Origin of the sequence: Streptomyces sp. NPDC059866, assembly GCF_042731325.1 — a bacterium.
Taxonomy (GTDB): Bacteria; Actinomycetota; Actinomycetes; order Streptomycetales; family Streptomycetaceae; genus Streptomyces; species Streptomyces flavusporus.
Genome location: NZ_JBHWJT010000022.1, coordinates 1 through 57,671, shown reverse-complemented (window position 1 = coordinate 57,671; position 57,671 = coordinate 1). Strand labels below are relative to the sequence as shown.

Sequence of the window (57,671 nt, the reverse complement as noted above, 5' to 3'; positions counted from 1 at the left end):
CCGGCGGCCAGAAGGTTCTTCGCCGCGTTCACGTCCCGGTCATGGACCGTTCCGCAGTTGCACGTCCAGGACCGGACGTTCAGCGGCATCTGCCCTTGCATGGTGCCGCAGGCGGAGCACAGCTTGGAGGAGGGGAAGAAGCGGTCCACCGCGATCACTTCCCGCCCGTACCAGGCGGCCTTGTACTCCAGCATGCTCCGGAACTCCGCCCACGCCGCGTCACTGATGGCACGGGCCAGACTCCGGTTTTTGACCATGCTGCGCACGGTCAGGTCCTCGATCACGAGCGTTTGGTTATCGCGCACGAGTCGAGTGGTCAGCTTGTGCAGGCAGTCCCTGCGGCGGTCGCTGATCCGGGCGTGGATCCTGGCGACCCGGCGCCGGGCCCTGGCCCGGTTGGCCCCGTCACCCTTGGCCTTGCGGGCAAGCGCCCGCTGGGCCGTGGCCAGCCGCTCGCGGTCACGCCGCTCATGCCGAGGGTTGGTGATCTTCTCCCCCGTGGAGAGGGTCAGCAGATGATCCAGGCCGACATCAATACCCACCGCTGCACCCGCTACCGGCAAGGGGGTGACGCCGGGGTCCTCGCACAGCAGGGACACAAACCAGCGCCCCGCGCTGTCCTGGAACACGGTCACGGTGGACGGCTCCGCGCCCTCCGGGAGTGGCCGGGACCACACGATCGCCAGGGGCTCGCTCATCTTCGCCAGCGTGAGCCGGCCATCCCGGTAGCGGAACGCACTGGTGGTGTACTCCGCCGACTTCCGCGACTTCTTCCGGCTCTTGAACCGCGGATACTTGGCCCGCTTACCGAAGAAGTTCGTGAACGCCGCCTGCAAATGCCGCAGCGCCTGCTGCAACGGCACCGACGACACCTCGTTGAGATAGGCGAGTTCCTCGGTCTTCTTCCACGCCGTCAGCATCGCCGACGTGGCGTTGTAATTGACCCGCTCCTGCCGCGCCCACGCCTCGGTACGGGCGGCGAGCGCCATGTTGTAGACCTTCCGCACACACCCGAACGTGCGCGACAGCTCAGCCGCCTGCGCATCAGTCGGATAGAAGCGGTACTTGAACGCCCGCTTCACATGGCCGGTCTTCACGCCTCACAACTATCACATCAACTTACGGGATCTCTGCGGGCAGTTGGGGCTGAACGACGATCCGCCCTGACGGCGAATCGTCTTTCCCTGCCCTGCTCCGCAGGAGTCCGTTTCCTCTCCGCCCTGAAGGGCGGAGTATCCACGGAGGTAACCAGATGAGGCACACGGAGGGGAAAGCCGAAGTGTGCCGATGGCCACGCCTGCCCCGAGTCACCGTCCGTTGATCCGACCACGATGATCGAAGACGCGGTGGCGTTCAGCGCGGAATCACCCAGCCCGGCGTCCAGGTCCCGGCGGCGTCGTGGCCGGCCGGTGTGGCGGCGAGGTAGGCGCGGAGGGTGGCCAGCGCCGGGTGGGGGTTGTCGCGGTGCCAGAGGAACGAGTGCGGGTAGACGGGCATCGGGGTGGTCACCGGGATGCGGCGCAGGCCGTGGTCGACGGGCCAGACAAGGCGGGTCTGCTCGCCCATGAAGGTGGCCAGGGCCGGGGTGTCGGCGATGGTGTCGAGGAGCGCGTCGGAGCCGAAGTTGGGGCCGGTCGCCTCGAGGGTGAGGCCGAACTCGGCGACGAGGTCGTCGTAGTAGGCGGCCCACTCGGTACCGGGGACGATGCCGGGCATCCAGATCCGGTGCCCGGCGAGCTGAGCGACGGTCACCGACCGGGCGCCCGCCAGCGCGTGGGCGGGGCCGGTGAGGAGCTGGAGCGGCTCGTCGAGCACCCGGACGGACTCGATGTCCTCGGGAAGGGGCCGGCCGGGCACGGCGACGGCGCGGAAGGACGCGTCGATCGCGCCGGACCGGATGGCGGCGACGGCCGTCTCGATGTCGAACAGCATCACCACGTCGAGCTCGATCTCGGGGTGCGCGCGGTGGAATCCGCGCATCAGGCCCGATGGCGCGACGCGCGAGGCGATCACGTCGACGCGCAGCGGACGGCGACCGGGGCGCACGGACGTGACCGCGCGCTCGGCGACGCGCAGCAGCTCGCGCGCGTGGGGCAGGAACGCCTGCCCGTCGATGGTGAGCTCGGCGCCGCGCGCGGTGCGGGTGAACAGCCGCACGCCGAGGTTGCGCTCCAGCGCGGCAATGCGCTTGGAGACGGCCTGTTGGGTGACCGCCAGCTCGACGGCGGCCTCCTGGAACTGCCCCGCGTCGGCGGCAGCGACGAAGGTCCGGACGGTGTCGAGGTCCATGCCGACACCCTATGTGTACAACTGTTGGTTGTGACCGAGCGGCTCTGCGGTTGTTTGATCCCTGGGTACGGTGCTCGCTTTGATGCTTTCGATCGCGGATCGGTTGTGCGGGTGAGTGGCGAGGGGCATCAGGCATGAGGAGCGGACACCGGCTGGGACAGCTGCTCGGACATCGGCTGGGGCGGCGGTTCGGGTGGCTCTGGGCAGCGTACGGGACCAGCGCGCTCGGCACGTGGCTCGCCTTCGGCGCGTTCCCGCTGATCGCCATCCAGGTGCTGCACGCCGGACCGGCCGAGGTCGCCGTGCTCTCCTCCGTGGGGGCTGCGGTGGGCGCGGCTGTGGCGGTGCCGCTCGGCCCGTGGGTGGAGTTCCGCCGCAAGCGGCCCGTGCTGATCGCGATGGACCTGGTGCGGTTCGCGGCGCTGCTGACGATCCCCGCCGCGTTCGCGCTCGGCGTGCTCACCTTCCTTCAGCTCCTGCTGGTCTCGGTCGTCGTCGCGGCGGCCGACATCACCTTCCGCGCCGCCTCCGGCGCGTACCTGAAGACGCTGCTGTCGGCCGAGGACCTGCTCGTCGCCAACGCCCGGTTCGAGTCCACGGCCTGGACAACCACGATCATCGGACCGCCGCTGGGCGGCGCGGCGATCGGGCTCCTCGGTCCGGTGGCGACGGTGGTGGCCGACGCGGTCAGCTACCTGCTCTCGGCCCTGGGCATCCGCGCGATGAGCGGGCACGAACTGCGGCCCGAGCGCCGGGAGGCCGCGCGCATGCGGGCCAGGGACCTGCTCGACGGTTGGCGGTACATCCTCGCCGACGCGACGCTGCGTCCGCTGTTCTTCAACACCGCCTTGTTCAACGGCCTGGTGATGGCCGCCTCGCCGCTGCTGGCCGTCCTGATGCTCGGCCAACTCGGATTCGCACCGTGGCAGTACGGTCTCGCCTTTGCCGCGCCCTCGATCGGCGGGCTGCTCGGTTCGCGGCTGGCCCGACCACTCGTCACCCGGTTCGGGCAGCACCAGGTCATGGTCGTGGCCGGGGCGCTGCGCGCGATCTGGCCCATCGGCCTGGCCTTCCTCGGGCCGGGCACCGGAGGGCTGCTGCTGGTGACGGGCGTCGAACTCGGGCTCATCTTCTGCTGCGGGGTCTTCAACCCCGTCTACGCCACCTGCCGCCTCCAGCGCACCGCGACCGACCGGGTCACCCGCACGCTGACCGCCTGGGCGGTGACGACCAAGGCCTCGACCGCGCTCCTGACGGCCGTCTGGGGCGTGCTGGGCAGCCTGCTCGGCCCGCGTACAGCCATCGGCCTGGCCGGCGTGCTCCTGCTGGCGACCCCGCTGCTGCTCCCCCGCCGCGCGGCAGCGCATCTCTCCGAGCCGGAACCGGCACCGAGCCGCACCTGACGGGCCGCCACGGCCGTCACCGCGACCGGGCTGCGCCGCCCTTCTTCGGAGCGGTCCACCGTTCCTGATCAGTGAGCAGGAGTGAGTCTTGGACCCACTGCCCGGCACTGCGCGCATCCCGAACGGTTTTGGGTGCGCTGGTCGCCCGCGTTCCTTGGTGTCTTCCTGTCCGGGCGCGTGGCTCCTGGCCACGGTCCGTGACGAGGCGGCGGGTTCCCTCACGCCCAGGGGCACACCGGTCGGCCTGGGTGGTCCGATGTCCCTGTTCATCACTCCGGTGAGCAGGGGGCGGTGCCGTCCTCCCCCCGTGCCTTAAGGGCCTGGGAGGTACCCCCAGCCGGATGGGGTGCCCTTGGGCGCGCCTGCCGATCGCCACGGCAGCCGCGTCGTGACGGGTGGTTGTGCGGTTCTTCGAAGCGAGGGGCTTCTGCCAGTGCTGCACGCCCCACTTCGAGGTGTAGGCCGGGTCGACAGCGATGATGCTGATGCCGGTCTGGTCGGCTGCGGCCTCAGAACCCCCTGCACGGTCACTGTCGCCGCTTCCGGCTCGAGCCTTGCGGACAGAAACTGACCGCAAGGCTCTCTACGGTCGTGGCATGACGCAGACGCAGAAGATCCTTGTCACCGGTGCCACCGGAACCGTAGGCCGCCAGGTCATCACCGAACTGCTCGCCCGCGGCCACGCGGTCCGCGCCCTCACCCGGGATGCGGCGAGGGCCGCCCTCCCGGCCGGTGTCGAGGTCGTCCAGGGTGACCTGACCGATCCCGACAGCCTGGGGCCGGCCCTTCAGGGCGTCACCGGCCTCCATCTGATCACTTTCGGCGGGGCCTACTTCGCCCCCCTTCAGACCGGCCCGCAGATCCTTCAGCTGGCCCGCGCGGCCGGCGTGCGCCGGGTCACCGTGCTGCACGGCGGCGGGCCGTCCCTGCTGGAGGACGCCGTACGTGCCGAGGAGGGTGTGGACTGGACCGTACTCATGCCGGTCGAGTTCATGGCCAACGCCCTTGAGTGGGCGGACCGGATCGTGGCCTCGGGGGAAGTCCGCGAGCCGTTCGTCTCCCGGCTGAGCGCCATGGTCCACGAGGGCGACATCGGCGCCGTCGCCGCGGTCGCGCTCACCGAGGAGGGGCATGGGGGTCAGGAGTACGTGATCACCGGCCCCGAGCTGCTGACCGTCGGCGACAAGGTGGCGACGATCGCCGCCGCCCGCGGCCGGCAGATCGCCCTGGTCGAGCTGACTGAGGAGCAGGCCGTCGCGCAGTGGCGGGCGGCGGGCCATCCGGAAGACGTGATCGGCTTCCTGATCGAGGCGTACGGCAACACCCCGGAGGCGGGCCGTACGGTCGTCGACACCGTCGAGAAGGTCACCGGCCACCCGGCCCGCACCTTCGCCCAGTGGGCTGCGGAGCACGCGGACGCCTTCACGGCACAGCCCCCCGCGGTCACGGCCTAGCCCCCGCGCAGTACGTGGGACGGACGCGGAAGGATCCGCAGCACAGGTGACGACCGCGTCCGGCCCCGCCCGATGAGACCAGGGACGGCTCCCGCTTTCGTGAACATCGGCTCTTCGCACGAGCGTTGCGACTCCCCGTCCCGCGTCGAAACGACGTCGCTGCTCACGTCCTGTGACTGAGCGCGCCGGTTAGCCAGTGAGCGCTTCAGTTGGACGGACTGAGCATCAGCGTGGACCGCACGGCAGCGAGCGCCATGGTCAGCAGGGGGAGTTCCTGGGAAAGCGGATGCCGCGCCTCGTGGGCGGTGGCGTTCTTCTGCAGGGAAGTCGCAGAGCCTGGTGCCCTTTCGGTCAGGACTGCGAGGTGGCTGTCGGTGACGCGGGGCGTGGTGGCGGGGATGCGGGTGCTGGTGGGAGCTCCCGCATCGTGCGCACGGGGAACAGAGGAGCGGGAGGAAAGCGCCTGCCAGGCACACCACTCCCGCCCACACAGCCACGCGTTCGCCTGTGGTTTCCCCGATCAGTCCGCCCAGCGCGGAGCCGACGGCGAGCGCGCCGGCGAGCAGGAAGCGGAAGGTGGTATTCATTCGACCCGGCAACGCGTCCGGGGTCAGGCGCTGGCGCAGGCTGACGCCGAGCACGTTGTCCACCCCCGTCTTCGTCTTGGCTGCCGGTCGGCAGTGGCCCCCCACAGCCAGGGCCCGCGCCCGGCCAGGGCGACAGCCGGCCCGGCAGGGGCGAACCGCAGCCCGGCAAGCCCCAGGGCGCGGCCGTGGCCGAAGCGGGCGGCAAGGCGGCGGGCGCCGCCGGCGCCGAGCAGGATGCCCAGTCCACCGGCCGCCCAATACAGGCCCAGTACCCCGGCTGACAGGCCCAGGTCGCGGATGAACAGCACCGGCAGCACGGCATTGATCATCTGGGCGCCGAGGTGGGTGAGCGTCGCGGTGAGCGCCGGCGCACGCAGCTCCTTGCTGCCGAAGACGTGGCGCAGCCCCTCCGCGATCTCGGCCTGCAGCCGCCGTCGCCCGGTCGGCGCCGCGGCGCGTGCGCTCCGGTGGCGCACACCCGTGAGACCTGCGGCAGAGGCCGAGTAGGCGATGGCCGCTCCCAGGATGGCCGCCGGCCTCGACCCCGGCGTCCTGTTCGATCTGGTCCCGGTGCCGTCCCGGTCGCCGTGGACGGGAAGCATCCCGTCGTTCCTCTGCCCGCCGCCCACGACTCCGCTGCCCTCGCTCGCCGTGGAGCCGGCGACGCTGCGGGCTGTGCACCGGCGGGCCTCGGAGCAAGAGAGCTGCGACACCGGCGGTCAATGGGGCCCAAGCGCACTGATCAGGCGGGCGCAACGGTCGGTCATCTCGGCCGGGGACTGGTCGGGGTGGTCGTACCACCAGCGCATGACGGCAGTGACAGCGTGCTGCCAGACATGGTTGAGCAGGTCGTGGTCGAGCGGGTCGTCATGTCCGGCACGGGTAAGGAGCTGTGCGGTGCCCGCAGCGCCGATGGCGGCGAGCTGCTGTCGATAGTGGTGCGCGGCGTCGCGAAGGTCACCGGCCGGCGGCAGTGCCGGGTCGTAGAGCAGGGACCAGGCGCGCCGGCAGCGGTCGACCGCGTTGAAGATCGCGGACAGGGTGTCCAGCGCGTGGCCGGTGGAGCCGCTGCGGGCCTGCGCCGCAGCCACGGAGTCGACCAGCAGGTCGCCGACATGGCGGACGCAGGCGAGGTACAGGCCGTCCTTGGAATCGAAGTAGCTGTAGATCAACGGTTTGGAGATCCCCGCGCGCTGGGCGACCGCGGCGACGGGCACGCGTGCGTAGCCGTGCCTGCCGAACTCCTCCACTGCGACGTCGATGATTTGCCGCTCCCGATCGGCGCGGGAGACGCCCTTGGTGCCGGCCTTGCTCATGGCGCCTCACCCTAGCCCATGATGTGACTGAAGAGTAATTTACCTGTGGGTCAATTCAAGGAGGGGTGATGACACGGTCGTGGTGGGGATGGGGAAACGTCGAGGACGAGGTCCGCGGCGCGGAGTTGGAGGCGCTGCTGGCCCGGGTGAGGGCACTGGTACCGGGCGAGCTGACGCGTCACGAGCCCCCGAGTGTCGCCGCGCTCGGGCTGCCGGAGCCACGGGTGAGCGCACCGGCCTCGCTCGCCTCACTGTGCTCCGCCGACCCGGGCGACCGGGCTGCGCATGCGCACGGCAAGGCGTTCCGGGACGTGGTGAGGAACCTGCACGGAGATCTGCGCCATGTGCCGGACCTGGTCGCGCGTCCCCGCGACGAGCACGACGTGGTCGACCTGCTCGACTGGTGCACTCGCGAGGGCATCGCGGTGATTGCGTTCGGCGGCGGCAGCTCGGTGGTCGGTGGCGTCGAGCCACGGTGCGACGGCCGTGGCGTGGTCACCGTCGATCTCGAGCGTCTTGACCGGGTCCTGGAGATCGACACCACGAGCCGGGCAGCGCGTATTCAGGCCGGGGTGTTCGGCCCGCATCTGGAGGCACAGCTCAAACCTCATGACGTGACTTTGCGGCACTTCCCGCAGTCCTTCGAGTTCTCGACGCTGGGCGGTTGGCTCGCCACCCGGGCCGGCGGTCACTACGCGACGCTGTACACGCACATCGACGACCTCGTCGAGTCGATACGGGTGGTCACGCCGATCGGGATCAGCCAGTCACGGCGGCTGCCGGGCTCCGGCGCGGGACCGTCACCGGACCGGCTCTTCCTCGGCAGCGAAGGAACTCTGGGCGTCATCACCGAGGCGTGGATGCGCCTGCAGGAGCGACCACGGTGGCGCGCCAAGGCGTCTGCGCATTTCGCTGACTACGCCGCGGCGGTGGCGGCCACCCGGGCGATCGCGCAGAGTGGGCTGAATCCCGCGAACTGCCGCCTCCTTGACGCAGCCGAGTCGCTGATCCACGCGGGTGTGACCGTCGGCGGCGGCATCCTCGTTCTCGCTTTCGAATCCGCGGACCATCCGGTACGCGGCCACCTGGCAAGAGCCGCGGAGCTGTGCCGCGACCACGGCGGCGAACCGTCCGCCGAGAACGCGCAGGACGTCGTCGGCGACACCTGGCGCGCATCGTTCCTGCGGATGCCCTATCAACGCGACGCACTGGCCCGCCACTCGGTGATCGCCGAGACGTTCGAGACGGCGTGCACCTGGGACCAGTTCGACGAACTTCACCACGCAGTCACCGAGGCGGCCAGGCAGGCCATGTACCAGGTCGCCGGAACGGGCGTGGTCACCTGCCGCTTCACCCACGTCTACCCGGACGGGCCCGCACCGTACTTCAGCGTCTACGCCCCCGGCCGCTGGGGCAGCACCATCGCCCAGTGGGACCACATCAAGGCCGCGGTGTCCGAAGCGATCGCCACACACGGCGGCACGATCACCCACCACCACGCGGTCGGCCGCGACCACCGGCCCTGGTACGACCGCCAGCGCCCCGCCCCCTTCGCCGCCGCACTCGCCGCGGCCAAACACACTCTCGACCCGGCCGGCATCCTCAACCCCGGAGTGCTCCTGCCCGCGCAATGACCCTCCCACAGCGCCGCCCAACGTGACGGTGCAACAAGACCGGGCAACCGCGCCAGGAGCGCCCGACGTCCGCACGCCCACAAGGCCCGCTGATCAGGGGCCGGACCGGACCGTGCTTGAGGGCATGGCACAGCACGGCAGTTCCCGCCGGAGAACGGACCTGCGGCAGCGCAGCCACCACGCACGACACCCTCCCAGCCCGCTGATGCCGGGGTGGGAGGGTGTCGTGTCCGGAGCGCCGGGCAGGCCTTGCACCTGCATCTCCCCGCAGGAAGCGGGGCGTCTTTCCTTGGACCACCAACGCGCAGCCAGGCGCCGCGAGTTGCGGCGGCTCACTCAAGATCAAGCATAGCGCAGCCGACCAGGGCCGTTGGCGTACTGCCCGTCTTGTCACACGCCCGGCAGGAGGTGTCGCGGTCGGCGGGGCGACACAGCCACGCCAGTGGATCCATCCCCTGGCGTCGCAACTGCGCCATGGCACAAACGCGACGGCGCCGGACTCTTGAGCACGGTTGAGTGCGGCCGGACGATCAGGCGTCTTCCACTCTTCGCAAGCGTCTGAGGAGTCTCCTTGCCCATGGTTCCCATCCCCAGACCGGGGCCGATCGCGCTCGGCGTGGTCACCGCCCTGGCACTCGGGGTCATACCGGCCGCCACCGCCGTATCTGCGCCCCCGGCCGGTCCCGTGCCGCCTGCCGGCGCCGCACAACGGCCGCCCGGCAACGGCAGCACACACACCGTCACCCTGATCACCGGCGACAAGGTCACGATCGGCACCGCTGCGGACGGCACCGTAGTCCGGTCCTTCAAAGGCGCGAACGGAGCCGCCACAGGTTTCCACCGGGCTGTCGTCGACGGCTCGACGTACGTCTATCCCGACGCCGTCCTGCCGTACGTCAGCGCCGGCAAGCTGGACAAGCAGCTGTTCAATGTGACCCGGCTGATCAACGACGGCTACGACGACGCGCACGCCTCCCGGCTGCCGCTTATCGTGCGCTACACCGACGCCGCCGCCAGGTCCCGGACCCAGCCGAAGGTGGCCGGCTCGACCGTCGTCCGCCGGCTGGGCAGCATTCAGGGGGCTGCCCTCGCCCAGAACCGCGAACAGGCTCCGGCGTTCTGGTCCGCACTCACCGGTACTGCCGACGCGGCGGCCCGGTCGGCGAAGCCGGCCTTCGCGGGTGGTATCGCCAAGGTCTGGCTCGACAGCAAGGTGAGGGCCAACCTCGCCGACTCGACAGCCCAGATCGGTGCGCAGCACGTCTGGGCTGAGGGGAACACCGGCAAGGGTGTGAAGGTTGCGGTGCTCGACACCGGTGTCGACCCCGAACACCCCGACCTCGTCGGGCAGGTCGACGACAGCGCCAGCTTTATCCCCTACGAGCCGGAGATCACCGACTACCACGGTCATGGCACCCACGTCGCCTCGACGGTGGCCGGCACCGGCAGCGCCTCCGACGGAAAGGAGCGGGGCGTAGCCCCCGGCGCCCGGCTGGCCATCGGCAAAGTGCTCGACACCGAGGGCCGGGGCGAGTCGTCCTGGATCATCGCGGGCATGGAATGGGCCGCCCGGGATCAGAAGGCCAGGATCATCAGCATGAGTCTGGGCGGCAGCGGCGACGGCACCGACCCGATGAGCGAGGCGGTCAACCAACTCAGCCGCGAGACCGGAGCGTTGTTCGTCATCGCGGCGGGCAACGGCGGCCCGCGCTCCATCAACAGCCCCGGTGCCGCCGACGCCGCGCTGACCGTCGGCGCCGTCGACTCCGCTGACCGGCTCGCCGAGTTCTCCAGCCAGGGTCCGCGTGACGGCGACGCCGGGCTGAAGCCCGAAATCACCGCGCCCGGCGTCGACATCCTCGCGGCCCGCTCCCACTACCGACGGGGCGGCTCGGGTTACTACACCACGATGAGCGGTACGTCGATGGCGACACCGCACGTCGCCGGCACCGCCGCGCTGCTGGCTGCCACGCACCCCGACTGGACCGGTCCGCGGCTGAAGGAGGCACTGGTCAGCAGTGCCAAGGCCACGCCTGTGTACACCCCGTATCAGGCGGGCGGAGGGCGGCTCGACGCCGTGGCGGCGGTGCGCACCTCGGTCTTCGCGACCGCCAGCGCCTACTCCGGTTTCCACGCGTGGCCCCCGAAGCCGGGAGAGACCGACGTCCAGAAGGTGACGTACACCAATGTCGGCGACGCACCGGTCAGTCTGGACCTGGCGATCGACGCCGCTGCCCCAGCGGGCCTGTTCGCCCTCTCCGAGGACCGGGTCACTGTTCCCGCGCACGGCACCACCTCGGTCGCCCTGACCACGGAACTGGACCGGCTGCCGGCCGACCAGCCGATCAGCAGCATGATCACCGGCACGGACAGCACCGGAGCGGTCCGTGCCCGGACCCTGATCGGCGCCGCCGGGGAGGGACAGCGGCAGAACCTGACCATCAACGCGAAGGACCGCTCGGGCAGGCCGCTCTCCGGCAGGGTCCTCCTCACCGCCGACGACCTCTTCACGGTGATGGAGCTCGACGAGTCCGGCACCGGCACGGCGCGGCTGCCCGTGGGCAGCTACAGCGGATGGCTCACCGCCGATGTGCGGGGGGCCAACGGGCCGCACTCGCGTGGAATGGCGCTGCTCAGCTTCACCGACGTGCAGTTGGACCAGGACCGCACCGTCACCCTGGACTGCCGAAAGGCGCGTCAGGTCCTGGCGCACGTACCGAGGCAGACCACGGCGGTCGCGCCGCGGCTGGACGTCCACCGGTCCTTCACCGACAGCCTGGTCGAGTCCTCCATGCTGCCCGACGCGTCCTACGACAGCATCTGGGCTCTGCCGACCAACAAGAAGGTCACCGTCGGCGAGTTCGAGTTCGGCGCGCGCTTCCGCCTCGAGCAGCCGGCGCTGACCGTGGGCACGCAGTCGGGAACCTACGACGACCTGCTGGTCAAGCGTGCGGCCAAGCCGCTGCCGGCCGGCACCCGGATGCTGAGGGGTGTCTTCGCCGGCGAGGGTTCGGCCGACGCACTGGCCGGGCACGACGTGCGCGGCAAGGCCGTGGTGGTGCGGCGCAGCGACACCGTCGCGATCAAGGAGCAGGCGCAGGCCGCGGCAGCGGCGGGCGCGCGGGTGCTTCTCGTCGTCAACGACCGAATCGGCCGACTGCAGCCCTGGGACGAGACTCCGTGGAGCCCTCTGGATCCGGCCCCGCTGACGGTGGCGACACTCAACGCCGACCAGGGCGGTGACCTGATCGACGCGCTCCAGCAGGGCCGCGTCGTGCTGAAGGTGGCCTCACAGCCCACCACCGACTACGTCTACGACGTGGTGCACCACTGGTCCGGCGCCGTCCCGGCGGACCCGACCTGGCGGGTGGAGCCGCGCGACCTGGGCCGGGTGGACGTCTCCTTCCGCAACCACCGTCCCGGCAAGGCGAACGAGTTCCGTTACGACGTCTGGCGGGGCTGGACCGCCGGAAACCAGCTCACCGCTCCCGCCCAGGGAGAACGGACCGACTGGGTCACCTCCGACGCCGCCTGGCTGGAGGACGCCATCGTTCCGAGGGAGACCGGCCAGCACTCGGTCGGCGTCCTTCGTTACCCGGCCGGGAAGACCGCCGAGGTCAGCTGGTTCGGGCCTGTCCAGCGCCCCCGGATGGGTCCGATCGGCTTCCAGCCGGTGCGCTACCTCGACACGATGTACATTCCGGCGCCCGGCTGGGGTGACTCCGGAGCCGGCCACGTCGGGGAAGCCCGCGGCAACTACGACGTCAAGAACTGGATGTCGCTCTACCAGGGTGACCGGCAACTTGACTGGGGCAACTCCGAGTTCCTGCCGGTCCCCGGGCTGGCAGCGGAGCGGCTGCCCTACCGGCTGGTGGTCGACAACGACCGGGGAGCCTGGGCCAACCCGTACTCGACGCACACGCTGACCGAGTGGAACTTCACCTCCGCGGCCACCGGGAGCGCGTCGGCCGAGTCCCTGCCGCTGATCCAGCTCGACTACGGCGTGGACACCGACAGGGCCGGCCGGGCCGGCCGGCGCGCCGAGCTGACGGTGACCGCCTCGCACCTGCCCGGCACAACGAGCGCCATCGGGAAGCTCTCTGTCGAGATCTCGTACGACGACGGGGCGACCTGGCAGCGGTCGGAGCCTGCCCGTCACGGTGACCGATGGCGGACCACCCTGAAGGCGCCGAGCTCCGCCGACTTCGTCAGCCTCCGGGTCACCGCCCGGGACAGCGCCGACAACAGCGTCTCGCAGACGATCACCCGGGCCTTCGGCCTGCGCTGACGTCACCTGAATCAGCCCACACGCACGGGCGGGTCCGCAGCCGGCGGCCCCGCCCGTTGACGTTGCGGCGCGCACCCCGGATCACCACAGGCTCTGGGGGGCGGCACATTGATGAGGCTGCGGGGAGTCAGGCGCCCAGGAGCCTGGTGGTGTTGGCCCTGCCGGCCGCGGCCCGAGTGAATTCCGCGACGAACTCAGTGAGGGCGGACGGGTTGCTCAGGTCCAGTGCACTGTTGAGGGTACGGGCCGTGGCCGCGTCGATGTTCAGGTCGACGAGCAGGTCCGAGGTGCCCTGTACGCCGGCCTCGTCGCCGTTCACCAGGCGGGTGAGCCTTTCGCGGACTCCGGCGATCCTGTCGTCCAGGCTTGTTTCGCCTTCTCTGAGGCCTGGGGTGTTGAACAGGTCGCCGAGGAGGTCGTCGGCCACGACCCACCACGGGATCGACCCGGGAATCTCTTCTCCGGGATGGGTCGGGAAGTCGATGAAGCCGTCGAAGGCCGGGATTCTCTTGATCCCTCCGCCCTTGCCGTCGGGCCCGGAGTGGAGCGGCTGCTTGGGCCGGATGGGCCAGATCTTTCTTCTGGGCCGGGCCGCGCGTCGTCGCTGCGCCGTCGTCGTCGATGGCGTGGGCCGGGCGGGGCGTGGTCCTTGCCTCGTCATCTCTTTGTCTCTTTGTCTCTTCAGCGGGATCCTTGCGAGGAACCCCGGGCGTTCACGCCCGGGAGGAATCGCATCCTGAGGTGAGCGGTGCGGAGCACCGCGGTGGCTATCCGGCGCGGAGCGCGGGGAGCGGCCTGGGCGGATGGCCGGCTTTCCGTGTTCGAATGCGGGGGCCGCCGAGTGCGGGGTAGCGTCGCGGGTGTGAAGCTGGTGGTGCAGGTGAAGCTGCTGCCGACGCCCGTGCAGGCGGCGGCACTTGGGGCGACCCTGCACGCCTGCAACGAGGCGGCCACCTGGGTCAGTAGCGTGGCCTTCGAAAATGATGTGAAGAACAACTTCGCGCTGCGCAGGCTCACCTATGACGAGGTGAAGGCGCGGTGGAACCTGGGGGCGCAGGCCGCCCAGCATGTGATCAAGAAGACCTGCGATGCCTACGCGACGCTGAAAGCCAACCTGAGGGCCGGGAACCTCGGGAAACCCGGCTCGAAGCGGTACCGCAGGGCCACCGAGAAGCCGATCGCCTTCCGGCCGGACGGGGCGCAGCCCTACGACGACCGGATGCTGTCCTGGCAGATCACCGAACGCCGGATCTCCATCTGGACCGTGCAGGGCCGGGTCAGGGACGTGGCGTTCACCGCCGCCCCCGAGCAGCTGCCACCCTGGCCCTGTACCGCCGGGGCGAGTCCGACCTGCTCTATCGGGACGGCATGTGGTTGCTGCAGGCCACCTGCGAGATCCCCGAAGCCGAGCAGAACGCCGATCCGGACGGGTTCCTGGGCATCGACCTGGGCATCGTGAACATCGCCACCACCTCGGACGGTCAGACCATGGCCGGGCGCGAGCTCAACCGGGGACGGCTGCGGGAACGCACGCTGCGCACCAAGCTGCAGAAGAAGAACACCCCGTCCGCCCGGCGCCGGCTGAAGAAGCGCAGGCGCAAGGAGGCGCGGCGGGCGCGGGACATCAACCACAAGATCGCGAAGCATGTGGTGGCCGAGGCAGAACGCACCGGACGCGGAATCGCCCTGGAAGACCTCACGGGCATCCGCGAACGGGTACGGCTTCGCAAGCCCCAACGGGCCACCCACTCCAGCTGGTCGTTCGCGCAGCTGGGGGCGTTCATCGCGTACAAGGCCCGCCGGGCGGGGGTACCGGTGGTGTACGTCGATCCGGCGTACACCTCCCGCACCTGCGCCGAGTGCGGCCACATCGACCGGGCGAACCGGGTCTCGCAGGCCTGGTTCGCATGCCGGTCCTGCGGCGTCGTTGCGCACGCGGACCGGAACGGCTCCCGCAACATCCGCGCTCGCGCGGAAGAGTTGTGGCGAAGCGGGGCGCAGTCAACCGCCCCTGTCCCACCACCACGTCAGCGTGGCGGTGGGACTGGACGCAAACGCAGCGTCACCGCCAGTGACGCCCGTTGTGCAAGCCCATCGCTTTAGCGATGGGTAGTTGACCGGTGCGCCTTCTGTAGCGCGCTGGCCTGTCATGTGAGGTGTTCACGGAACCAGGAGAGGGCGGCGGCGCTCGACTGGCCGAACTGGGTGATGTACGGGTCGAAGTGGCCGCCCGGGAGCAACTGCAGCCGCTTGGGTTCGAGCGCCCGTTCGTAGGCGGCGAGTGCCAGGTCGGTGACGGTGACCGTGTCGTTGACAGCGACCACCATCAGCAGCGGTGTCGGGGAGACCCTCGTGATCCAGGTTCCCGGCTCGTACATGCAGGCGGCGCGGGTGGAACGGACCGTGACCTTGTTCTCCCACCCACCCTCGGCCTTCGGCTGCAGGTAGACCCAGCCCCAAGACCCGTACCCTTCCGGGACATCCCGCCACGGCGTCCCGGTCCGGGTCCGCCACCGTATGCCGTCGATCAGCTGCCGTCTAGACCAGCTCGGAGGTCGCCCCGGCTTCTCCCTTTGGGCAGCAGAGGCTCAAGCCGGACCCACTGTGCATCTGTCAGATCTCCACGCATCACAACGTGTGATCATCACCGGCCAAGATCCCCTTTGCAACACACCCCATGGCGCGAAACCACTTCAAACGGTCATTGTGGACACTGGGTCCGTCGACCATAATCCGCGTGTCAGGTTCGAGTCCTGCCTCCGGCATCCTGCCGGAGGCAGGACTCGAACCTGCGATACCGCTGGCCGTCCGCCTCGCTACGTTCGAGTCCCCTCCGGCATCGGGGAGTGGCTCCGGAGACCACGAAAATGCAAGCGCTCGGCCCCAACGCCTCGACCAAGGAAGAGAGCTGACCAGGGTGCTGAGCAGTGGTGGGTACTCGGCCAAGTTGAGGACTGCTTTCGCGGGGGCACTGCTCGTCGCCGGCTTCGCAGTCGCCTCGTGTGACGGCGACAGCGACAAGGGTGACGACGCGAACGGCAAGGTCACGGTCGTCTACGAGGACAACACGATCAAGCCCGTGGACCGGCAGGCCGTAGCGGTGATCCGGAAGTCCCGCGTGCTCGAGCAGGTCGCCGACTGGGTAAACAAGTCGATCGCCCTCCCGCATGACCTGGTCGTGAAAGTCACCGACAAGGTCCCACCGGGGGTTACGGATGCGGTCACCCAGCCCGACGGCAGGACGATCTTTGTGCCCCCGCCGTTCCTGACCCAGATCCAAGGGGTCCTCAGCAACGTGGTCAAGACCGTCGAGCGTCCCGCCCTGTTCCCCCGGGCCAGCTACAACGACGACGACCTGACTGCGCTGTCGACCCAGTTCATCTTCGGTCACGAGATGGGCCATGCTCTGCAGCGTCAGCTTCTGCTTCCGAACCTCGGCCTTGAGGAGGACGCCGCTGACGGGTTCGCGTCGTTCTACACCGTCAACGAGGTGGGACCGGGTCCGTCGTTGGCAGCCGCGATCCTTTTCGACGAGCTCGCCCGCGAGGAGGGCAAGCTGACGCTGGAAGGGCTCTCGAGCGATCACCCCGTCACCCAGCAACGGGTCTTCAACTTCCTTTGCTACCTCGAGGGGAACGACCCGAAGAGGTTCTACGAGCCGCTGGTCGGGGCGGGTTACCTGCCGAAAACCCGCGCCCCACTGTGTCCGCAGGCATGGGCGATGCTGGACTACGGCTGGTGGACCCAACTCCAGCCGCATTTCAGCGGGGCATTCAAGGGCCAGGGCGACAAGACGCAGGAGAACGCACGCGACCATCTGATCGCGGAGACGAAGGCCTTCGCGGAGAAGCTCGACAAGATCCGCAGCGGGCAATGAGCCTTGGGCAGCAGAGGCTCAAGCCGGACCCACTGCGCATCCGTCAGATCTCCACGCACCACAACACATGATCATCACATCACCGATCGAGATCCACTTTCGCAACACGCCCGAGGACCGAGCCCCGTGCGCGGCGTGGGTCCACCTGGGAAAACGCCGGACCCAGGACCCAGGTTCGTGCGGCATAGCTGGGTACCCACGTCGGCGGGTAGGGCCGGGGTCATTGGCCGGCCCGCGACAGGCCCTCCACGGGCTGGGTGACGACGTCCAGGATCGTCTGCCCGAACGCGGTCGGCGCGATCAGCACCCCAGCGTGATCAGAGGACCACGGTCATCTTCTTGTCGAACCGGCTCCGTACTCACGCACGTCCGGCCCGCCCGCGGAGGCCGGCGGAGTGCTCCTCAGGTCGGCCGGCGACTGCAGCTCCGGCGCCGCGCACAAGGTCAGAAGGGCTTGATCAGCGACGAAGCGAGAACCTTCGCCTCGTCGTCGTCGGGGGCCTCGCTCATGCAGATTCGCGCAGTCGCAATTCTGCCCTCACCACCAGTTCGTCGCGGCTGAGCGGTCTGCTTCCGGTCAGCAGCAGCGCGGCCTGTTCGACGGCGAGCGCACCGAGCCCACGCGTGTCCAGGGCCACGGTGGACAGCGGAGGCTCGACGAGCGCTCCGAGCCGGAGGCCGTCGAAGCCGATCACGGCAAGGTCTTGGGGAAGCTGCCGTCCGAGCCGGCGCGCGGCGCGCAACGCTCCAATGGCGATGATGTCGTTGAACGTGAACACGGCGGTCACGTCAGGGTGACTGGTGAGGAGCTCTTTCAGTGCGTTCTCGCCCCCCTCAACGCTCTGCTCTGCACGGCTCACCGATCCGGCGTCCAGTCCGCAGGCGGACATCGCGCCGGTGAACCAGTCGTGGCGGATACTCGGCTCGGACCGGCCTGCGTGATCGAGCATGCCGATGCGCCGATGCCCCGACTCGACCAGATAGCTGATCGCGGCGTGGACCCCTTCCTCGCCGTCGATCCTGATCGAGCTGAACCGCTCGGCGCGGTGCTCCCGGTCGATGAGCACCACTGGGAGCCCTCGGGTCAGTTGGGCGATCTCGTCCTCCGGCTGGCTCAGGTACCCCACTACAGCATCGACCTGAGAGGCGATCACCTCGAGCGTGCCCCGCTCCTCCTCGATGCGGTCACCGGTGTCATACACCACAACGTGCCAGCCACGCGCCCGCGCCGCGTCCAAGGCGGCAGCGGCAACCTCGGTGAAGAACGGGTTGAGCAGATCGGGGATCACGAGCCCGACGCTGATCGTGTCCTGCCGGACGAGCCCCCTGGCGAACCGGCTCGGCCGGTATCCCAGCGCGAGAGCGGCGTCGAGGACGCGCTGCTTGGTGGCGACACCGATCTCGTCCTTGTCGTTGAGCGCCCGTGACACTGTTTGTCGGGACACTCCGGCGGTCCGGGCCACATCGTCGATGGTCACCTTGCGGGGTCCGGTCCCCGACGACGCCATCACTCACCTCCGCGTAGTTGTCGACGCGTCCGCGTCGCAGGGACACCGAGTATGCCCCGGGCTGAAGTTGCGGCCGTTTGCGGGCCCTTGACGATCTCGGCCTTGCACCAGGCGACGGTCCGTGGATGCGCTGCCGCTTTCCAATGAGGTGGCGACGCATTGCCTGAGGCCGCCTCACCGCTGGACTCCCGTGTGACTCAAGAGCCTTGACACTCGACCACACCGAAGCGCACACTCCCAATCGCTTCGCAACAAGCCCGTTACCGCTCCCGTGAGCGCTCACGTTACCGCTCACGGCTCCTCATTCCAACCAGAAGGCATCCGCCTCAGGTGTCAACGTCGACCCGCCCAGCATCGTCGCTAGGCGTTCTCTGGATCGGAAAATATGAGCAGCACAGTCACGCGCACTCGCCTCGCCATCGTCGCCGCGGCAGCCGGCATCGCCATACTCGCCGGGTGCTCGTCGCCCGCTCCGGCCGGTAAGGCATCCGCAGCCTCCTGCGAGCCCGCGAAGGGGAAAGTCACCCTCCAGTACTGGAACACCGTTCCGGGCATGGAGAAGGTCGTCGACCTGTGGAACAAGAAGAATCCGAACATTCAGGTTGAGACGAAGAACATCTCCAACGACCAGTACGGCATCATCGGCAACGCCCTCAAGGCCGGGAAGGCGCCGGACCTCGCTCAGGTCGGCTACGACCAGCTCCCCAACCTGCGCACCCAGGACGCCTTCGTGGACGCCTCTGCCTGCTCGGCAGCCACCGCCACCAAGTCGAAGTTCGTTCCGTGGACCTGGTCACAGACCAGCTTCGGTGACACCGGTGTGTTCGCCCTCCCGCAGGACACCGGCCCCATGGCCCTCTATGTGCGCAGCGACATCTTCAAGAAGTACGGCGTCGCGGTCCCCAAGACCTGGGATGAGTACGCGGCGGCTGCGAAGAAGCTGCACAAGGCGGACTCCGACCTCACCATCACGTACTTCGACCCGAACAACGCCGAGTGGTTCAACGGGCTCCTCTGGCAGAACAACGCCGAGATGTACAGCTACTCCGACGACAAGTGGCACGTCACCGTCGAGTCGGACCAGAGCAAGCAGGTCACGGAGTACTGGCAGAAACTGATCTCCGACAAGCTCGTGCGCACCGACCTCGCGCACGGTTCGACGCAGATGTACGCCGCGTACCAGAAGGACCAGATCGCCAGCTACGTCGGCGCCGCCTGGGGCTACAGCATGTTCCGGGACAACCTGCCCCGGCAGGCCGGCAAGTGGACGATCGTCCCGATGCCGACGTGGGGCGCGAACGGCGCGTCCGGCAACTGGGGCGGATCGACCGTCGCGTTCATGAGGGGCAGCAAGCACCTGTACGAGTCGGTCAAGTTCAACACCTGGCTGAACACCGACCCGGAGGCACTCGCGCTGGAGAACGAGCTGGGCGGCCTCTACCCGGCGGCCAACGCCGGCCTGCAGCTTCCCGCGCTCTCCAAAGGCGTGCCGTACTACAACAACGAGAAGATCTTCGACGTCTTCGCCGCATCGTCCAAGAAGGTCGACACCAGGTTCGCCTGGGGTCCCACGCAGAAGACGGTGAACCTGGCGCTGCAGGACGCGATGGCCAAGGCGGCCGCCGGTGACGGCACGCTCACCGATGCGCTCGCGGCCGCCCAGGCGGCAGCGCTGAAGTCGATGAAGGACCAGGCGATTCCGGCCGCGGCGGGCAAGTGACCGCAGCATGACCGACATTGCAACCCGCGCGACCCGCGTGGTGGAGTCGTCCGTCGGCCGCCACCGTCGTTCCAACGGCGGCGGCCCCCGGGCGGGCACCGTCGCCGCGTTCCTGACCCCTTTCTTCCTCCCCTTCGTGCTGTTCTACCTGGTGCCGGTCGGCTACGCGCTCTGGCAGAGTTTCCGCGTCGTGCGCCGTACCGGCGGCCAGTACGGGACGTCGTACACGACCTTCGGCGGTTTCGAGCAGTACGTGGAGGTGTTCCAGAACAGCGAGTTCTGGGCCAGCATCGGGCGCATCGGGCTGTTCGGCATCGTGCAGGTGCCGGTCATGCTGTTCGTCGCGCTGGTCATGGCGCTGCTGCTGGACACTCCCCTGCTGAGGCTCAAGTCGTTCTTCCGCATCACGGCGTTCATGCCGTACGCCGTGCCCGGTGTCATCGCCGCGATCATGTGGTCGTATCTCTACTCGCCGCAGCTCAGCCCGGTTGTCGACCTTTTGCAGGGCATCGGCCTGGAGCCCGACTTCCTCGGCCCTGGTGCCGTGTTGTGGTCGGCGGCGAACGTCTCCACGTGGCTGTGGACCGGCTACAACATGCTGATCATGTACTCGGCCCTGCAGTCGATTCCGCAGGAGCTCTACGAGGCCGCCAAGATCGACGGTGCGAGCAACTGGACGATCGCATGGCGGATCAAGGTCCCGATCATCGCCCCGTCCATCGTCCTCACCACGGTGTTCTCGATCATCGGCACGCTGCAGCTCTATGCCGAGCCGGCCGTGCTGCGCCAGATCTCCTCCAACATCTCGAGCACGTTCACACCGAACATGCTCGCCTATGCGGTGGCCTCCGGGAACAACTACCAGCAGGCCGCGGCGATCTCCGTGGTCATCGCCGTCATCACCTTCGTCCTGAGCTTCGGCTTCATGCGACTGACCTCGAAGAAGGCCGGGCTATGAGCAACCAACCCGTGACCCGCGAAAGCCGCGTCAGCCGCACGGCCGTCATGGCTTTGATGTCCCTTCTGGCGATCTACTTCCTGCTGCCGGTCTACTTCCTGATCATCGCGGCGACGAAACCGCAGGGCGACCTCGCCTCCACCAACGGGTTGGCGTTCTCGCACTTCAACCTGTTCGAGAATCTGCGCGTCCTGTTCACCCGCAGCGACGGCATCTTCGGCCGGTGGGCCGTCAACACCGTCATCTACGCGGTGCTGGGCGCGGCCGTGGGAACCCTGATCTCCGCGTTGTGCGGCTACGCGCTCGCCAAGTTCCGCTTCCGGGGCCGCGAGTTCCTGTTCTCGGTCATCCTGGGCGGCGTCCTCGTTCCCACCACCGCGCTCGCGCTCCCGCTGTTCCTCCTCTTCTCGGCAACCGGGCTCGTCAACACCTACCTCGCGGTGTTCCTGCCCAGCATCGTCAGCCCGTTCGGCGTCTATCTCGCGCGCATCTTCGCCAACGCCGCCGTCCCCCAGGAGCTCATCGAATCGGCGCGCCTGGACGGCGCGGGTGAGTTCCGCACATTCTTCTCGGTGGCGTTCAAGCTGATGACGCCGGCGCTGGTGACGATCTTCCTGTTCCAATTCGTCGCCATCTGGAACAACTTCTTCCTGCCGATGGTGATGCTGCAGAAGGAGTCGCTCTTCCCCATCACGCTTGGCCTGTACCAGTGGAACGGTCAGACCGCCCGTGCCCCGCTCCTGCAGCAGTCCGTGATCACCGGCTCGCTGGTGTCGATCGTGCCCGTGATCATCGTGTTCATCCTCCTCCAGCGGTTCTGGCGCTCCGGCCTCGCCGCCGGATCCCTCAAGTGACCGCCCACCCTGCCCCCGACCAGCACAGAAGGTCCGTATCACCATGCCCGACTCCGCCGTCTTCGTGCCCCATTTCCACTGGGACCGGGAGTGGTACGAGCCTTTCCAGGTGTTCCGGCACCGGCTCGTCGCCGCCCTCGACACCGTGCTGGAGACGGCCGAGGCGAACCCGGACTTCCGGTTCACCGTCGACGGACAGATGGCCGCGATCGAGGACTACCTGGAGATGCGGCCGGAGAACCGCGACCGTGTCGTGGCCCTGGTCAACGAGGGCCGGCTCGCCATCGGGCCATGGCTGATCCTGCTCGATGAGTTTCTCTGCTCCGGTGAGACCATCGTGCGCAATCTCCAGATGGGATGGGCGGCTGCGGAGGGCCTCGGCGGTGCGATGTCCATCGGGTATCTGCCGGACATGTTCGGCCACATCGCGCAGATGCCGCAGATCTTGGCGCGCGCCGGGATCGAGCATGCGGCGCTGTGGCGCGGGGTGCCCGGCTCCGTCGGCGGTCACGCCTTCCGCTGGCGCGCCCCCGACGGCTCCGAAGTGCGTACCGAGTTCCTCTTCGACGGCTACGACAACGGCCTCGACGTCCTGCTGGTGCCCGACCAGATCGGCCGCGCGCTCGGCGAGTACGCCCGGATGACGGCCGAGCGGTGGGGTGGCGATCCGGTGCTGGCCATGGCGGGCACCGACCACAACGCGCCCGACCCGCAGCTGGCGGCCTGGCTGCGTCGCGCGTCCAGCGAGGAGCGCCCCATCACCATCGCGACGCTCGACGAGTACATCCGCAAGCACGTACATGACGACGTGGACACCGTCGTCACCGGTGAGCTGCGCAGCCATGTGCGCGGCAACATCCTCCCGGGCGTGCTGTCCGTACGGCTCGGGCTCAAGCAGCGGATGGCCGTCGCCGAGCGCACCATCGACCACGCCGAGCGGGTGAACGCCTTGTGGTCCCGGCGCGATGACTCGCCGTTCCTCTCGCTGGCATGGCACAAGATCATCGAGTCGACCGCGCATGATTCGGTGGTCGGCTCGGGCACCGACGAGACCTGCGACCAGGTCGAGGCGCGGCTCGCCGAAGCCGCGCAGGCCGCACGGGCCGTTCGGGACGCGGCCCTCGCCGAGCCCGCCGCCTCGGTGCCGAGCGACGGCTACCTGGTCGCCAACCCGCTGCCGTCGGCGCGTACAGCGCTGGTCGAGGTGGATGTGGTGGCCCCGGCGGAGGGAACCACGCTGGTCGCGACCGCCGCCGACGGATCGGTGCATCCCGTGCAGCTGATCTCCCAGGCCCCGACCGTGCTCAGCGACGAGCGCATGGACGCCTCGCAACTCGAACGGGTGCTGCGCCGTATCCACCGCCGCGAGCTGTTCGGCCTTCTGATCGACCACTACGAACTCACCGCGGGCTCACTCGTCTTCCATCTCGCCGAGGTGCCGGCCAGTGGACCGTTCGACCTGCTGATCCTGCGCCGCGAGGTCGCTGCCGCGGCCGCCGCGCATCCGGGTGAGTGGCAGGTGCGGACGCTGGCGGAGGCCCGGGCCACCGCGCTGGTGCCCGTGCACGTCCCCGCCTGCGGGCTGACGAGTTTCCGGGTCGAAGCGACCGACCGGAACGCCGCCCCGGCGATGCAGTTCGCACCCGCGACGGCGACGGCCGACGCGCTCTCGAACGGGCTGGTCGAGGTCGCGGTCGCCGCCGACGGGACCCTGGACGTGACCGGGGCCGACGGCACCGTCCTGTATGGAGTCGGCCGTCTCGTCGACGGCGGTGACCGCGGCGACAGCTACAACTACGCTCCCCCGGCTCTGGACGTGCTCGTGTCGGAGCCGATCCGGGTCACCGTTGACTTCCTCGAGAGCGGCCCGCTGCGTGCCCGGTTGCGTGTCACCCGCGTCTACGAGTGGCCCGCCGCGCTCTCCTCCGACCGTGATCTGCGCTGCGGCCGGACCGTGCCTACGCCGGTGGAGATGCTGGTGGAAGTGCACGCGGGCGAGCCGTTCGTCCGGGTCTCCACGTCGTTCCTGAACCAATGCGCCGATCACCGGCTGCGCTTCCATCTGCCGCTGCCCGAGCCGGTGGCCAAGTCCGCGTCCGCTGGGCAGTTCGCCGTGACCGAGCGTGGGCTCACCGCCGAAGGCGGCTGGGGTGAGTACCCGATCCCGACCTTTCCCGCGAGTTCGTTCGTGTCGGCCGGCGCCGCCAACGTCCTGCTCGACCACTCCAGTGAGTACGAACTCGTCGACGACGGCTCCGCACTCGCCATCACCCTGCTGCGCGCGATCGGCTCGATCAGCGTCAACATCCATCCCCTCCGCGACGAGCCCGCGGCGAGCGAGCTCCCTGCACCGGGGGCGCAGGATCTCGGCATGCGGATCGAGAACCGTTTCGCCGTGGTGCCCTCGGCGGCCGGCTGGCAGGGTGCGAACGCGATCGCTCTCGCCGAGGAGTTCCGCAACGACGTACTCGTCGCCCGCGGGACCGCGCCCACCACAGGCCACCTGCCCCCCGACGCGAGTGGTGTGCGGGTCGACGGCAATGACGTCCTCGTCTCGAGCATCCGCCGCGTCACCGACAGCGATCGCGGGGTCGGCACCGAGGTCCGGTTGGCCGCGATGAGCGACACCGCGTCGACCGTCTGCGTGACCGGCACGTTCACCGAGGCCACCACGGTCGACCTGCTCGGCCGGCCGCTCTCCCTGACGCCGGTGCGGGACCGGCTCGAACTCGTCCTCGGTCCATGGGAGATCCGAACTGTCGTGCTCCGGTAGCCACCAACAACCCCACGCACAGATCGAGCTTCCCATTTTGCTACCACGAAAGTTGTGACCTCTTGTCCTCCGAGCTCTCCGCGTATGTTTCGGACACCACACCAGGGCGTGGCGCGCTGCGCCCGGCTCGCTCGTGGCTGCACTCCGACGCCCCTTCTCGTTCGCTGAACGGGCTTTGGCGTTTTCGTCTGTCGCCCACGGCGTCGGTGGCGGAGGGCTTTGCGACCGAAGGCTTCGACGACCACGGCTGGGACAGCATCCCCGTGCCCTCCCACTGGGTGCTCCAGGGCGATGGAACCTATGGCCGACCGATCTACACCAACATTCAGTTCCCGTTCCCGATCGACCCGCCGCACGTCCCGGACGAGAACCCCACTGGCGACTACCGCCGTCACTTCGACATGCCCATCGACTGGTCCGATGCCGACCGTGTCGTTCTGCGGTTCGACGGTGTCGAGTCGCTGTTCAAGGTGTGGGTGAACGGCGTCGAGATCGGCAGCGCCAGTGGCAGCCGGCTCGCCCACGAATTCGACGTCACGTCCGTGGTGCGCCCGGGCGACAACGTCGTCGCTGTGCGGGTGCACCAGTGGTCGGCGGCAAGTTACGTCGAAGACCAGGACCAGTGGTGGCTGCCAGGCATCTTCCGCGACGTCACTCTGATGGCCCGGCCGACCGGAGGCATTGAGGACGTCTGGCTGCGCACTGGTTTCGACGACGGGCACGGGCGCATCGACCCGGAGGTCACCGCCGATGCGGCGGCGTTCCCCGTCACCCTGCGCATCGCCGAACTCGGCATCGAGCAGGTCTGGGCGACGGCGGCCGACGTGGCCCCCCTCGACGTCGCCGGCGTGGAGCCCTGGTCGGCCGAGCAGCCGCGCCTGTACGACGCCACCGTGTCAACGGCCGCAGAGAGCATCGCCCTGCGTGTGGGTTTCCGCACGGTCGAGATCCGCGGCGACCGGTTCCTGGTCAACGGCCGTCGCGTGGTGTTCTACGGGGTGAACCGCCACGAGACCCATCCCCGGCGCGGCCGCGTCTTCGACGAGAAGCACGCCCGCGAGGACCTGGCCCGTATGAAGCGGTTCAACGTGAACGCGATCCGCACCAGCCACTACCCACCGCATCCCCGACTGCTCGAACTCGCCGACGAACTCGGATTCTGGGTCGTCCTCGAATGCGATCTCGAGACGCACGGCTTCGACAAGGTCGGCTGGGCCGGCAATCCGAGCGACGACCCGGCGTGGCGCGCGGCATATCTGGACCGCATCCAGCGCACCGTCGAACGCGACAAGAACCATCCCAGCATCGTCATCTGGTCGCTCGGCAACGAAGCGGGAACCGGCAGCAACCTCGCCGCCATGTCGGCGTGGGTTCATGCCCGCGACGCCGGACGCCCCGTGCACTACGAAGGTGACTACACCGGCGAGTACACCGACATCTACTCGCGCATGTACGCGTCGGTGCCGGAGACCGAGCAGATCGGCACCGACGGCGCACGCTCGGCACTGATGAACTGCACTCCCGCACAAAGCACCCGGCAACGCACCAAGCCGTTCCTGCTCTGCGAGTACGCCCACGCGATGGGCAACGGGCCAGGAGCGCTCGACCAGTACGAGGCGCTGGTACATCAGTATCCGCGGCTGCACGGCGGCTTCGTCTGGGAGTGGCGCGATCACGGCATCCTGACCACGGCCCCGGACGGGACGCCGTACTACGCCTACGGCGGCGACTTCGGAGAGGTCGTGCACGACGGCAACTTCGTGATGGACGGCATGCTGTTGAGCAACGACGTCCCGACGCCCAGCCTCCACGAGTACAAGGCAGTTGTACAGCCGGTCCGTTTCGTCTTCGACGGTGACACAGTCGCGATCACGAACCTGCGGCACTCGGCCGATACATCCGACCTGCGCTTCCGCTGGCGCGTCGAGCACGACGGAACACCCGTGGATTCCGGGGACTTGGAGGTCCCCGTCGTCACGGCGGGCGGGTCGTGGTGGGTCCCGCTGCCCCAGATCCCGGTGTCCCCGGACGCCGAAACATGGCTCACGATCGACGCGGTGCTGGCCGCTGGAACCCGTTGGGCACCCGCAGGGCATGTGATCGCAACTGCCCAACTGGACCGTTCCATACGTCGTCCCGTTCCTGCTGTCCGGCTCCGGACCGGTTGGCACCCGGACGAGGGAACGCTGACGCTCGGGATCGCCGAGTTCGCCAACGGATCCCTCGTGCGCCTCGCCGACCGGGCTGTGACGGGTCCGCGGCTGGAATTGTTCCGTGCGCCGACCGACAACGACGAAAGCCCGTCCGACGGAGTCGAGGAGAGCGACGCCAGCATCGCCGGGGTGTCCAACGCCGACCTGTGGCGTCGCGACGGTCTCCACCGGCTGACCACGCGACGCATATCGGTGGAGCGCGCCGCGGAAGCCCTCCGCACCACCGACAAAGTCTCCGCGGCCGACTCCGCCCTGTCGGTGATGGTGGAGTCCGTGTGGTCACTCGTGGACGACGAACTGGAACTGCGCGTGGAGATCGAGCCTTCGAGCGGCTGGCGGACAGTGTGGCCCCGGATCGGGGTCCGTTTCGACCTTCCCGACGGGACGGCTCCCGTCGACGGCGCCGAGTGGTTCGGCCTGGGACCCCTCGAGTCCTACCCCGACAGCCTCCGTGCGGCACGCACGGGCCGTTTCTCCTCCCCCATCGGGGACCTCTCGGTCGACTACGCGCGCCCCCAGGAGACGGGGCACCGCTCTCAACTGCGCCGGCTGACGCTGACGAGTGGCAACATCAAGGTGCTGCACATCGTGGCCATCCCCGACACGCACGGACGCCGCCCCGGCTTCACGCTCAGCCGCCACACCCCCCAGCAGATCGCACAAGCCGGACACCCCTTTGAGCTTCCTGATGCCACGACGAGTCACCTGATCATCGATGCGGCCCAGCACGGGCTTGGCTCACGGGCCTGTGGACCGGATGTGTGGCCCGAGTTCGCGCTTCGCCCTGAATCTCGCACGATCAGGCTTCGCATGGCAGCAGGCTAGTGCCGCGGCAGGCGTACACGGTCCCGGGGATATCCGTGGAGGAGGCGGGCGCCGTCGTCGCATGCCGTTCACCGCCCGCGGGTCTCCTTGCGGATGGCGGGGGGCGACTTCGGTGGCGAGGAGTTCGATGGAGTCGTTGACCATGGCGGCGGGCACGCCGCCGAAGTCGATCTGGCCCATGAAACGGTCAGTGCCCTGGAGTTCGTGTTCCGTGAGGATCTTTTCGATGGCTTCCTGCGGGCTTCCGGCCAAGAGGGCGCCGTACGGGCTGGAGACGGCCGTACGGGTAGAGCGCCTCGCGGGCTCCCTGGGAGGTCCTGCCGACGTAGAAGTGGCTGGTGGGTTCAGCTTCCGTCCGGCGCGAACGTCGAGACGAACGTCCCCGTACCGGAACCGACTTCGTACACGGCCGTTCCGTTCTCCGTACGCAGCAGACGCGCATCGCCGTCGGCGCGGACCGTGCCGGAGCTGACCGGTACGCGTATCTCGGCGGTCGTCCCGGCCGGGACCGTGGTCTCCAGGCGGAAGGCGGAGCCCTCACGCGACCACTTCGTGCGGACCGTTCCGTAGGGTGTGGTGTACGAGCCGGCCGCCGAGGTCAGATCGCCCACCACCGCCGGGGCGATGAGCAGTTCGCGGTAGCCGACGGAGCCCGGACGCTGCTGGATCCCGGCGAGACGGCCGGTGAACCAGGCGTCGATCGCGCCGAGCATGAAGTGGTTCTGCGACTGGCCCGGGCCGCCGTCCCAGGTCTCGCCCAGTGTGGTGTTGCCGGCGAGGACCTGGTAGCCGTAGCTGGGGCTGGTCGTCTGCGTGGCGATCCGGTACACGATGTCGTCGCGGCCCGCCTCGGACAGCACGCGGATCGCCGCGGGCAGCGAGATCTCGCCGAGGATCAGATGGTGGTCCGCGGCCACGACCGACTGCGTGAAGTGGTCGAGCAGCCGGGCCCGTTCGCCTTCGGGCACGGCTCCCATGTCGAGGGCGAGCGCCTGCGCGCCGTGGCCTCCGCCGCCGAAGGTGCCGGTGGCCGGGTCGTAGTACCGGTCCGACAGCGCCTTGGCACTGGTGTCCGCCTTCTGCCGGTAGAGCGCGGCGTCGGCGTCCTCACCGAGCACCTGAGCGATCCGGCTGAGGCCGTCGACGACGCGCCAGTAGCCGTACGTGCCCGCCACCGCGCGCGGGAAGGTGCGGTCGGGGGTGATCCAGTCGCCGAGACCGTAGTCGAGGATGCCGCCGGAGACCTTCTGCTCCAGGAAGGTCACGTACTGCTTCATCCGCGGGTAATAGGTGCGCAGCGTCTCCTCGTCGCCGTAGGTGGTGTACAGCTGCCAGGGCACGAGGACGAAGGCGCCTCCCCAGTTGGCGTCGTTGCGGTACCCGCCGGCGAGTTCGACGTAGTCGGGGACGGTGCTCGGGATCAGGCCCTCGGGTGTCTGCGCGTCGGCCATGTCGCGGACGATCTTCCTCAGGTACGCCCGCATGTCGTAGTTGGCGGCGAGAGTGGGGAAGACGAGCTGGTTCTGCTCCAGCCAGCCGAGCTTCTCGCGGCTGGGGCAGTCGGTGAGGACGCTCATCATGTTGCCCTGCACGGCGCGGCGGACGAGCCCGTGGATGCCGTTGATCAGCTTGTTGGAGCTGGTGAAGCTGCCGGCGGAGGCGTTGTCGGTGTGCAGGACCTTGCCGCGTACGGAGACGGTGGCGCCGGCCGGGAGGCCCTGCAGTTCCAGGTAGCGGAAGCCGTGGTAGCTGAAGGCCGGGTGCCAGGTCTCCGCACGGCCCCCGCCCTTGGCGGTGTAGCTGTCCCACAGGGGCGCGCCGACGTTGCTGATGGACTGGAAGGCGTGGCCGTCCTTCAGGCTCTCGGCGGGCAGGATGCGCACGGTGGTGCCCGCGGGGGCGGTGACGGTGATCTCCGGCCAGCCGGCGATGTTGCGGCCGAGGTCGAAGACGCGGCTGCCCTCGGCGCCCGCCACCTCGGTGCCGTCCAGGGTCTCCATCACCCGGACCGGTTCGGTCTCGCGGGCGCTGAGGACGGCCGGTTCCTCCGCAGTGCCGGGGCGTCCGAGGGCGACGGCCGAAGGCCAGGCGGAGCGGTCGCGTCCGGGCTTGTCCCAGCCGGGAATCTCCCGGCGGGCGTCGTAGTCCTCGCCGCCGTACCAGTTGGACGAGGTCGTCGGGCCGAGGGTGGTGCGCCAGTCCGTGCCGCTGGTGATGCGGCGGACGGTGCCGTCGTCGAGGGTGATCTCCAGCTGGGCGACGAGCTTGGGATCGCTGATGTTGCCGTACAGCTTGCGGTAGCGATCGGCGGTGCTCACCACGTTGGAGATGCCGTTGCCGAGCGCGACGGCGAGGGTGTTGCCGCCGCGCCGCAGCCGCTCGGTGACGTCGTACGTGGCGTACTGCACGCGGTCGCGGAAATCGGTGTTGGCGGGCTCGAGGACGGCGTCCCCGACGGGCTTGCCGTTGATGCGTGCCTCGTGGATGCCGAGCCCCGCCGTGTAGAGGCGGGCGCTGCGGGTGCCCTTGGGGAGGGTGAAGTCCTTGGTGAAGAGGGGGAGGCCGGACGGCAGATAGGGCTTGGGCGCCTGCTGTCCGGTGATCTCCGCCGCCCTGGTCCATGGCCCCTCGGCCGCGCCGGATGTGGACACCGTGTAGTCGACGGGGAAGTGGGGCACCCGGCCGTCCCCGGTGAGAACGTCGGCGCGCGGGTAGAGCAGGACCTGGTCGAAGGACTTGGTCGCCTTGAGATCGAGGGTGAGCGTGACCGGGGACGAGGACACGTCGGGGCCGGTGTGCTTCGGGCTCGTGTAGCCGGCGGCCCGGTCGAGGGCGCTGTTGGTGAGCCCGTCGACGACGAGCGCGGGCTCCCAGATCTTGCGCACGGTCTCGGTCTCGGAGGCGGTGACGGCGGCGCCCTTCGCGTGGTTCACGTCCGGTGCGGCCGAGTCGCGGATCTCGATCTCGCCGAGCTGCAGGCGCCAGGCTCCGTCGAGCGGCAGGCCCAGCTCGGTGACGTCGAGCCGGACGTGACGGGCGGTCGTCCTCGGCAGGGTGACGACGACGGGTTCGAGCTGGTGCTCGCTCAGCCGCCACGCGTTGTGGGTGATCCACTGCGCGGACCAGTCCTGGGCGCGGGTCAGGCCCGTCTCGAAGACGGCGATGTCGCTCCACTGCGAGACGCGGGTTCCGGACCACAGCTGGACGCGCCAGTGGACCCGGTCGCGCGAGCCCAGTGCCCTGCCCGCGTAGACGGCGTGCGGCTCGGCGGAGCGGACCTTTCCGGAGTCCCACAGGTCGGGGTGTCCCTGTTCCAGCTTTTCCCTGCTGGTGGCGGCCTGGACGCGGTAGGCGCTCTGGAGGACGTTCCGGCCGCGGCCGGCCGGCTGCCAGGTCAGGTCGGGGGTGGTGTCGTCGATGCCGAGGGCGCTGCGCAGGTGCTGGGTGCGCAGTGCGGTGGCCCGGGCGCTGCCGCCCTGTGAGGCGGAGGCGGGCAGGGCCGACGGCACGACGGTGACCAGCGCGGTCAGCCCGGTGGCAAGGATCAGCGCAGGTCTGGCGAGTGGACTCATACCGGTCTCCATACGGGATTGCGGGTCAGTGCAGGTCGGCGGTGACGGGGCGGCGCGGGCGCAGGAACACCGGGCCGAGCAGTCCGGAGGGCAGGGGCTTGTTGCGTTCGTTGGAGAGGGTGTTGGAGACGCGCACGGCGATGTGGTTGGTCCCGGGGCGCAGCGCGTCGGTGACGTCGACGACGTAGGGGGTCCACAGGGCGGGCGGCAGGGCCGTGCCGTTGACCGTGACCTGGGCGACCTCGCGGACGGTGCCGAGGTCGAGGTGGAGGCGGCGGCTCTCGAGGGCTGCCGCGTCGAGGGCGATCGCCTTGGTGTAGGTGGCGCTGCCGGAGAAGAGCCGGGCGATGTCGCTCCAGCTGCCGAGCGGGCGTACGACGGGCTGGGCACCGTCCTGGTGGAGGGTGAGGGTCCAGTCGCCGTCGAGCGGGATCGGCTCCAGCGGGTCGGTGACGCGGACGGTGGCGCGGTAGGTGCGCCGGCCGTCGGTGCCGGTGAGGGTGTGGCTGCCGGGGTTCTCGGCCAGGGCCTCGACGCGCAGTGCACCCCGGCGGGCGGTGACGGAGGTGACGGGCAGGCTTCCGGCGTCGGTGAGGTGCGGGGGCTCCGGGGCCGGGTGGCGGAAGACGACGCCCACGGTCCGGTACGGCCCGAGCTTCAACGGCACGGCCACGCCGCCCCGTTGCGCGCGGTACACGGGCGCGGGCACGGCCGTTGCCTCCTCCGGGTCCCACCACTCCGGGGTGCCGCGGGCCGGCAGCGTGGCCCAGGTGTCGACGGGTGTGGCGCTCTCGTTGTTGAACAGGAAGGCGATGTCGCCGCCGCGCGTGGTGCGCAGAACGCGCACGGCGGGCGCCGCCGGCTCCAGGCGTGCCGCAGCGAACTCCCGGGTGACCGCGCCGAGTTCACCGGCGGTCGGCACGCGGAGGGCGCGACGGTGTCCGAACAGGTCGTCCAGGGCGCGCCGCAGGTCGTCGTCACGGCCGTCCGCCTCCCGCTCCGGCAGCGCGCCGACGGCCACCACGGTGCCTCCGGCGCGGGCGAAACGGACCAGGGCGCGGACGGCTTCCGCCTCCAGGACGGGGGTCTCGGGCAGCACCACCAGGTCGTAGCGGGCCCGGCCGACGGCCAGCCGGTCGTCGTGGAGGCGGGCGTGGAGCAGCAGTTCGGGATCGCCGGCGAGCGCTCCCTCGTGGAGGAGGTCGAAGTCGACCTGGGCGCTCTCCAGGGCGTAGGCCGCCGCGGCGAAGGCGTCGTCGACCTCGCCCTGCCGTTGGGTGCCGGTCAGCTGCTCGGCGGCGCGCTGCGGTTGGAGCAGGGCGCCGCGGGCGGCCGAGGTGCCACGGGCGAGCTCCATGACGCGGCCGATCCAGTCGGCGATCGGGCGCATCGCCCACCACCAGGGGGCCCGGGGGCCGAACGGCGGCGGGAAGTAGACCTTGGCCTCGTCGGTCCACAGCGCGTGCAGCACGGTGAGGTTGCAGCCGCGGGTCGCGAACGCGCCGAGCAGCGCGTGCACGAACTCGGGTGCCACCTGCCAGCCCATGTTGCCGAAGGCCTCGATCACCACCCGCTCGCGGCCGGTCTGGTGGGCCACCGACGCCGGGTTGCGCGGGTCCATGGTGGGCTCCCCCGCCACGTACTCGCCGGTGATGACGTCGCCGCCGGGGATCTGCGCCCACTGGTTGGCCTTGTGCAGATCACCGGTGGAGAGGATGCGCTTGGCGGGGCCCGTCTCGTCGTAGAGCGGATTGGTGATCAGCCGGACGCGCCGGTCGGCGTACCAGTGGGCCTGCTTCTCGAAGTACCGGGAGAAGCGGTTGGACACGGCCCGCCAGTAGCGGCCACGCAGGATCTGCCCTGCCGTGCCGAGGTCGTCGAAGCTGCTCGCGTAGGCCTTGCCGGGCTCGGCGCCGACCTCGTGCAGGGCGGCGGCGAGCGTGGGCGACCAGGGCAGCCGCTTGAAGGGGTGCGGCCCGGCGGAGGCGATGAACGGCTCGTCGTCCCAGAAGCCGGGCACGACGGTGCCGAAGTAGCGGCCGAAGCGGCGGTGGTACTCGCCGGGGACCATGTCGAGCATCAGCTCGACCGGTTCGTCGTCGAGCAGGTCGAGGTAGGCGCGCGTGTAGCCCTGGGTGTCGTCGATGAGCGTGGCGCCGCCGAAGAGGTCGATCTGCCAGCGACCCTCGGGCACCTGCCAGGCCCGCCCGGCCGCCAGGTCGCCGGTGAGCTCGACGAGTGCGGCGGCGTCGGCGAGGCCGGCGGGACGCGCGGCCGCGGCGACCGGTGCGGCGGCGGCCGCCGGGATCGTACGGGTGTGGAAGTCACCGGCCGATGCCGGGTCGTCGAAGGCCGTGGCGTAGCGGGGGCTGCCGTCGGCGGCCGTGACGGTCAGGTCCTCCCACAGGGCGCGCTGCCCGTCGACGGCCCGGACGCCGACACCGCCGCGCGGGTACGCGTCGTCGGTGACGGTGCCCTTGTCCTTGCCGTCGAGGGTGACGGAGAGCGTGGCACCGCGGGCGGTGACGGCGAGGGTGTGGAACTTGGTGCGGTTGAAACCGTCGGTGCGGCTGCTCCTGGCGAGCTGCTGCGAACTGCCGCCCGTCAGCCGGGAGATGGTGACGACACCGGTCTGGTCGAACTCCACCGCGTAACCGTCGTCGCCCGATACGGACGCCCTCACGACGAGTCCCACGGACCCGGTCTCCGTCTTGGCGTTACCGATGACGTCGTAATCCGTCCACTCCTCTCCCCCGCGCAGCACGGCGGCCCCGGCGAGCACGGCCGCGTCGGCGACGAGCCGGCCGGAGGCGACCGCGACGCCCGTGGTCTGCCGCAGGTCGACGCGTGCCGGTCCCTCGACGACGGCCGTGGACCGCCACAGGCCCTTCAGCCGCAGCTCGGGGCGCGGGGCGTAGGTGCGGGAGCCGACGGTGCCGCCCTGGGCGACGAGGTAGGCGGCCCGTCCGCTGGGGAAGTGGTTGTCGTTGAAGATCCACACCCGCATGCCGGTGCGTTCGGCCTCCGCCAGCACGTGGCCGACGACGTCGAACCACTCCTCGCTGAAGAAGACGGGCTTCATGTCGGCGTTGTCGTAAGGGAAGAGGACGACCTCGTACATCCCCTTGGCGCGCAGGTCGGCGAGTTGGGTGTCGACGAGCTCGTGGGTGACGGGGCCGTTCCAGTACCAGTAGACGGTGGGGCGGGAGTCGCGGCGGGGGTCGGCGAAGGCGGCGGAGCTGAAGCCGGCGGACCCGGCGGCGGGGGCGGCCAGGGCGGGTGCCGGGAGCGCGCCGCCGATCGCGGCGGCGGCCACTCCGGCGGCGACGACGAAGTTCCGTCTGGACAGCTCGGATTCGGGCGGGGGAAGGGACATGGGCATGGGAGGACTCGCTCCTCAGCGGCAGGAAAAGGGGGAGACGGATTCAGGGGCGGGCCAGGGCGCCGATCTCCGCCGGGGACAGGGCGCGGTTGAGGACCCGAAAGTCGCGGACCGCGCCGTGCAGGTACGGGTGCGTGGCGTTCTGCGAACGCCCCAGGTGGTTCCGGGTGGTGGCGCCGAGCAGCAGCGGGCTCATCACGAGCGCGTCGTTCCGGCCGGCCTCGGCCCCGTCGACGTACAGCGCTCCCCTGCCGCCGCCCGTACGCCCGACGCGGCCGCCGGCGAGCGTGACGGCGACGTGGGTCCAGCGGCCCTGCGGCAGGGGGCCCGGAGCGTCGATGACGTCCTCGCCGTCCATGCCGGAGATCTTCAGGGCAGCGCGGGCGCGGCCCGAGCCGGTGCGCGGGGTGAGGAAGAAGTACGTGCTCTTGTGGAAGCCGAGGTCGAAGACCCGGGCCGAGTTGGTGAGCGTGTCGATCCGCACCCACGCGCTGACGGTCAGCTCGGTCAGTCCGGTGATCAGGCCCGGCGGCAGAGCGACATGGCCGTCGACGCCGTCGAGCCGGACGCCGTCCGGCGTCCACTGCGCGCCCCCGGCGAGGGTCGCGGCCGGGAACGTCCCGGTGGCGTCGGCGCCGTCGCCGTCGAGGGTGAAACGGGCGACCTCGCGCGGTGGGCGCAGGCGCGGGGGCACGGCGAAGTAGACGTTGTAGCGCTGGTGGTGCACCCGGTGGAACGGCAGCAGCGGCACCGCGGCTCCCTCGGCCACGGCCGTGAACTCCAGCTGCTCCCCGCGGACCTTGCGGACCGATGCGGGGTCGAGGGCGGGGATCGTGGGCGACTCGACCTCTCCGTACGCCCCGGCCAGCACCACCGGCCCGTAGGTCACCGCCTGGACGCGCGGGTTGTCGGGTGCGGGGCGGCGGACCAGCTCCATCGGCAGCGTGAGCTCGACGGTGTCACCGGTGCGCCAGTGCCGTTCGAGGACCGCGTAGCGGCCCGGGCGGGCGCCGGTGTCCGTCGTGCGGCCGTTCACCCGTATCGCCGCCCGCCCGGAGAGCCAGCCGGGGATGCGCACCCTCAGCGCGAAGCGGCCGCCTCCCCGGACGACGGTGAGACGGACGGTCTCGGCGTCCGGGTAGCGAGTCTCCTGACGGAGTGTCACGCCGCGTTCGTCCCAGCGGACCTCGGACGGGATGAAGAGGTTGACGTACAAGGCGTCGCGCGTGTGCGCGTAGACGGTGTCGGCGAACTTCGTCTGGGTCTCCAGCGCCGTGCCGTGGTCGCAGGAGAAGTTGTCGTAGTCGCTGCTGTAGCTGCCGGGCGCGGCGCCGAGGCCTCCTTTGGGCTGCCGCTGCGAACCGGCCCACAACCCGGTGTAGTAGGTGACGTAGCCGTGGGCGGAGTCGGGGTCCTGCTCGCCGAGCATCTGGTTGAGCAGGGTCCACTCGTAGTGGTCCATGTAGGCGGCCGTGCCCGGGTCGTGCAGGAAGAGCTGCCGGCCCAGCTTGAGCATGTTGTAGCTGTTGCAGTTCTCGCAGGTGTCCTCGGAGAGCCTGCTGACGATCTCTCCGGGCGGGCCGAAGAACTCCTGGTCGGAGTTGCCGCCGATGACGTACGAGTGGTCGCGCACGACCGTGTGCCAGAAGTACTCGGCGAGCCGCAGGTAGCGCTCGTCGCCGGTGGCCTCGTACTCGTGGACCGCGCCGACGATCTTCGGGATCTCGGTGTTGGCGTGCCGCCCGGCGAGCTCGTCACGACCCGCCGCGAGCGGCCCGAACACCTCCTCGTGGTCGAAGCGGCGTGCGGTGCGCAGAGGGGCCGGGTCTCCCGTGACCTGGTGGAGCCGTGCGAGCACGTCGTTCATGCCGCCGAACTCGACCTTGAGCACCGACTGCATCGTGGCGTACGGCAGCGCGGCAGTGCGCCGCTCCGCCCAGGCGGCCATGGCGCGCAGCACGTTCAGCGCCTGTGCACTGCCGATGAGTTGGTGGCAGTCGAGCAGCCCGGCCATGATCTTGTGGATCGTGTAGTACGGCGCCCAGGGCTTGCCCCCGGCCTCCAGCTGGTCGAAGACCTGCTCGGGGAAGGCGGAGAGGTAGCCGGGCCCGTATCCGGCGGCGGGCGAGGCCGCCTGGCACTCGGCGAGCGAGGCGACGATCCGGCGGGCCTTGGCGGCGTAGGCCTCGTCGCCGGTATTGGCGTGGGCGATGGACAGACCGGAGAGCAGATGCCCCGTGGTGTGGCCGCGCAGCAGCACCGTCGGCGACTCCCAGCCGCCGCAGGGCTCGGCCGCGGAGGGCAGGCCGACGTTGGTGCGGAAGGTGTGCAGCAGCCGGTCGGGGTCGACGGCGAGCAGATAGGCGCGGTGCGGCGCATGTTGGCGCGAAACGGGCTGTCGAGGAGCGTGATGGCGCTCAGCGGGAACGGGGACAGCATCGGGCGGCGGAAGGTGTGTCTCGTGTCAGCGGGTGCGGCGGGGGCCGGCGCGGCGCCGACGGCGGTGGCCGTACCTGCGGATCCCAGGGCGGCAGCTGTGGTGACGGCACCTGTGCCCGCGATGAAGTGACGCCGCGTCAGCGGATTTGGGGGCATCGAGATGGAGCTCCTTCGGGCAACGTGATTGAAACGTTTCGCAGAGCTGACGGTCACTCTGGGGCCACACGGTGAGCCCGGTCAAGGGGCCTGCTTGAACGGAAAATCCGTGAGGAGGAGCCCAACCCCTTGCCGTGATGCATCCGCGCCCGTATGTTTCCGTCAGATTTCTTGAATCGTTCAAACCGGGAGTGCGCAGAACAGTGCACAGCGAGGGGGCGGGCATGAGCCTGCGGCGGAGAGCGCTGCTGAAGATGGGGGCCGCGGCCGGTGCGGCGATGGCCCTGTCCTGGGGCACGGCCGCGGACGCGGACGCGGCACCGTCCGCCGGGCACGCCCCCTCGCCGGGCGGACGGGGTGCCGTGCCGCGCGCCTTCGCCGCCCCCGGCTCCGCCGTGCGCCCGAAGTTCCGCTGGTGGTGGCCCGACGCCCTGGTGGACACCGACGAGATCGCCGGCGAGATCGACCAGATCGCTGCCGCCGGCTTCGGCGGTGTCGAAATCGCCGCCGTCACCCACAGCATGCGGGGCGGCGAGACGATCGACCCGGTCCGCTACGGCTGGGGAACCCCCGCCTGGGTCGGAGCGGTCGAGGCGGCCCTGCGGCAGGCGAAGAAGCGGGACATCACCGTCGACCTGACGCTGGGACCCGCGTGGCCGAACTCCGTCCCCTCCCTCACTCCCGACAGCCCGGCCGCCGTCAAGGAGCTCGCGCACGGCACCGTCACGCTCGCCGCGGGCCAGAGCTGGACCGGCGCGCCCCCGGCACCCGGCACCCCGCCCGCCGAAGGCGTCACGAAGCAGGAGCTGAAGCTGGTCCAGGCAATCCGGATCACCGACGCCGCCGCCCGGCCCGTACTGCTGGACCAGACCACGGTCACCGACATCACCGGCGCCGTCGCCGACGGCGAGCTCCGCTGGACGGCTCCCGACGACGGCGGCGCCTGGCTCGTCATCGCCTACTGGGAACGCGGATCCGGCCAGCGCCCCGAGGGGCCGCACCACACCGACCCGCTCTCCTACGTCATCGACCACTTCAGTGCCGAAGGCACCCGCGCCGCCATCGACTTCTGGGAGCGGCACCTCCTCCCGCCGAGCACCCGCAAACTGCTGCGCGAGACGGGCGGCGCCCTCTTCGAGGACTCCATCGAGCTCGAGACGGACGAGACGATGTGGACACCCGCCCTGCCGGCCGAGTTCGAGAAGCGCATGGGCTACTCCCTGCTGCCGTACCTCGCGACCGTCGTCGAGCGCGACGAGGACCCGGTGCACGCCTTCGGCCCGGAGATCGACAAGGCGGTCCGCCGCGATGTCATCGAGGTCCTCACCGAGCTGTACGTCGAGTACCACCTGAAGCCCTTCCAGGAGTGGGCCCACCGGCTCGGCCTCCGGCTGCGCGTCCAGCCGTACGGCCCGGGCACCGACTCCGTCTGGTCGGCCGCCGTGCTCGACGTCTCCGAGGGCGAGTCGCTCGGCTTCAAGAACCCCGACGACTTCCGCTGCCTGGCCGGCGGCCGGGACATGGGCGGCAAGCGCGTCCTCTCCAACGAGGCGGGCGCAACCGCGGGCGGCGCCTACGCCACGACCTGGGACGCCACGCTGCGCAAGCTCGTCACGCAGTACGCGGCCGGGGTCAACCAGGCCGTCTTCCACGGCTTCGCCTACGCCGAGGCGCCCGGTGCGGCCTGGCCGGGATTCGCCGCGTTCTCGCCGTACAACGGCGGCGGCGGGTACGGCGAGGCGTGGGGACCGCGGCAGCCGACCTGGGGCCATGTACCCGACATCGCCGGGTACTTGAGCCGTACCCAGCTGATCCTCCAGACCGGCGTCAACAAGGCCGACATCGGCATCCTGCGGCAGAAGGGCCCTGCCGGAACCGGCCTCGGGGCACCGTGGTTCACCGCGGAAGGCGTGCCCGTGGGCTGGACGCACCTCTTCCTCAGCCCGCGGCTGCTCGACCTGCCGTCCGCGAAGGTGCTCGACGGGCGGCTCGCCCCGCAGGGCCCGGCGTTCAAGGCACTCGTCATCGAGGGCGACGTGTTGAGCGGCAAGGACCGCACGATGCAGATCGACGTCGCCGAGAAGCTCATCGGCTACGCGAAGGCCGGCCTGCCGCTCATCGTCATCGGCGACTGGTCGGACGCCCGCGTCCCGGGCCTCGCCGGTCCCGGCGACAACGAACGGCTGCGCGTGCTGCTCGCCGAGCTGCTGACCCTGCCGAAGGTCCGCGTCGTGCCGGACCGGCCGTACGTGCCGGAGGCCATCACGGCGCTGGGCCTGCGGCGCGACGTGGAGTACGCCCAGCGCTCATGGCTGGTCCACGCCCATCGCGCCGACGAGGACGCCGACTACTTCTTCTTCGCCGCCGACTCGGTGACCAAGGGCGCGGCCAACGCCCGGGTCGACCACGACGTCACCCTCACGACGCGCCGGCGGGACGCGGTGCCCTACCGCCTCGACGCCTGGACCGGCGCCGTGGAACCACTCCCCTTGTACTCCCGTACGGAGGACGGGCGGATCCGGCTGCGCGTCACCCTGGAGCCGGGCGCGACCGCGATCGTCGCCCTGGTCCGGCCGGGCGCATGGGCCGACCACCCGTACGTGTCCGCCGCCGACAGCGAGGCGGCGCAGGTGCTCCGGGGCGCGGGCGGCCGTCTGGAGGTCCGCGACGTCCGACCGGGCACGTACCGTACGACCCTCCACGACGGCCGGACCGTCGAGACCGTCCTGGACGGGCTGCCCGAGCCGATGCCGCTGACGCGGTGGTCCCTGACGGTCGAGGACTGGCAACCGGGCGCTCGCCCCTCCCAGACCCTGAAGCCGCGCCGCGAGTTCGTCCTCGACGCCCTGGCCCCGTGGCCCTCGGTCCCGGGCCTGGAGGACGTCTCGGGCATCGGCCGCTACCGCACCACCGTGCACCTGCGCGCACCGTGGACGGGCGGATACGGGGCGTACCTCGACCTGGGAGAGGTCTTCGACACCTTCCGCGTCACCGTCAACGGCCACCGGCTGCCTCCGGCGGACCAGTTGACGCCGCGGGTCGATGTGGGCCCGTACCTGCGGCGGGGCGCCAACACCGTGGAGGTGGAGGTGGCGACCACGCTCCTGAACCGCCTGCGGGTGGCGAACGCGTCGGTCTTCGGCGTGGCGAAACGCCAGAACTACGGGCTGGTGGGCCCGGTACGTCTGGCACCGTACGGCCGCGCACCGCTGATCTGACCTGGGCGTTCGGGCCCCGTAAGCGCGACGCGTGCCTCGGGGTGCGCTTTCCCGTCCTCTCAGGTTCGCTCTGCCTGCGGATTGTTGTCTAGGCTCATGGTGTGCAGTGGCAGCAAGTGCTCGGATTCGTGCTCGCGGTCACGCCTCTCACGTTGATCCCAGGGACCAGCTTCACCCTCGTCACTCAAAGGGTGATCGCTGGTTCGCGGTGTGATGGCGTGCTCGTCGCGTTCGGCTCGGTGTGCGGGTTGCTGGTGCACGCGGCGTTCGCCGCGGTTGGCCTGTCGGCCTTGGTCATGGCGTCGGCCCGGGCATTGACGGTGGTGAAGATTCTCGGTGCTGTCTATCTCATCTGGTTGGGCATCACCACATGGCGCTCGGCGCAGCACAGCCCCGAGCCGACGGGCCGGGTGCGATGGCGCTTGCCGTGGGCCCGGCTCGGGGGATTCGGGCAGGGTCTGTGGTCCAACGTCCTCAATCCGAAAGCCTCGTCGGTCTATCTCACGCTCGTCCCGCAGTTCCTCGCCCCCGGCCGCCCGCTCGCACCGCAGATCGCGGCGCTTGCGGTCGCGCATATGGCTGTCGTCCTCGTCTGGCTGCTGTTCTGGACGTCGGTGGTCGCTGCGGCGCGCAGGGCGGTCGACACCCCTCAGTTCCGGCGTGGGATGAGTCGGCTGGCAGGAGCTGCGTTGATCGTCCTGGGTGTTCGAACCGCAACGGCCAGGTAGACTCCGCCGGTTGGCGCTGTGCTCAGCACGATCGCGAGCCCTGCTCGAATCCCTGAGCCGGGCCCCCGGCCCACCAGCACCACACACCAATGAAGACGCCGACGCCAATGGCATCCCCGGCAAAGTCTCGCTCAGCCGACTGGGCGAGCGGACCGACCTGTTCATGGCCGTCGCCTGACGACCACCGCCCCGCCACGCCCGCTCACCCGCCCGCCCCCGTTCGGCCCCGCACCGTCTCCGAGGCCCTCGCAACCGTCGTATGGCGAGGTCCGCGGAGCGGTGCAAATATTGGACTCGTGTCTGTTGGACGGCACATCTCGGCGGGCGGACCGGGACAAGGTACTCACGCGGCGTCGTTCACCACGCGCGGGCTCTGCGGATGCTCCTCCCTCACGGAAACCTGACTGACAGCCGGCGGCAGGGTGTTCCGGACTCGCGGAGAGGGACGAGACCGGCCCTTCATTCTCGCGAGGAGGGATGGTCATGGCCAAGCGTCTGGTCGTCTGCTGCGACGGAACGTGGAACTTCGCCGACCAGCCGAGCAAGACCAACGTCACCAAGGTCGCTCTGTCCGTACGCCCGGGGTCCGCTGCCGGGAAGGACCAGCGTGTCTACTACCACAGGGGCGTCGGTACCCACCGGTGGGAGCGCCTGCGCGGCGGCGCGTTCGGCGTGGGCCTGTCCCGGAACGTCATCGACGCCTACCGCTTCCTCGTCGAGACGTACGAGCCCGACGACGAGCTGTTCCTCTTCGGTTTCAGCCGGGGCGCGTTCACGGCCCGCAGCCTGGCTGGCCTGGTACGCAACTGCGGCATCCTGCGCCGGAACCACGCCGACCGGGTCAAGGAGGCGTGGGCCCTCTACCGCGACCGGATCGAGAAGCCGAGCGGCGCGGCCTCCACGTTGTTCCGCCGCTCGTACGCGCACGAGACAGAGATCCACTTCATCGGCGTGTGGGACACGGTGGGTGCCCTGGGCATCCCGGTTCCGGGTCCCGGGTGGCTCGAGCCGGTCGTGAACCGGTTCAACCGCCGCTGGGCGTTCCACGACACCCAGCTGAGCAGCTGGGTCATGGGGGCCTTCCACGCGCTGGCCATCGACGAGCAACGCTCGGCGTTCCGGCCAACGCTGTGGCACCAGCAGCCCGGCGCCGCCGCGCAGGGCCAGGAGCTGAAGCAGGTGTGGTTCGCCGGGTCGCACTGCGATGTCGGTGGTGGCTACAAGGAGACGGGGCTGTCCGACATCACCCTGCTGTGGATGGTGGACCAGGCCCGCAGATACGGGCTGGAGTTCGACGCCGAGGCGCTCAGCGCGGCCGGGCCGAGTGAGATGAAGCCGGACGAGAGCATCGACTTCCGTGTGCGGCCGGACGCCCTGGGCAAGCTGCACCCCTCGCGGACGGCGCTGTACCGACTGGCCAAGCCGCTGCACCGGCCCCTCGGACGGGCGGCGGACGACGAGGGCCGGCTCGACGGGAGCGAGTTCCTGGCCGTGCCGGCCAAAGAACGCTACGACGGGGACGCGGGCTACCGGCCGCCGGAGCTCGAGCGGTATCTCGCCGATCAGGGACGGGTCCGAATGGAGCCGGTACTGCTGCCGGGCCTCGACGCGGGCCTGCCCGTGGCGTCCGGCTCGTCGGGCCGCGCCGGCCCGGGGACGACGGTCGGTGCGCCGGACAGCCTCGACCGAGCCACGTGACACTGCGATCCCGAAGAGCCTGGCCAAACCTGACTGTACGTGGGCGTGGGTACCCGACAATTTTCGAGGGCGCCATGCCATACGTGAGCCATCCGAGATGGCAACTCCCCCTCCCTGGAATGAGTAGTCACCGCCCCAGGCCACAGCACTCAGTCTCCAGCCGACCCCGCTTCGGAGCTGTCCGCTTGGCCACGAGACCGCGCCAAAGGCCTCGGCGACCCATGCGCGCCGATCGCGGTTTTCCGCCAGGTCCAACCGGCCCGAAGCCGACCAGGCCCCGAAGTCGCGGCCTCAGGGCCACCTCGGCTGCGTGTGCCGGCGGTACCCGGCACACGCAGCCGATCGGTCAGAAGGTCAGGTTCCAGCTGTCGATGTAGCCCGTGTCCTGCGAGGCGACGTCCTGCACGCGCAACCGCCAGGCGCCGTTCGCCGTCTCGGTGGACGCGTCGACGGTGTATGCGGTGATGACGTTGTCCGCGGAGTCCGAGCTGCTGGAGTTCTTCAGCCGGTAGGCCGTGCCGTCCGGCGCCAGCAGGTCGACGACCAGGTCACCGCGCCAGGTGTGCTTGATGTCCACCCCGACCCGGAGCGCCGTCGGCGCGTTTCCCGTGCGGCCGGAGACGGTGAGGGCCGAGGTCACCGCAGCCGCGTTGTCCGGGATGGCGACGTCGGTGGTGTTCTCGTACGACTCGCCGGGCGGCAGCGGCTCCGTCGTCCCCAGCGTCCAGATCGCGTGGGCGAGAGCGTCGCTGTTGCGGTCGAGCGCGGTGTCGCTGATGTTCGTGCTCGTGTCGCAGGAGGAGTGGTAGCACCGGTCGAACGCCTGGCCGGAGGTACCGCCCCATTTGGCGGCCTGCGCCGCCGTCTTCGTACGGCTGGCGCCGGTGAACAGGCCGCCGACCGGTATGCCGACGTTCTTGAAGGACGCGTGGTCGGAGCGGCCGTCACCTTCCGTCTCTATCTCGGTCGGTACGCCGATGCCCGCGTACCAGTCCTTGAAGACCTTCTCGATCGCCGGATCGTCGTCGTAGACGAAGTAACCCGGGTTCGGGGAGCCGACCATGTCGAGGTTGATGTACCCCGAAACTCTGGCGCGGTCGTCGGCCGTCAGGTTGTTCACGTAGTACCTGCTGCCGACCAGTCCCAGTTCCTCGGCGCCCCACCAGGCGAACCGCAGGTGCTTCGTGGGCTGGAGCTGGGCGCGGGAGACGGCGAGGGCCGTCTCGAGTACGGCCGCGGAGCCGGATGCGTTGTCGTTGATCCCGGCGCCGGAGGAGACCGAGTCGAGGTGCGCGCCGGCCATGAGGACCTGGTTCGGGTCCCCGCCGGGCCAGTCGGCGATCAGGTTGTACCCGGTGCTGCCGGAGTAGGTGAACTGCTGGACGCTGGTGGTGAATCCGGCCGCGTCGAGTTTGGCCTTCACGTAGTCGATCGAGGCCTTGTAGCCGGTACGGCCGTGAGCCCGGTTGCCGCCGTTGGCGGTGGCGATCGACTGGAACTGCGTGAGGTGCGCTTTGACGTTGCTGATCGGGATGTCGGGTGGCGCCAGGGTCCCGGCGCCGGCGGCGGCCGCCCGGGTCCGGTCGGGCGTGGCCGAGGAGGCGGGCGAGGCGGCGAGCAGACCCGCCGCGGCCACGAGGGCCACGGCGGCCGTACGTCTGGAGGTGGTCCTGGGCAGGCTGGATCTCGGATGCGTCATGTGGGGAGCCGCACTTTCTCGTCGATGTGGGGAGTCGAGCGATGCCTGGATCGGTGGTGCCAGAGCTGTGCGGGTGCTGTGTGCGCCTGATGTTCAGTCAGGTGTTGACATCCCGTCAAGGGTGATATCCGGTCACGGCCGTCCGTTCAGCGGACACCTGGACCGGAAACCGGTCCCCCGGCGATGGCGCGAGGCAACGGGCGCGGGCAGACCGACCGCGCCGACACCCGGGCCGGAAGGCGGTCCTGGTCGTCGGCGGTCGGAGTGGGGCCTGCCGTCGGTCTCCCGGATGGTTCGGCGACGCCGCGCAGCGGGCACGGCCCCTTCCTCCTCCCCTGAGCGGCGATTCCCCAGCGCATCGCCCTGTGACAGGCCACGTCGGGCCGACCCTGCCGAGCGCGGACAAGTGCTGCACCGGGCGCACGAGACCTTCACCGAGGCCGGCACGGTGCCGCGGCCGGTCCCGCACGGCCGCGCTGTGGATCGGTGGCGTCCATCAGTTGGCAGGCCAGGATGCGCAGATCCTCATCGTGTGCGGACGGCTCCACCAGGCGGCGCGTCTTCTCCCAGCTGCAGTTGCCGGCGAACTTCAGCGTGCGGGTCAGCGAGCGAGCCACCTGGTCGGGGCGGCGCAGCAGCCGCCCGGCGCGGACTACGAGATCGAGCAGGGCGGCGCGGACCCTTGGCGCCGCCCAGGGTGTGCCGGGGGAAGCACAGCGGACCGTCGCGGACGCGGGCAGGGCGCGGGGGACGACGGGACGCGGGTCGATACCGCGGGTTCTGCCCCTCGTTCGTGGCTGTTGTATTGACATGCCGAGAAGGGTTCCCCTTCGTCCTGTGGGCGCTGAACAGCGAGCCGGCCCCGTGCGTGTGCATCGGGGCCGGCTCGTGGCATCAGTACGGCGTCACCATGCCTGCTGGTCGGTCACTTCGCCTGGGCGAGCCAGACCGCGTCGGGGCCGGCCGGGAACCGCAGCTGGCCGGTCGTGTCGTGCACGGCTCGCCACACCGTCTCGGCGACGTCGCTCTCCTTGGTGAACACGTCCTGTGCCATGAAGCCGTCCATGGTCTTCTTCGCGAAGGCCGCGTAGGGCGTCGGGACCAGCTCGTCCGGCGAGGCGCCGTTCGTCGCCTTGGCCCCGAAGTTCGTCGTCAGGCAGGCGCCCGGCTCGACCGTCTTCGCCTGCACACCGAAGGGTGCGAGCTCGAGCGCAAGGGATGCGGTGAACCCCTCGACGGCCATCTTGCTCGCCTTGTAGATGGCCGAGAGCGGCATGTGGCCCAGCACCACGCTGGAGGTCACGTTGACCACCACGCCGGAGCCGCGCTCGCGGAACTGGGGCAGCACCGCCTGGGTCGTCGCCATCACGCCGAACGTGTTGGTCTCGAAAACCTCCCGCACGTGCGCCATGGGGGTGCCCTCGAACACGCTGATCGACGGGACGCCCGCGTTGTTGACCAGGACGTCGATGGGCCCGGCCGCCTCGAACGCGGCGGCGATGCTCTCGGGCTCGGTCACGTCGAGCTCGACGACGCGGAGCCGGTCCGACTCGGGAAGGACGCCCGGACGCGGGGTGCGCATCGTGGCGATGACGTTCCACCCCTGCGAGTGGAAGTGGAGGGCGGTCTCCCGCCCGTATCCGGAGGAGCTGCCAGTGATCAGAACTGTCTTCATGCTGTGACCTTTGCGATGTGGTGGGATCCGCGGATGGACAGGCATTTTCCTGCTCCACGGGAGAACCGGTGATCCCATTGAATCGCTCTGACCTGCGGAAACAGTAGAACTATCCTCGCTTCCCCTTGCACGATCCTCCTGCTTGGCCAGTCCGCTCAGGGCAGAACGCCCACGGGGGTGCGTACGGTTTTCCGCAGGCGGGCCGCGTCCAGGCTCGGGGGCGCGCCGAACTGGCGGCGGTACTCCCTGCTGAACTGTGACGGGTTGTCGTAGCCGACGCGCCGGCCGACCCCGGTGACGTCGCCCGGGTGGGTGGCGAGCAGCAGGCGGGCCTCCTGCAGCCGGATCTGCTTCTGGAACTGGATGGGGCTCATCGCGGTCACCGCCTGGAAGTTGCGGTAGAACGCGGAGACACTCATGCCGGACATCCGCGCCACGTCCTCCACCCGGAAGGGCTCCGCATAGTTCTCGCGGATCCAGCGCACGGCCCGGGACACATGGCTCAGGCCGCTGTCGGCCAGGCCGAGTTGGCGAACCGTCGCCCCCTGCTCGCCGGTGATCAGGCGCCACAGGATCTCGCGTTTGACCAGCGGTGCCAGTACGGCCCGGTCGCGGGGTTCGTCGAGTAGGCGCAGCAGCCGGACCACCGCATCGAGCAGCGCGGATGAAGCGTCGCTGACGGCGATCCCCGACGGAACGCCTCCGCCGCCACGGGGGATGTCTCCGGGCCCGGCCTGCAACAGCAACTCGGCGACGGCGGAGGGTTCCAGCGTGAGACCGAAGCCGAGGGCCGGATGATCAGGTTCGACCTGGGTGAACTGCCCCGTGACGGGCAGGTCGACGGACGCGACCAGGTACTGCCCGGGGCCGTACTCGTAGACCCGGTCGCCCAGCGCGAGGCGTTTGGCGCCCTGGGCGATGACCGCGAGCACCGTCCCGGACATGGAGGGCGCCGGCGGATCAGCCCGGTCGACCTTCGAGATGAGTACGCCGTCGATGGCGGTGGTCCAGTCGGGACGGGCATGCCGGGCCAGCAGCGTGCGGAGCTCTTCGAGGTACATGCGTCCATTGCAGCACCGTTCCGCGCCATCGCTCCCACCCCCGCGAGGATCGTGCAAGGGCGAGCGAGCATCGTTCTAACGTTTCCGCAGGTCAGCTCGGTTGAATGGAGTCACCTCACTCCCTCACCGAGAAGAAGGAAGCCATGATCGCCAACTACGGCTTCAACGCCGCCCTGACCGCCAAGCCGCATATGGGCGACCGGCTGGTCGACCTGCTGCTGACCGGCCTGAACGAGGGCAGCCCCGGCGCGAGCGAACACTGCGTCGTCTACCTCGTCTCCCGTTCCGCGTCCGACCCCGACGTCGTCCATGTCACCGAGGGCTGGACCAGCGAGGAGGACCACCACCGCATCTTCGCGGGCGAGGCAGCCCAGGCCATCGTGGCCCGGATCGACGAGCTGCTGGCCAAGGAGCCCGAGTACACCGACTACGTCCCGGTACGCGGCAAGGCCGACTTCTGAGCCCCGGCCGGCCGCTACAGAAGCGGCCTGCATTTCTCTCCTGACCGTCCGGCACCATCCCACGAAAGGCAACGCCATGACCACGGCACGACCCGCCATCGACCCCGAACTGCATGAACTCCTGGCCGACATGCCCCTCATGTCCCGGCTCAACCCGGAAGTCCTCGCGCAACTGCGCCAATTCCCCTCGACCCCCATCGAGTCCCTCCTCGCACACCGGCAGATCGACCAGCGCGAGATCACCGTGCCCGCCAAGGACGGTGCCCAGATCCCCCTGTCGGTCTTCAGCCCCGCGCACACCGATCGCACCACCCCCGCCGCACCCTGCATCTACTGGATCCACGGCGGCGGGATGGTCATGGGCGACCGCTTCTCGCAGCTCGACATCCCGCTGGAGTGGCTCGACCAGTTCGGCGCGGTCGTGGTCACCGTGGACTACCGACTCGCCCCCGAGGCCACCGGCACCACCCTGGTCGACGACTGCTACCAGGGACTGCTCTGGGTCGCCGAACACGCCACCGAACTGGGTGTCGACCCCAGCCGGATCGTCGTCGCGGGCGCCAGTGCGGGCGGCGGCCTCGCCGCCGGTGTCACCCTGCTGGCCCGCGATCTCGGCACCCCGGCGATCGCCGCGCAGGTGCTGGTCTGCCCCATGCTCGACCACCGCAACACCACCACCTCCAGCCGCCAGTACTCCGGCGTGCCCGGCGTCTGGACCGGCGAGATGAACGAGTTCGGATGGCGCGCCGTCCTCGGCGACCTCACCGAAGAGGAGATACCCGCGTACGTCTCACCTGCGCTGGCCGACGACCTCTCGGGCCTGCCGACCACCTACATCGACACCGGCTCCGCCGAGGTCTTCCGCGACGAGGACACCGACTACGCCATCCGCATCTGGGCAGCCGGCGGCCAAGCCGAACTCCACGTCTGGGCAGGCGGCTTCCACGGCTTCGACGCCCTGTTCCCGCAGGCACACATCTCGGCCACAGCCCGACGCACCCGCACCGACTGGCTCGCCCGCCTCCTGTCCCCGAACTCCACCGCACAACGCCACCACGCCTCCACGACCTGATGATGAAGTGGGCCTGCCGACAGCAGGCTCCAGGACCAGGACGCGCAACGTCCATCCGGTCCGACAGCACAAACCACCCGTGGTCGGCCGACTTTTGCATCGTCCGGCGCCCCCGTCCCTGCCCCGCAGGAGCGGCGGGTGCCGACGACGGGGGCTGGAACCGCTGGTCGCCGTGGGCGCACTGCTGAACGCGGTGGCTGTCCCACCACGCGCTGAACTGCGGCACCTTGACGCAGAACTCGCCGATCAGCTCGTTCAACTGCCGGTCGTCGGGGTGGCGTCCGGCGGCCAGGCGCAGGTTGGCGACGAAGACCTGGGCGACGTCCTCCCAGTCGCGGTACAGCTCTCGGGCGGCCGGGTCGAGCAGGATGAAGCGGGCCAGGTTGCGCTCGCGGTACGGCAGCGCGTCGAAGTCTGTGATCAGGACCCGGGCGAGGTGGTTCGTGGCCAGGACGTCGCGACGGTGGTTGACGACCAGGACCGGGGAGACGTCGCCGAGCACATCGAGCATCTGATGGACGGCGGGTCGCACGCGCAGCAGCATGGGCGCGGCTTTGACGGGAGCCGCCGGTGGTGCGGGCGAGGTCGCGCAGGTTGGCCGCGCTCGACGTCGTCGAGGCGCAGGGCACTGGCGACGGCGTCGAGCACGGCCTCGGAGACGTGCGGGTGGCGGCCCTGTTCGAGGCGGGTGCAGTAGTCGGTGCGTGCTGACGCCGGCGAGCTGCGCGACCTCCTCGCGGCGCAGCCCGGGTACGCGGCGTGTGCCGGCGCCCGGGGTCAGCCCCGCCTCCTCAGGCTGGAGCCGGGAGCGGCGGGAGCGGAGGAAGTTTCCCAGTTCGGCGTTGTGGTCCATGCCTCCAGCGTGATGCACCAGGAGCGGGTGCGCGGGCCCGAAGGCGGCCCAGTCAGTCCTGGGTTCGACTGGGCCCGACGTAAGCGAGGCACGGACGGTGCAGCGGCAGGCTGTATCGGTGCGTGGACCGACCGTGCATTTCGGGGGGGCCTCAGCTGAGCTGCACCTTGTAGCCGATCTGCTCGGCGAGGCTCAGCTCCTGGCACACGAACCACAGGTCGGTGATCTTGCCCGCGTCGTCGAAGTGCAGCACGCCGATCTCGTCCCACTTCACGCGCTTGCCCGTGGCCGGGGCACCGGCGAACGTGCCGGAGTGCAGCGCTGTCATGTGGAACTGGAGCACGACCGTGTCGCCGTGGCCCACGATGTCGCGGGCTTCTGAAGTCTGGTCGGTCAGCGCCCCGGACAGCACCTTCCAGCCCGCCTCGAGCCACTCGACGAAGTTTCCCCCCTGTGGGATCGCATCCCCGGTGACCGCGTACAGGTCCGCGAAACCGGCCCGGCGGATCGGAGCGTCGGGGGTGACCAGCGAACGGATGAGGTCGAAGTTGCCGTTCGGCATCGCGTCTTCGAGCAGCAGCTTGGCGGTGTCGATGTTGCGCTGGACCGTGGTGTCGTTCATGTCGTTCCTCACCGACTTCGGGGGACTGCAGCAGAAACCCAGGGCCGACAGGGACGCCAGGGCGTCCAGCAGGCATTTCCCGGGGAAGTGCACCGACCACGGCCCGAGGGGCTTCCAGGCGGCACGTCTCCAGTCTTGACTTGAGCAACGGCACTTCGCCCCTCAAACCTGGCCCAGCCGGTCTCAGGCTCAGCCGGTCCAGGCTGCCCGGCTGGAGGCACAGTCTTCCCTTGGGGCATGATCGCAACGCGGACACCACCGGGCCGGCGGCCGCACCAGCACGCCAAATTGCCGCATACGGCACGAGCGCGAGCAGCGGCCTCGGTGCTCCGGTACTCCGGGCCCCTCAGCGGTGCTGTCCGTTCTCGCGAACAGAGCCACCCGCCGGTATCAAGGGATGCCGAGCCGACGGGAACCTGCCAGACCAGCGGCAGGCGCATGGAGACCATGCCCGACGCCTCGGCGATGTCGATCGCCGCCACGTGTTCCACCAAGTCCTCGGCTTCGCCGATCTCTTCGGGTTCCGACTCCGGTCCCACCTCACTCCCACAAACGTGCTGATAGGCGGCGGCTGCCCGTGGAGCGGGAGGGGGACGACGAGATTCTGCACGGCGTGCTCACGGCAACAGTGCACAGCCCCTCGGGCCGGCTCGGGCGTCAGACTGATTCGCGGGATCAGCCCCCAAGGCACTTCCGACGTCGACGGACAGCCGCCAACCCGATTTCCATGCCCGCAAGGCGTCCCGGCAGGGATACGTGGGGTGTTTCCGAACTTGAAATGTCAGGAGAGGCAGCAGCCGTGGACTGATGGGAAGGGCGAGGGCTCCGTCGTGCCGGATCGCGTGCTCTGCCGAAACCCTGGCGGCCTGGCTCAGTATGCAGCGGAGATCCGGGTGCGCAGATGTGCGCTGCTCTCGAGTTCGTCCAAGAAAGCGGCCGCGTAGTCCTCGGCGCTGATGCGGCTGTGGCCCTCGGCGTCGCTCAGCAGCTGGTCGCCACCGATGCGGAAGTTGCCGGTCCGTTCGCCCGGGGCGATCTCGGCCGGCGGGGACACGTAGGTCCAGTCGAGATCGCCGACCGTGCGGTAGAAGGCGAGGACGTCGCGGTGCGCGAGGGCTTCGCCGCGGAGGTCGGCGGGGAAGTCGGGCTGGTCCACCAGCGCCTCGCCGGGCGCCACCTCCAGACTGCCCGCACCGCCGACCACGACGAGCCGCGAGACATTGGCAGTGCGCACGGCGTCGACCACTGCTCGGTTCAGGGCGAGGAAGGGCTCCCTCGGGTCGCTGCCGTCGCGCGGCGGTACCAGGGCGGAGGCGACCGCGTCGTGTCCGGCGGCAAGGGCGGCGACCCGGGGTGTGTCCGCCGCGTCCGCGGCGGTCGAGGCCACGCCCGGGACAGGAGCCTCACCGGAGCGGCTGACGCACGTCACCTGGTGGCCTCGGGCGACGGCCTCGGCGGCGATACGGCTGCCGACCATGCCGGTGGCGCCCAGCAACACGATCTTCATGTCCAGCTCCTGTTGTACGCGCCGAAGTCCCGGCGGAAGCCCGGCTTCTCTTAGCAGGCCTTGGTCCGGCCCGTGTCGGAGACGGGCAGCACGACGACTTCGAGCTTCAGGTCCAAGGGGTTGCGTCCTTGCATTGAACTGTGGAGCTGTCCGTACCGTGTCCGTCCACCACTCAAACCGACGCGGGGCATTCGGCGGATGGGCCCAGCGGCCCTGGTCCATTCGGACACCCTTCGCCACGGCGTCGAGCCAGTCGCCGGGCCCGGACCATCACCGACACCACGACAGCTGCCCGCCAAGGCGATGACTGTCCGGGGCGCGGCGGGCGTTCCCTCGATGTCCGTCTAGTCCAAGATGTACCCGGAGGCGGAACGAGAGAAGGGCGGAATCACTATGCGAATCGCCGTTGCCGGCGCGACCGGGAACATCGGGGCCCTCACCGTCGCCGCCCTGGAGCGGGCAGCACACGACGTCGTTCGCATCAGCCGCTCGCTCGGCGTGGACCTGACCACCGGCGACGGCCTCGACGCCGCCCTGACGGGCGTCGAGGCCGTCGTCGATGCCACCAGCTACACGGGGGCGGACCGGGACGCCGCAGTGGCGTACTTCGGCACCGCCACCCAGAACCTGCTCGCTGCCGAGAAGCGGGCAGGGGTCCGTCATCATGTGCTGCTCTCGATCGTTGGGGTCGATCGTGTTGCAGGCAACGCGCACTACGCCGGCAAGCGGGAGCAGGAGCGCCTCGTGACCGAGGGCCCGGTGCCGTGGACGATCGTTCCGGCCACCCAGTTCCACGACTTCGCCGCGACGGTGACGGGCTGGACCGAGCAGGACGGCGTCGCCACGATCCCACCGCTGCTCGTACAGCCGATCGCGCCCGAGGACGTGGCCGATGTTCTCGCCGAGATCGCCACGGGCCCACCGCAGGGGCGTTACCGCGACGTCGCCGGCCCGGATCTGCAGGACCTGGTGGACATGGCCCGGCGTACCAACGACGCGCGCGGCCACGCGGTCAAGCTCGTGCCGACGTGGTCGTCGGTGCTCGGCCCGGAGACGGCCGGTGACGTATTGCTGCCCGGCGAGGGCGCCCGCATCGCGCCGACCACCTTCGAGGAGTGGCTCTCGAGGCAGCGACAGGGCCGCCGGGGAGGTCCCGCTACCGCCCCGGGTGGGCCGGACTGAGTCGCTGCAGCCGATCGGGACAACAGTGTCCGGCCGCAGCCTTGGGTTGACGTGCAGCACGCTGCTGATCCGCAACTCGCAGCGCGCGCCGGCCACAGCACCGGGGAACATCGACACACCCGTCGCTCGGCCGTTCACTGCCGAGAAGGTGACGTCGTCAAGCGCTTGGGACGGGCTCGCGCCGTCTCAGCGGCATGGCGTGCCTGCCGTGCAGCGCGGCCTGCCCGGCGGCTCGGTTGCGTGCGTCGTCCCAGGCCACCGCCCGGACGCTCGCCGACCAACTCACCGCTCCTCCAGGCCAGCACCCAGCTAGTCGTGGTCGTGGGGTCCGTCGGCGTGGGCGAGGGCGCTGGGGGTTCGGCAGCCGACGATCGCCGGGGCCTGTTGGACGAGCGTGTCGTCGGTGAGCGCTTCCACCATGAACAGCGCGAAGTCCACCCGGCGCGTCAGGTTGCTGGCCAGTACCGGGTCGCCCACGTGCCGGCTCCAGACGGGCAGGCCCTGGCTCTCGCCCTCCTCCAGGCTGCTGCCGCGCACCACGGTCCACCGGCTGTCGCTGGCGAACACCCGTCGGCACGCCTCCACCTGGTCGTCGATCTCGACGGCGCGGACGAGCTTGCCCAGCACGGCGGCGATCCGCACGCCCATGGTGAACATCCGCGAGTACTTGTCCTTTCCGTCGCGCGTGATGTGCCAGCCGCAGGAGAAGACCAGGCGCGCGCCCGGCCGTGCGTGGTCGAGCACTGCCTGCGCCGTGCCCGACGCGTACTGCTGCACGCCCCAGGGCACCAGCACCGTCAACACCCCGTCGCACCCGGCGACCGCCCGCCGGATCACCTCCGGGTCGTTCGTGGGTCCGGGGACGACGGTCATGCGGCCTTCGAACGCGGCCAGCTTCGGCACGCTGCGCTCCCGGCACACGCCGACCACCTCGTAGCCGCGTTCCAGTGCGTGCCCGACCATGTACTGCCCGAGCTTCCCCGAAGCCCCGACGATGCAGACCTTCTTCACACGATCCGTGCCCATGGCGCAGCCCCTTCGCCGGCATACTGACCTTATACTGTAAGGCAAGCTAGCCTTATGCTGTAAGGCAGTCAATAGGAGCGAAAAGGAGGGGCGGATGCACAAGGGAGGCAAGGGCCGGCGCGGGACGTCGGCGCGCACCCCGCTCAGTCGCGAGCGCGTGATTCGTACGGCGGTGGCGGTGGCCGACGAGAAAGGGTCGGCCGCGCTCACCATGCGGGCCATCGCCGAACCGCTCGGAGTCGAGGCGATGTCGCTCTACCACCACGTCGCGGGCAGGGAGGACATCCTCGACGGCATGGTGGACGCGGTGTTCGGCGAGATCGACCTTCCGCCGCGCGACACCGACTGGAAAAGTGCCATGCGGCACCGCGCCCTCTCCGCCCGCGCCGCCCTCCGGCGCCATCCCTGGGCCATCGGCCTGATGGACTCCCGCTCCCAGCCCGGCCCCGCGACCCTGCGCCACCACGACGCCGTCATCGGAGCGTTGCGTGCCGGAGGATTCTCCGTCCCGATGACCGCGCACGCCGTCTCACTGATCGACAGCTACCTGTACGGCTTCGTACTCCAGGAGCTCAGCCTGCCGTTCAAAGGCGCGACGGAACTGGACGAGGTCGCCGGCGCCATCCTGCGCGAGATGCCCGCCGACGCCTACCCCCACCTCACCGAACTGGCCACCGAGCACGTCATCAAGCCCGGCTACGACTACGCCGACGAGTTCACCTTCGGCCTCACCCTCATCCTCGACGCCCTCCACCCGGACGAGACCGCGAGCGCCTGATGCCGTGACCGCACAGGTTCGCCGGGTCGGTGGTCGTGGCGGTCGGATGTGAGATGACGTCCGATCCGACCGCTGGAGGCGCGGTGGCCGAGCCTGTCCGTGCGCGCAGACCGACCAACCAGCGGCTGCAGCACATGTGCGCCGGAGCAGCACAAGTTCATTGCGATACCGCCGTCAACCAGGCTGTCCGAAAGCGGGATCGTCATGTCTTCCTGGACCCCGGCCCACAAGGCCTTCACTGAGAGCGGCGGGCGGCCCTACTTCATCCAGCCGCGGGACAGCGGTGCCCGAGTGACTACTCGTTGGAGCTCGTGGTACGAGCCCACCCTACGGTGACCTCTCACACGACCCGAGTCGTCGAACCCCGGTCAAGACCACGGGGCATGCTGCACTACGGCTTGACATCCTCCCCCTCTTAAAAGAGGGGGATTCCAACCCAGGTGGGTTGAGGTTCACGGACGCTCGACCGCTGTGTGGGCGGTGTCGTCCCTCCGGCACCGGCTGATCGCCGGGGGCGGGGGATCCCGCCCTGTCCTGCCGCGACGTTGGTTGCTGCGTTCTCGTCCGCGTTGCAGGTGAAGCCGCAGGATACGCAGACGAACTCGGCTTGGCTCTTGCGCGAATTCTTCTCGATCCATCCGCAGGCGCTGCATCGCAGGGAGGTGTACGGGGCGGGGACGTCTTCGACCCGGCCGGGAGCTTTCTCCTCCGTCCTGCGGCGGAGAAGGCCCCAGCCCTGGGCGAGGATGGCCCGGTTCAGCCCGGCCTTGGCGCGGACGTTGTTGCCCGGCTGCCCGACCGTCCCCTTGGCCGAGCGGGTCATGTTCTTGATGTTCAGCTTTTCGAACCGAATCAGGCCGTACGACTGGGCGAGCATAGTTGAGGTCTTCTCGCACCAGTCCTTGCGCCGGTCCGATTCCCGGGCCTTGAGCTTGGCGACCTTTGCGTACTCGGCGGCCTTACGGCAGCTGCCCTTCCTGGCCCGTGCCGCCCGCCGCTCGTGCTTGCGGATCTTCGCACGTTCCTTGACTGTGAGCGGCGGGCAGTTCAACTTCCACCCGTCCGACAGAGCGGCAGTGATCGTCACGCCTCGGTCGATGCCGATGACCTCACCCGCGCCGGGGGCCTCGACCGGCTCGGGGATGACCGCGAACGCGACATGCCACTGGTTGTTACGGAACGTGACGCGGAAGGTCTTGGCCTTCGGCAGCCCGGCGCAGGTGAGGCGGAAGCGCACCCAGCCGCAGCCGGGCACCTTGACCTGCGCCCAGCGCCGGTTGAGTTTCTGCACGGCCACCGACCGGCCCATGACCTGCTTGCCGGTCCTGACGTTGAGCTTCGGCGACCCGTCCGGCTCGCACTCGGGAACACGGTCGGCCCCGATGACACGAAAGCCCTCGTGCTTGTACTTCTTGCGCCAGGTCGGCTCACCGAACCCGGAGGTGAAGCGGGCCGCCTTGGCCTTGGCGAAGTCCTTCAATGCCTGCTGCTGGACATCGGCATTCCCTGCGCCGAGCCATTCGTTCTCGCGCCGGGCTTCGGTGAGCTGCCGGCACTGCTCGGCGAAGCCGGGGGCGGGCAGTTTTCCCCTGCGCCAGTGTGAGTGCTGCTCGACGGCCAGGTTCCACACGTACCGCGCGTGCGCGCAGTGCAGCAGCATCTGCTGTTCCTGCTGCGGCGTCGGGTACATCCGGAACCTGGACATGAGGTCAATGTAAGGTCACTATGAGGTCATCAACTACAGGTTCCGCATCCCCGATGAGCTGTACGAGAAGGCGAAAGCCACCGCCGCCGCGCAGGATCGCTCCCTGAACTCCTACTTGGTGCACGTCGTGCGCCTCGCGGTCGAGTCGAGTGAGACGCCGGATCGCCCCGGCGGCGATCCGGCTGCCCCTGCCCCCCTACGCGGCAGCGGGCATTCACCCCGGCCCTGAAGGACCAGGCACCCTGCCCGAAAGCAAGGTGGAAACCACGCGGGGCAGCCGTCGTCTGATCACGGTCTCACCACTGGTCGGCCGCGTAGGGCTGGAGCCAGAGGGCGGTCTGCAGCGTCACCGACTTGAACCATGCCTGGTGCATGCGTTCCACTGCCTCGTCGGCGTGCCCCTTATTCGCCAGGAACTGGCGCATCGTGGCGGTGATCGGGTAGATGAACGCCACCATGTAGCGCAGGGGGACATAGGGTACGGAGTCCACCGCGTCGGTTTGGTTCTTCTTGTCCTTCGTGTGGCGCAGGCCGATCTCGTGGGCGTAGGAGAGCCAGTTCTCGTCGTGGGGGCGGCGGCAGGTGTCCATGATCCACTGGCCGAACCGTCCGCGGACCCGCGTCAGGTAGTCGTCCAGGACCGTGCCGTCCGGGGTGGCGAAGTAGGCGACGAGGTGGGGGTGCGAGGCGACGAATCCGTACCAGACGTCCAGGACGTCCTCGACCTGGTCCTCCAGCACGTCGCCCGCCATGCGCAGCGCCTGCTCGTCCTCGGCGGTGAACAGGACACTCGCCTCCAGCTTGGCCAGGTCGTCCCTGGTGACAGGGCTGGGCGGGGTCGAGCCGTAGGTGTAGCCGGCCGGGGTCTGCGTGTTCATGCACCCTCTCCTCATCCATGGTCATCACCATTGAAGGCGACATAACGACCGAAAGCAGACAACGGACGCCGTAGCGTGTCGAGTCGTGAGCGCATTCCCGCCAGGCCGCGAAACGGTCGCGGTGGTCTTTGCGCACTCGTCAGCCGGCGTCACCGACCACAGCCAGGGGTTGTGAACTGCTGTCGTGTAGCTGCGCACGAGTGTGTTCTGGCGTGGATGAGTGGGTGCCCGGGCCTTCGCGGAGGTCGGCCGATGGTGTG

37 protein-coding genes and 3 pseudogenes (1 of these 40 running past the window's edge) are annotated in these 57,671 nt (G+C 69.7%); 19 read left to right on the top strand and 21 right to left on the bottom strand.

Translation table 11 applies throughout. The annotated features are described in order from the left end of the window. Both ACFV7R_RS30750 and ACFV7R_RS30745 read right to left on the bottom strand, forming a co-directional pair. Positions 1-1,097, bottom strand: the 5' portion of a protein-coding gene (locus ACFV7R_RS30750) for an RNA-guided endonuclease InsQ/TnpB family protein (RefSeq protein WP_385269260.1). Its footprint begins 100 nt before the window's first position; 1,097 of the gene's 1,197 nt are visible here — the first part of the coding sequence; its start codon is at positions 1,095-1,097; the stop codon falls past the left edge of the window. 256 nt (positions 1,098-1,353) lie between these two features. Further along, positions 1,354-2,289: a LysR family transcriptional regulator gene (locus tag ACFV7R_RS30745; protein ID WP_385269258.1), complete on the bottom strand. Its 936-nt coding sequence runs from the start codon at positions 2,287-2,289 to the stop codon at positions 1,354-1,356. Between the two features lie 134 nt (positions 2,290-2,423). Between ACFV7R_RS30745 and ACFV7R_RS30740 the strand changes: the two genes are divergently transcribed. Further along, positions 2,424-3,692 (top strand): MFS transporter, encoded by a 1,269-nt coding sequence (locus ACFV7R_RS30740; protein WP_385269256.1) that lies wholly within the window; start codon positions 2,424-2,426, stop codon positions 3,690-3,692. A 16-nt stretch (positions 3,693-3,708) separates the two neighbouring features. On the opposite strand, the pseudogene ACFV7R_RS30735 reads toward ACFV7R_RS30740, so the two are convergent. After that, positions 3,709-4,194: pseudogene (locus ACFV7R_RS30735) on the bottom strand (hypothetical protein); the annotation flags it as partial. A 94-nt stretch (positions 4,195-4,288) separates the two neighbouring features. Here ACFV7R_RS30735 and ACFV7R_RS30730 point away from each other — a divergent pair. After that, entirely contained in the window at positions 4,289-5,146 is an 858-nt protein-coding gene (locus tag ACFV7R_RS30730) for an NAD(P)H-binding protein (RefSeq protein WP_385269254.1), read from the top strand. Positions 5,147-5,756: 610 nt separating this feature from the next. Here ACFV7R_RS30730 and ACFV7R_RS30725 read toward each other — a convergent pair. Continuing rightward, positions 5,757-6,446, bottom strand: coding sequence for a hypothetical protein (locus ACFV7R_RS30725; protein WP_385269252.1), 690 nt, complete (start codon positions 6,444-6,446; stop codon positions 5,757-5,759). 6 nt (positions 6,447-6,452) lie between these two features. Continuing rightward, positions 6,453-7,049: a TetR/AcrR family transcriptional regulator gene (locus ACFV7R_RS30720; RefSeq protein WP_385269250.1), complete on the bottom strand. Its 597-nt coding sequence runs from the start codon at positions 7,047-7,049 to the stop codon at positions 6,453-6,455. A gap of 68 nt (positions 7,050-7,117) precedes the next feature. Here ACFV7R_RS30720 and ACFV7R_RS30715 point away from each other — a divergent pair, with 68 nt between their 5' ends. Beyond that, complete coding sequence (locus ACFV7R_RS30715; RefSeq protein ID WP_385269248.1) at positions 7,118-8,683, top strand: FAD-binding oxidoreductase; 1,566 nt, start codon at positions 7,118-7,120, stop codon at positions 8,681-8,683. 577 nt (positions 8,684-9,260) lie between these two features. Then, positions 9,261-12,971: a S8 family serine peptidase gene (locus ACFV7R_RS30710; RefSeq protein ID WP_385269246.1), complete on the top strand. Its 3,711-nt coding sequence runs from the start codon at positions 9,261-9,263 to the stop codon at positions 12,969-12,971. Positions 12,972-13,098: 127 nt separating this feature from the next. Here the strand turns inward: ACFV7R_RS30710 and ACFV7R_RS30705 are convergent, their stop codons facing one another. Continuing rightward, entirely contained in the window at positions 13,099-13,632 is a 534-nt protein-coding gene (locus tag ACFV7R_RS30705; protein ID WP_385269244.1) for a hypothetical protein, read from the bottom strand. A gap of 201 nt (positions 13,633-13,833) precedes the next feature. Between ACFV7R_RS30705 and ACFV7R_RS30700 the strand changes: the two are divergent. Continuing rightward, positions 13,834-15,074: pseudogene (locus ACFV7R_RS30700) on the top strand (RNA-guided endonuclease InsQ/TnpB family protein). 44 nt (positions 15,075-15,118) lie between these two features. On the opposite strand, the gene ACFV7R_RS30695 reads toward ACFV7R_RS30700, so the two are convergent. Further along, the gene (locus tag ACFV7R_RS30695; protein WP_385269242.1) at positions 15,119-15,349 is read right to left on the bottom strand and encodes a hypothetical protein; all 231 of its coding nucleotides are present in this window, start codon (positions 15,347-15,349) and stop codon (positions 15,119-15,121) included. A 701-nt stretch (positions 15,350-16,050) separates the two neighbouring features. Here ACFV7R_RS30695 and ACFV7R_RS30690 point away from each other — a divergent pair. Continuing rightward, positions 16,051-16,848, top strand: a complete 798-nt coding sequence (locus tag ACFV7R_RS30690) for a DUF4344 domain-containing metallopeptidase (RefSeq protein ID WP_385269240.1) — start codon at positions 16,051-16,053, stop codon at positions 16,846-16,848. 506 nt (positions 16,849-17,354) lie between these two features. On the opposite strand, the gene ACFV7R_RS30685 is transcribed toward ACFV7R_RS30690, so the two are convergent. Further along, on the bottom strand, positions 17,355-18,356 hold the full coding sequence (locus tag ACFV7R_RS30685; protein ID WP_385269238.1) for a LacI family DNA-binding transcriptional regulator: 1,002 nt from the start codon (positions 18,354-18,356) through the stop codon (positions 17,355-17,357). Positions 18,357-18,741: 385 nt separating this feature from the next. Here ACFV7R_RS30685 and ACFV7R_RS30680 point away from each other — a divergent pair, with 385 nt between their 5' ends. From ACFV7R_RS30680 to ACFV7R_RS30660, 5 genes are all read left to right on the top strand, one after another. Beyond that, positions 18,742-20,076 (top strand): ABC transporter substrate-binding protein, encoded by a 1,335-nt coding sequence (locus ACFV7R_RS30680; protein WP_385269236.1) that lies wholly within the window; start codon positions 18,742-18,744, stop codon positions 20,074-20,076. Between the two features lie 7 nt (positions 20,077-20,083). Next, entirely contained in the window at positions 20,084-21,034 is a 951-nt protein-coding gene (locus tag ACFV7R_RS30675; protein WP_385269234.1) for a carbohydrate ABC transporter permease, read from the top strand. Then, positions 21,031-21,888, top strand: coding sequence for a carbohydrate ABC transporter permease (locus ACFV7R_RS30670; RefSeq protein ID WP_385269232.1), 858 nt, complete (start codon positions 21,031-21,033; stop codon positions 21,886-21,888). Before ACFV7R_RS30675 ends, ACFV7R_RS30670 begins: the two co-directional genes overlap by 4 nt. A 43-nt stretch (positions 21,889-21,931) precedes the next feature. Continuing rightward, positions 21,932-24,661, top strand: a complete 2,730-nt coding sequence (locus ACFV7R_RS30665) for an alpha-mannosidase (RefSeq protein WP_385269230.1) — start codon at positions 21,932-21,934, stop codon at positions 24,659-24,661. 62 nt (positions 24,662-24,723) lie between these two features. After that, complete coding sequence (locus tag ACFV7R_RS30660; protein ID WP_385269228.1) at positions 24,724-27,699, top strand: glycoside hydrolase family 2 TIM barrel-domain containing protein; 2,976 nt, start codon at positions 24,724-24,726, stop codon at positions 27,697-27,699. A gap of 344 nt (positions 27,700-28,043) precedes the next feature. On the opposite strand, the gene ACFV7R_RS30655 is transcribed toward ACFV7R_RS30660, so the two are convergent. From ACFV7R_RS30655 to ACFV7R_RS30645, 3 genes are read right to left on the bottom strand one after another with little or no spacing between them, the layout of a single operon-like run. Continuing rightward, positions 28,044-31,271 carry a family 78 glycoside hydrolase catalytic domain gene (locus ACFV7R_RS30655; protein ID WP_385269226.1) on the bottom strand — a complete coding sequence of 1,076 codons (3,228 nt, stop codon included), beginning with the start codon at positions 31,269-31,271 and terminating at the stop codon, positions 28,044-28,046. 25 nt (positions 31,272-31,296) lie between these two features. Beyond that, positions 31,297-34,653 carry a glycosylhydrolase-like jelly roll fold domain-containing protein gene (locus ACFV7R_RS30650; protein WP_385269224.1) on the bottom strand — a complete coding sequence of 1,119 codons (3,357 nt, stop codon included), beginning with the start codon at positions 34,651-34,653 and terminating at the stop codon, positions 31,297-31,299. 43 nt (positions 34,654-34,696) lie between these two features. Further along, complete coding sequence (locus ACFV7R_RS30645; protein WP_385269439.1) at positions 34,697-36,985, bottom strand: beta-L-arabinofuranosidase domain-containing protein; 2,289 nt, start codon at positions 36,983-36,985, stop codon at positions 34,697-34,699. A 487-nt stretch (positions 36,986-37,472) separates the two neighbouring features. Between ACFV7R_RS30645 and ACFV7R_RS30640 the strand changes: the two genes are divergently transcribed. From ACFV7R_RS30640 to ACFV7R_RS30630, 3 genes are all read left to right on the top strand, one after another. Continuing rightward, positions 37,473-40,466, top strand: a complete 2,994-nt coding sequence (locus ACFV7R_RS30640; protein ID WP_385269222.1) for a glycosyl hydrolase — start codon at positions 37,473-37,475, stop codon at positions 40,464-40,466. 101 nt (positions 40,467-40,567) lie between these two features. Further along, positions 40,568-41,194, top strand: a complete 627-nt coding sequence (locus ACFV7R_RS30635) for a LysE family translocator (RefSeq protein ID WP_385269220.1) — start codon at positions 40,568-40,570, stop codon at positions 41,192-41,194. A 483-nt stretch (positions 41,195-41,677) separates the two neighbouring features. Beyond that, entirely contained in the window at positions 41,678-42,892 is a 1,215-nt protein-coding gene (locus tag ACFV7R_RS30630) for a DUF2235 domain-containing protein (protein WP_385269218.1), read from the top strand. Between the two features lie 346 nt (positions 42,893-43,238). Here ACFV7R_RS30630 and ACFV7R_RS30625 read toward each other — a convergent pair whose 3' ends face one another. From ACFV7R_RS30625 to ACFV7R_RS30610, 4 genes are all read right to left on the bottom strand, one after another. After that, positions 43,239-44,591: a M28 family peptidase gene (locus ACFV7R_RS30625; RefSeq protein ID WP_385269216.1), complete on the bottom strand. Its 1,353-nt coding sequence runs from the start codon at positions 44,589-44,591 to the stop codon at positions 43,239-43,241. Between the two features lie 431 nt (positions 44,592-45,022). Beyond that, positions 45,023-45,403, bottom strand: coding sequence for a hypothetical protein (locus ACFV7R_RS30620; RefSeq protein ID WP_385269214.1), 381 nt, complete (start codon positions 45,401-45,403; stop codon positions 45,023-45,025). 113 nt (positions 45,404-45,516) lie between these two features. Next, positions 45,517-46,266, bottom strand: coding sequence for an SDR family oxidoreductase (locus ACFV7R_RS30615; protein ID WP_385269212.1), 750 nt, complete (start codon positions 46,264-46,266; stop codon positions 45,517-45,519). 155 nt (positions 46,267-46,421) lie between these two features. Beyond that, positions 46,422-47,327, bottom strand: a complete 906-nt coding sequence (locus ACFV7R_RS30610; protein WP_385269210.1) for an AraC family transcriptional regulator N-terminal domain-containing protein — start codon at positions 47,325-47,327, stop codon at positions 46,422-46,424. 143 nt (positions 47,328-47,470) lie between these two features. Here ACFV7R_RS30610 and ACFV7R_RS30605 point away from each other — a divergent pair, with 143 nt between their 5' ends. Continuing rightward, positions 47,471-47,788, top strand: coding sequence for a putative quinol monooxygenase (locus ACFV7R_RS30605; protein WP_385269438.1), 318 nt, complete (start codon positions 47,471-47,473; stop codon positions 47,786-47,788). A gap of 76 nt (positions 47,789-47,864) precedes the next feature. Then, the gene (locus tag ACFV7R_RS30600; RefSeq protein WP_385269208.1) at positions 47,865-48,860 is read left to right on the top strand and encodes an alpha/beta hydrolase; all 996 of its coding nucleotides are present in this window, start codon (positions 47,865-47,867) and stop codon (positions 48,858-48,860) included. A 208-nt stretch (positions 48,861-49,068) separates the two neighbouring features. Here the strand turns inward: ACFV7R_RS30600 and ACFV7R_RS30595 are convergent. From ACFV7R_RS30595 to ACFV7R_RS30585, 3 genes and pseudogenes are all read right to left on the bottom strand, one after another. Then, positions 49,069-49,371, bottom strand: a pseudogene (locus ACFV7R_RS30595) (transcriptional regulator); the annotation flags it as partial. Positions 49,372-49,864: 493 nt separating this feature from the next. Next, complete coding sequence (locus ACFV7R_RS30590; RefSeq protein WP_385269206.1) at positions 49,865-50,335, bottom strand: ester cyclase; 471 nt, start codon at positions 50,333-50,335, stop codon at positions 49,865-49,867. Positions 50,336-51,206: 871 nt separating this feature from the next. Then, complete coding sequence (locus tag ACFV7R_RS30585) at positions 51,207-51,842, bottom strand: NAD(P)-dependent oxidoreductase (protein WP_385269204.1); 636 nt, start codon at positions 51,840-51,842, stop codon at positions 51,207-51,209. 393 nt (positions 51,843-52,235) lie between these two features. On the opposite strand from ACFV7R_RS30585, the gene ACFV7R_RS30580 reads away from it, so the two are divergent. Beyond that, a complete protein-coding gene (locus ACFV7R_RS30580; RefSeq protein WP_385269202.1) occupies positions 52,236-53,024 on the top strand; it encodes an SDR family oxidoreductase in 789 nt (262 codons plus the stop codon). A 309-nt stretch (positions 53,025-53,333) separates the two neighbouring features. Here ACFV7R_RS30580 and ACFV7R_RS30575 read toward each other — a convergent pair whose 3' ends face one another. Beyond that, positions 53,334-54,050 carry an NAD(P)-dependent oxidoreductase gene (locus ACFV7R_RS30575; protein WP_385269200.1) on the bottom strand — a complete coding sequence of 239 codons (717 nt, stop codon included), beginning with the start codon at positions 54,048-54,050 and terminating at the stop codon, positions 53,334-53,336. Positions 54,051-54,144: 94 nt separating this feature from the next. On the opposite strand from ACFV7R_RS30575, the gene ACFV7R_RS30570 reads away from it, so the two are divergent. Continuing rightward, positions 54,145-54,828: a TetR/AcrR family transcriptional regulator gene (locus tag ACFV7R_RS30570; protein ID WP_385269198.1), complete on the top strand. Its 684-nt coding sequence runs from the start codon at positions 54,145-54,147 to the stop codon at positions 54,826-54,828. Positions 54,829-55,243: 415 nt separating this feature from the next. On the opposite strand, the gene ACFV7R_RS30565 is transcribed toward ACFV7R_RS30570, so the two are convergent. Continuing rightward, complete coding sequence (locus tag ACFV7R_RS30565) at positions 55,244-56,533, bottom strand: RNA-guided endonuclease InsQ/TnpB family protein (RefSeq protein WP_385269196.1); 1,290 nt, start codon at positions 56,531-56,533, stop codon at positions 55,244-55,246. A 28-nt stretch (positions 56,534-56,561) separates the two neighbouring features. On the opposite strand from ACFV7R_RS30565, the gene ACFV7R_RS30560 reads away from it, so the two are divergent. Next, on the top strand, positions 56,562-56,762 hold the full coding sequence (locus tag ACFV7R_RS30560) for an Arc family DNA-binding protein (protein WP_385269436.1): 201 nt from the start codon (positions 56,562-56,564) through the stop codon (positions 56,760-56,762). A gap of 67 nt (positions 56,763-56,829) precedes the next feature. Here ACFV7R_RS30560 and ACFV7R_RS30555 read toward each other — a convergent pair whose 3' ends face one another. Beyond that, the gene (locus ACFV7R_RS30555) at positions 56,830-57,411 is read right to left on the bottom strand and encodes a protoglobin domain-containing protein (protein ID WP_385269194.1); all 582 of its coding nucleotides are present in this window, start codon (positions 57,409-57,411) and stop codon (positions 56,830-56,832) included. Positions 57,412-57,671: the final 260 nt, after the last annotated feature.

Coding starts and splice junctions, on each gene's coding strand:
- ACFV7R_RS30575 (WP_385269200.1), bottom strand. CDS start 54,050: ATGGGCACGGATCGTGTGAAGAAGGTCTGCATCGTCGGGGCTTCGGGG.
- ACFV7R_RS30580 (WP_385269202.1), top strand. CDS start 52,236: ATGCGAATCGCCGTTGCCGGCGCGACCGGGAACATCGGGGCCCTCACC.
- ACFV7R_RS30680 (WP_385269236.1), top strand. CDS start 18,742: ATGAGCAGCACAGTCACGCGCACTCGCCTCGCCATCGTCGCCGCGGCA.
- ACFV7R_RS30685 (WP_385269238.1), bottom strand. CDS start 18,356: ATGGCGTCGTCGGGGACCGGACCCCGCAAGGTGACCATCGACGATGTG.
- ACFV7R_RS30570 (WP_385269198.1), top strand. CDS start 54,145: ATGCACAAGGGAGGCAAGGGCCGGCGCGGGACGTCGGCGCGCACCCCG.
- ACFV7R_RS30710 (WP_385269246.1), top strand. CDS start 9,261: ATGGTTCCCATCCCCAGACCGGGGCCGATCGCGCTCGGCGTGGTCACC.
- ACFV7R_RS30740 (WP_385269256.1), top strand. CDS start 2,424: ATGAGGAGCGGACACCGGCTGGGACAGCTGCTCGGACATCGGCTGGGG.
- ACFV7R_RS30610 (WP_385269210.1), bottom strand. CDS start 47,327: ATGTACCTCGAAGAGCTCCGCACGCTGCTGGCCCGGCATGCCCGTCCC.
- ACFV7R_RS30565 (WP_385269196.1), bottom strand. CDS start 56,533: ATGTCCAGGTTCCGGATGTACCCGACGCCGCAGCAGGAACAGCAGATG.
- ACFV7R_RS30600 (WP_385269208.1), top strand. CDS start 47,865: ATGACCACGGCACGACCCGCCATCGACCCCGAACTGCATGAACTCCTG.
- ACFV7R_RS30605 (WP_385269438.1), top strand. CDS start 47,471: ATGATCGCCAACTACGGCTTCAACGCCGCCCTGACCGCCAAGCCGCAT.
- ACFV7R_RS30695 (WP_385269242.1), bottom strand. CDS start 15,349: ATGTACGAGCCGGGAACCTGGATCACGAGGGTCTCCCCGACACCGCTG.
- ACFV7R_RS30745 (WP_385269258.1), bottom strand. CDS start 2,289: ATGGACCTCGACACCGTCCGGACCTTCGTCGCTGCCGCCGACGCGGGG.
- ACFV7R_RS30620 (WP_385269214.1), bottom strand. CDS start 45,403: ATGTCAATACAACAGCCACGAACGAGGGGCAGAACCCGCGGTATCGAC.
- ACFV7R_RS30630 (WP_385269218.1), top strand. CDS start 41,678: ATGGCCAAGCGTCTGGTCGTCTGCTGCGACGGAACGTGGAACTTCGCC.
- ACFV7R_RS30705 (WP_385269244.1), bottom strand. CDS start 13,632: ATGACGAGGCAAGGACCACGCCCCGCCCGGCCCACGCCATCGACGACG.
- ACFV7R_RS30715 (WP_385269248.1), top strand. CDS start 7,118: ATGACACGGTCGTGGTGGGGATGGGGAAACGTCGAGGACGAGGTCCGC.
- ACFV7R_RS30720 (WP_385269250.1), bottom strand. CDS start 7,049: ATGAGCAAGGCCGGCACCAAGGGCGTCTCCCGCGCCGATCGGGAGCGG.
- ACFV7R_RS30650 (WP_385269224.1), bottom strand. CDS start 34,653: ATGCCCATGTCCCTTCCCCCGCCCGAATCCGAGCTGTCCAGACGGAAC.
- ACFV7R_RS30640 (WP_385269222.1), top strand. CDS start 37,473: ATGAGCCTGCGGCGGAGAGCGCTGCTGAAGATGGGGGCCGCGGCCGGT.
- ACFV7R_RS30625 (WP_385269216.1), bottom strand. CDS start 44,591: ATGACGCATCCGAGATCCAGCCTGCCCAGGACCACCTCCAGACGTACG.
- ACFV7R_RS30670 (WP_385269232.1), top strand. CDS start 21,031: ATGAGCAACCAACCCGTGACCCGCGAAAGCCGCGTCAGCCGCACGGCC.
- ACFV7R_RS30665 (WP_385269230.1), top strand. CDS start 21,932: ATGCCCGACTCCGCCGTCTTCGTGCCCCATTTCCACTGGGACCGGGAG.
- ACFV7R_RS30590 (WP_385269206.1), bottom strand. CDS start 50,335: ATGAACGACACCACGGTCCAGCGCAACATCGACACCGCCAAGCTGCTG.
- ACFV7R_RS30615 (WP_385269212.1), bottom strand. CDS start 46,266: ATGAAGACAGTTCTGATCACTGGCAGCTCCTCCGGATACGGGCGGGAG.
- ACFV7R_RS30655 (WP_385269226.1), bottom strand. CDS start 31,271: ATGAGTCCACTCGCCAGACCTGCGCTGATCCTTGCCACCGGGCTGACC.
- ACFV7R_RS30555 (WP_385269194.1), bottom strand. CDS start 57,411: ATGAACACGCAGACCCCGGCCGGCTACACCTACGGCTCGACCCCGCCC.
- ACFV7R_RS30730 (WP_385269254.1), top strand. CDS start 4,289: ATGACGCAGACGCAGAAGATCCTTGTCACCGGTGCCACCGGAACCGTA.
- ACFV7R_RS30675 (WP_385269234.1), top strand. CDS start 20,084: ATGACCGACATTGCAACCCGCGCGACCCGCGTGGTGGAGTCGTCCGTC.
- ACFV7R_RS30585 (WP_385269204.1), bottom strand. CDS start 51,842: ATGAAGATCGTGTTGCTGGGCGCCACCGGCATGGTCGGCAGCCGTATC.